This window comes from Streptomyces maremycinicus, from assembly GCF_001184025.1.
GTDB classification, from domain to species: domain Bacteria; phylum Actinomycetota; class Actinomycetes; order Streptomycetales; family Streptomycetaceae; genus Streptomyces; species Streptomyces maremycinicus.
The window spans coordinates 5,330-60,865 of record NZ_BBYG01000027.1 but is presented as its reverse complement, the minus strand read 5'-3'; the positions used below and the strand labels follow the sequence as shown (position 1 = coordinate 60,865).

The 55,536-nt window shown below is 70.0% G+C and carries 51 protein-coding genes and 3 pseudogenes (1 of these 54 running past the window's edge); 29 read left to right on the top strand and 25 right to left on the bottom strand.

Features of this window, described 5'->3' with window-relative positions:
- From AOQ37_RS36865 to AOQ37_RS36845, 5 genes are all read right to left on the bottom strand, one after another.
- On the bottom strand, positions 1–2,614 hold the 5' portion of the coding sequence (locus AOQ37_RS36865) for an ATP-binding protein (protein WP_062651382.1). It extends 152 nt beyond the left edge of the window; 2,614 of the gene's 2,766 nt are visible here — the first part of the coding sequence; the start codon lies at positions 2,612–2,614; the stop codon falls past the left edge of the window.
- Between the two features lie 188 nt (positions 2,615–2,802).
- Positions 2,803–3,993 carry a 2-oxo acid dehydrogenase subunit E2 gene (locus AOQ37_RS36860; RefSeq protein ID WP_062651346.1) on the bottom strand — a complete coding sequence of 397 codons (1,191 nt, stop codon included), beginning with the start codon at positions 3,991–3,993 and terminating at the stop codon, positions 2,803–2,805.
- A gap of 17 nt (positions 3,994–4,010) precedes the next feature.
- On the bottom strand, positions 4,011–6,698 hold the full coding sequence (gene aceE, locus AOQ37_RS36855) for a pyruvate dehydrogenase (acetyl-transferring), homodimeric type (protein ID WP_062651344.1): 2,688 nt from the start codon (positions 6,696–6,698) through the stop codon (positions 4,011–4,013).
- 664 nt (positions 6,699–7,362) lie between these two features.
- Positions 7,363–7,857, bottom strand: a complete 495-nt coding sequence (locus AOQ37_RS36850; protein ID WP_062651341.1) for a cupin domain-containing protein — start codon at positions 7,855–7,857, stop codon at positions 7,363–7,365.
- 121 nt (positions 7,858–7,978) lie between these two features.
- Positions 7,979–8,926: an alpha/beta fold hydrolase gene (locus AOQ37_RS36845; RefSeq protein WP_062651339.1), complete on the bottom strand. Its 948-nt coding sequence runs from the start codon at positions 8,924–8,926 to the stop codon at positions 7,979–7,981.
- Between the two features lie 392 nt (positions 8,927–9,318).
- Here AOQ37_RS36845 and AOQ37_RS36840 point away from each other — a divergent pair, with 392 nt between their 5' ends.
- The 3 genes from AOQ37_RS36840 to AOQ37_RS36830 all read left to right on the top strand — a co-directional run bounded on the left by AOQ37_RS36840 (position 9,319) and on the right by AOQ37_RS36830 (position 11,942).
- The gene (locus tag AOQ37_RS36840; RefSeq protein WP_062651380.1) at positions 9,319–10,095 is read left to right on the top strand and encodes a DUF427 domain-containing protein; all 777 of its coding nucleotides are present in this window, start codon (positions 9,319–9,321) and stop codon (positions 10,093–10,095) included.
- Between the two features lie 127 nt (positions 10,096–10,222).
- Positions 10,223–11,173 (top strand): alpha/beta hydrolase, encoded by a 951-nt coding sequence (locus AOQ37_RS36835; RefSeq protein ID WP_062651337.1) that lies wholly within the window; start codon positions 10,223–10,225, stop codon positions 11,171–11,173.
- Positions 11,174–11,222: 49 nt separating this feature from the next.
- Complete coding sequence (locus tag AOQ37_RS36830) at positions 11,223–11,942, top strand: alpha/beta fold hydrolase (protein WP_062651335.1); 720 nt, start codon at positions 11,223–11,225, stop codon at positions 11,940–11,942.
- A gap of 37 nt (positions 11,943–11,979) precedes the next feature.
- Here the strand turns inward: AOQ37_RS36830 and AOQ37_RS36825 are convergent, their stop codons facing one another.
- Both AOQ37_RS36825 and AOQ37_RS36820 read right to left on the bottom strand, forming a co-directional pair.
- Positions 11,980–12,384 (bottom strand): OsmC family protein, encoded by a 405-nt coding sequence (locus AOQ37_RS36825; protein ID WP_062651333.1) that lies wholly within the window; start codon positions 12,382–12,384, stop codon positions 11,980–11,982.
- Between the two features lie 157 nt (positions 12,385–12,541).
- Complete coding sequence (locus AOQ37_RS36820; RefSeq protein ID WP_062651331.1) at positions 12,542–13,279, bottom strand: SDR family NAD(P)-dependent oxidoreductase; 738 nt, start codon at positions 13,277–13,279, stop codon at positions 12,542–12,544.
- 171 nt (positions 13,280–13,450) lie between these two features.
- Between AOQ37_RS36820 and AOQ37_RS36815 the strand changes: the two genes are divergently transcribed.
- A complete protein-coding gene (locus tag AOQ37_RS36815; protein WP_063781233.1) occupies positions 13,451–14,107 on the top strand; it encodes a TetR/AcrR family transcriptional regulator in 657 nt (218 codons plus the stop codon).
- A 160-nt stretch (positions 14,108–14,267) separates the two neighbouring features.
- A complete protein-coding gene (locus AOQ37_RS36810) occupies positions 14,268–14,990 on the top strand; it encodes a sigma-70 family RNA polymerase sigma factor family protein (RefSeq protein WP_062651326.1) in 723 nt (240 codons plus the stop codon).
- Here AOQ37_RS36810 and AOQ37_RS36805 read toward each other — a convergent pair.
- The 3 genes from AOQ37_RS36805 to AOQ37_RS36795 form a co-directional block, all read right to left on the bottom strand.
- Positions 14,927–15,931 carry a sigma-70 family RNA polymerase sigma factor gene (locus tag AOQ37_RS36805; protein ID WP_078890563.1) on the bottom strand — a complete coding sequence of 335 codons (1,005 nt, stop codon included), beginning with the start codon at positions 15,929–15,931 and terminating at the stop codon, positions 14,927–14,929. The genes AOQ37_RS36810 and AOQ37_RS36805 overlap by 64 nt on opposite strands.
- A gap of 248 nt (positions 15,932–16,179) precedes the next feature.
- Positions 16,180–16,926 (bottom strand): SDR family oxidoreductase, encoded by a 747-nt coding sequence (locus AOQ37_RS36800; protein ID WP_062651325.1) that lies wholly within the window; start codon positions 16,924–16,926, stop codon positions 16,180–16,182.
- Positions 16,927–17,041: 115 nt separating this feature from the next.
- Entirely contained in the window at positions 17,042–18,784 is a 1,743-nt protein-coding gene (locus AOQ37_RS36795; protein ID WP_062651322.1) for an L-aspartate oxidase, read from the bottom strand.
- Positions 18,785–18,948: 164 nt separating this feature from the next.
- Between AOQ37_RS36795 and fdxA the strand changes: the two are divergent.
- Positions 18,949–19,251 (top strand): annotated as a pseudogene (fdxA, locus tag AOQ37_RS36790) (ferredoxin); the annotation flags it as partial.
- A 171-nt stretch (positions 19,252–19,422) separates the two neighbouring features.
- Here fdxA and AOQ37_RS36785 read toward each other — a convergent pair.
- A complete protein-coding gene (locus tag AOQ37_RS36785) occupies positions 19,423–20,319 on the bottom strand; it encodes an RNA polymerase sigma-70 factor (protein WP_062651320.1) in 897 nt (298 codons plus the stop codon).
- A 368-nt stretch (positions 20,320–20,687) separates the two neighbouring features.
- Here AOQ37_RS36785 and AOQ37_RS36780 point away from each other — a divergent pair, with 368 nt between their 5' ends.
- Together AOQ37_RS36780 and AOQ37_RS36775 are read left to right on the top strand one after the other, a co-directional pair.
- Entirely contained in the window at positions 20,688–21,074 is a 387-nt protein-coding gene (locus AOQ37_RS36780; protein WP_229878697.1) for a cupin domain-containing protein, read from the top strand.
- A gap of 17 nt (positions 21,075–21,091) precedes the next feature.
- Positions 21,092–21,712: a DUF5134 domain-containing protein gene (locus AOQ37_RS36775; RefSeq protein ID WP_062651319.1), complete on the top strand. Its 621-nt coding sequence runs from the start codon at positions 21,092–21,094 to the stop codon at positions 21,710–21,712.
- Positions 21,713–21,882: 170 nt separating this feature from the next.
- On the opposite strand, the gene AOQ37_RS36770 is transcribed toward AOQ37_RS36775, so the two are convergent.
- Positions 21,883–23,277 (bottom strand): aldehyde dehydrogenase family protein, encoded by a 1,395-nt coding sequence (locus AOQ37_RS36770; RefSeq protein WP_062651317.1) that lies wholly within the window; start codon positions 23,275–23,277, stop codon positions 21,883–21,885.
- Positions 23,277–24,377: a phenylacetate--CoA ligase family protein gene (locus tag AOQ37_RS36765; RefSeq protein ID WP_062651315.1), complete on the bottom strand. Its 1,101-nt coding sequence runs from the start codon at positions 24,375–24,377 to the stop codon at positions 23,277–23,279. Before AOQ37_RS36765 ends, AOQ37_RS36770 begins: the two co-directional genes overlap by 1 nt.
- Positions 24,378–24,613: 236 nt before the next feature.
- Here AOQ37_RS36765 and AOQ37_RS36760 point away from each other — a divergent pair, with 236 nt between their 5' ends.
- From AOQ37_RS36760 to AOQ37_RS36750, 3 genes are all read left to right on the top strand, one after another.
- Positions 24,614–25,237 carry a GNAT family N-acetyltransferase gene (locus AOQ37_RS36760; RefSeq protein WP_063781231.1) on the top strand — a complete coding sequence of 208 codons (624 nt, stop codon included), beginning with the start codon at positions 24,614–24,616 and terminating at the stop codon, positions 25,235–25,237.
- Positions 25,238–25,355: 118 nt separating this feature from the next.
- Positions 25,356–26,360, top strand: coding sequence for a ketol-acid reductoisomerase (ilvC, locus tag AOQ37_RS36755; RefSeq protein WP_062651313.1), 1,005 nt, complete (start codon positions 25,356–25,358; stop codon positions 26,358–26,360).
- A 396-nt stretch (positions 26,361–26,756) separates the two neighbouring features.
- A complete protein-coding gene (locus AOQ37_RS36750) occupies positions 26,757–27,218 on the top strand; it encodes a VOC family protein (protein WP_062651376.1) in 462 nt (153 codons plus the stop codon).
- Between the two features lie 16 nt (positions 27,219–27,234).
- Here the strand turns inward: AOQ37_RS36750 and AOQ37_RS36745 are convergent, their stop codons facing one another.
- Together AOQ37_RS36745 and AOQ37_RS36740 are read right to left on the bottom strand one after the other, a co-directional pair.
- Positions 27,235–27,468 carry a hypothetical protein gene (locus AOQ37_RS36745; protein ID WP_062651311.1) on the bottom strand — a complete coding sequence of 78 codons (234 nt, stop codon included), beginning with the start codon at positions 27,466–27,468 and terminating at the stop codon, positions 27,235–27,237.
- 157 nt (positions 27,469–27,625) lie between these two features.
- Positions 27,626–27,883: a hypothetical protein gene (locus AOQ37_RS36740; RefSeq protein WP_062651309.1), complete on the bottom strand. Its 258-nt coding sequence runs from the start codon at positions 27,881–27,883 to the stop codon at positions 27,626–27,628.
- 309 nt (positions 27,884–28,192) lie between these two features.
- On the opposite strand from AOQ37_RS36740, the gene AOQ37_RS36735 reads away from it, so the two are divergent.
- A complete protein-coding gene (locus AOQ37_RS36735) occupies positions 28,193–29,431 on the top strand; it encodes a PP2C family protein-serine/threonine phosphatase (protein WP_062651307.1) in 1,239 nt (412 codons plus the stop codon).
- Between the two features lie 112 nt (positions 29,432–29,543).
- Here AOQ37_RS36735 and AOQ37_RS36730 read toward each other — a convergent pair whose 3' ends face one another.
- The 4 genes from AOQ37_RS36730 to AOQ37_RS36715 form a co-directional block, all read right to left on the bottom strand.
- Positions 29,544–31,076 carry an MFS transporter gene (locus AOQ37_RS36730; protein ID WP_062651306.1) on the bottom strand — a complete coding sequence of 511 codons (1,533 nt, stop codon included), beginning with the start codon at positions 31,074–31,076 and terminating at the stop codon, positions 29,544–29,546.
- Positions 31,077–31,361: 285 nt separating this feature from the next.
- The gene (locus tag AOQ37_RS36725) at positions 31,362–31,832 is read right to left on the bottom strand and encodes a carboxymuconolactone decarboxylase family protein (RefSeq protein ID WP_062651304.1); all 471 of its coding nucleotides are present in this window, start codon (positions 31,830–31,832) and stop codon (positions 31,362–31,364) included.
- 84 nt (positions 31,833–31,916) lie between these two features.
- Positions 31,917–32,660, bottom strand: a complete 744-nt coding sequence (locus AOQ37_RS36720) for an SDR family oxidoreductase (protein WP_062651302.1) — start codon at positions 32,658–32,660, stop codon at positions 31,917–31,919.
- Positions 32,661–32,815: 155 nt separating this feature from the next.
- Positions 32,816–34,486, bottom strand: coding sequence for an FAD-binding protein (locus tag AOQ37_RS36715; RefSeq protein ID WP_062651300.1), 1,671 nt, complete (start codon positions 34,484–34,486; stop codon positions 32,816–32,818).
- Positions 34,487–34,702: 216 nt separating this feature from the next.
- On the opposite strand from AOQ37_RS36715, the gene AOQ37_RS36710 reads away from it, so the two are divergent.
- From AOQ37_RS36710 to AOQ37_RS36700, 3 genes are all read left to right on the top strand, one after another.
- Complete coding sequence (locus AOQ37_RS36710; protein WP_062651299.1) at positions 34,703–37,483, top strand: helix-turn-helix transcriptional regulator; 2,781 nt, start codon at positions 34,703–34,705, stop codon at positions 37,481–37,483.
- Positions 37,484–38,279: 796 nt separating this feature from the next.
- On the top strand, positions 38,280–38,999 hold the full coding sequence (locus AOQ37_RS36705; protein WP_234437133.1) for a GNAT family N-acetyltransferase: 720 nt from the start codon (positions 38,280–38,282) through the stop codon (positions 38,997–38,999).
- A 416-nt stretch (positions 39,000–39,415) separates the two neighbouring features.
- Entirely contained in the window at positions 39,416–40,774 is a 1,359-nt protein-coding gene (locus AOQ37_RS36700; protein ID WP_062651295.1) for an NAD(P)/FAD-dependent oxidoreductase, read from the top strand.
- A gap of 517 nt (positions 40,775–41,291) precedes the next feature.
- Here the strand turns inward: AOQ37_RS36700 and AOQ37_RS36695 are convergent.
- Positions 41,292–42,056, bottom strand: a complete 765-nt coding sequence (locus AOQ37_RS36695; protein ID WP_062651374.1) for a class I SAM-dependent methyltransferase — start codon at positions 42,054–42,056, stop codon at positions 41,292–41,294.
- Positions 42,057–42,544: 488 nt separating this feature from the next.
- Here AOQ37_RS36695 and AOQ37_RS42240 point away from each other — a divergent pair, with 488 nt between their 5' ends.
- Together AOQ37_RS42240 and AOQ37_RS36685 are read left to right on the top strand one after the other, a co-directional pair.
- Positions 42,545–42,916, top strand: coding sequence for a hypothetical protein (locus tag AOQ37_RS42240; RefSeq protein ID WP_062651293.1), 372 nt, complete (start codon positions 42,545–42,547; stop codon positions 42,914–42,916).
- A gap of 99 nt (positions 42,917–43,015) precedes the next feature.
- Positions 43,016–43,357, top strand: a complete 342-nt coding sequence (locus AOQ37_RS36685) for a hypothetical protein (RefSeq protein ID WP_062651291.1) — start codon at positions 43,016–43,018, stop codon at positions 43,355–43,357.
- 309 nt (positions 43,358–43,666) lie between these two features.
- Here the strand turns inward: AOQ37_RS36685 and AOQ37_RS36680 are convergent, their stop codons facing one another.
- Positions 43,667–44,308 carry a malonic semialdehyde reductase gene (locus AOQ37_RS36680; protein WP_234437132.1) on the bottom strand — a complete coding sequence of 214 codons (642 nt, stop codon included), beginning with the start codon at positions 44,306–44,308 and terminating at the stop codon, positions 43,667–43,669.
- Between the two features lie 72 nt (positions 44,309–44,380).
- Between AOQ37_RS36680 and AOQ37_RS36675 the strand changes: the two genes are divergently transcribed.
- The 9 genes and pseudogenes from AOQ37_RS36675 to AOQ37_RS36640 all read left to right on the top strand — a co-directional run bounded on the left by AOQ37_RS36675 (position 44,381) and on the right by AOQ37_RS36640 (position 49,645).
- Positions 44,381–44,785 carry a winged helix-turn-helix transcriptional regulator gene (locus AOQ37_RS36675; protein WP_062651289.1) on the top strand — a complete coding sequence of 135 codons (405 nt, stop codon included), beginning with the start codon at positions 44,381–44,383 and terminating at the stop codon, positions 44,783–44,785.
- Between the two features lie 440 nt (positions 44,786–45,225).
- A complete protein-coding gene (locus AOQ37_RS41920; protein WP_062651287.1) occupies positions 45,226–45,888 on the top strand; it encodes a sigma factor in 663 nt (220 codons plus the stop codon).
- 221 nt (positions 45,889–46,109) lie between these two features.
- The gene (locus tag AOQ37_RS41635) at positions 46,110–46,253 is read left to right on the top strand and encodes a hypothetical protein (protein WP_234437136.1); all 144 of its coding nucleotides are present in this window, start codon (positions 46,110–46,112) and stop codon (positions 46,251–46,253) included.
- A 133-nt stretch (positions 46,254–46,386) separates the two neighbouring features.
- Complete coding sequence (locus tag AOQ37_RS41625) at positions 46,387–46,566, top strand: Rossmann-fold NAD(P)-binding domain-containing protein (RefSeq protein ID WP_234437135.1); 180 nt, start codon at positions 46,387–46,389, stop codon at positions 46,564–46,566.
- Between the two features lie 128 nt (positions 46,567–46,694).
- Positions 46,695–47,456 carry an SDR family oxidoreductase gene (locus tag AOQ37_RS36660; RefSeq protein WP_062651285.1) on the top strand — a complete coding sequence of 254 codons (762 nt, stop codon included), beginning with the start codon at positions 46,695–46,697 and terminating at the stop codon, positions 47,454–47,456.
- Between the two features lie 43 nt (positions 47,457–47,499).
- Complete coding sequence (locus AOQ37_RS36655) at positions 47,500–47,835, top strand: hypothetical protein (RefSeq protein ID WP_062651283.1); 336 nt, start codon at positions 47,500–47,502, stop codon at positions 47,833–47,835.
- A 15-nt stretch (positions 47,836–47,850) separates the two neighbouring features.
- Positions 47,851–48,128, top strand: a pseudogene (locus AOQ37_RS41620) (Dyp-type peroxidase domain-containing protein); the annotation flags it as partial.
- 315 nt (positions 48,129–48,443) lie between these two features.
- Positions 48,444–48,740 carry a hypothetical protein gene (locus tag AOQ37_RS36645; RefSeq protein WP_062651370.1) on the top strand — a complete coding sequence of 99 codons (297 nt, stop codon included), beginning with the start codon at positions 48,444–48,446 and terminating at the stop codon, positions 48,738–48,740.
- A 467-nt stretch (positions 48,741–49,207) separates the two neighbouring features.
- Positions 49,208–49,645 carry a class I SAM-dependent methyltransferase gene (locus tag AOQ37_RS36640; protein ID WP_306305229.1) on the top strand — a complete coding sequence of 146 codons (438 nt, stop codon included), beginning with the start codon at positions 49,208–49,210 and terminating at the stop codon, positions 49,643–49,645.
- 387 nt (positions 49,646–50,032) lie between these two features.
- Here the strand turns inward: AOQ37_RS36640 and AOQ37_RS36635 are convergent, their stop codons facing one another.
- Entirely contained in the window at positions 50,033–51,283 is a 1,251-nt protein-coding gene (locus tag AOQ37_RS36635) for an FAD-dependent monooxygenase (RefSeq protein ID WP_062651279.1), read from the bottom strand.
- 72 nt (positions 51,284–51,355) lie between these two features.
- Between AOQ37_RS36635 and AOQ37_RS36630 the strand changes: the two genes are divergently transcribed.
- Positions 51,356–51,982, top strand: coding sequence for a TetR/AcrR family transcriptional regulator C-terminal domain-containing protein (locus AOQ37_RS36630; RefSeq protein WP_062651277.1), 627 nt, complete (start codon positions 51,356–51,358; stop codon positions 51,980–51,982).
- Between the two features lie 714 nt (positions 51,983–52,696).
- Here AOQ37_RS36630 and AOQ37_RS36625 read toward each other — a convergent pair.
- The 3 genes from AOQ37_RS36625 to AOQ37_RS36615 form a co-directional block, all read right to left on the bottom strand.
- Positions 52,697–53,128, bottom strand: a complete 432-nt coding sequence (locus tag AOQ37_RS36625) for a hypothetical protein (RefSeq protein ID WP_062651275.1) — start codon at positions 53,126–53,128, stop codon at positions 52,697–52,699.
- A 69-nt stretch (positions 53,129–53,197) separates the two neighbouring features.
- Positions 53,198–53,419 carry a helix-turn-helix transcriptional regulator gene (locus AOQ37_RS36620; protein ID WP_062651273.1) on the bottom strand — a complete coding sequence of 74 codons (222 nt, stop codon included), beginning with the start codon at positions 53,417–53,419 and terminating at the stop codon, positions 53,198–53,200.
- Positions 53,416–53,994 carry a Uma2 family endonuclease gene (locus AOQ37_RS36615; RefSeq protein WP_062651271.1) on the bottom strand — a complete coding sequence of 193 codons (579 nt, stop codon included), beginning with the start codon at positions 53,992–53,994 and terminating at the stop codon, positions 53,416–53,418. Before AOQ37_RS36615 ends, AOQ37_RS36620 begins: the two co-directional genes overlap by 4 nt.
- Before the next feature lie 870 nt (positions 53,995–54,864).
- Between AOQ37_RS36615 and AOQ37_RS40985 the strand changes: the two are divergent.
- Both AOQ37_RS40985 and AOQ37_RS40980 read left to right on the top strand, forming a co-directional pair.
- Positions 54,865–55,041: pseudogene (locus tag AOQ37_RS40985) on the top strand (FAD-dependent oxidoreductase); the annotation flags it as partial.
- Positions 55,042–55,252: 211 nt separating this feature from the next.
- The coding region (locus AOQ37_RS40980; protein WP_199825147.1) for a hypothetical protein at positions 55,253–55,536 on the top strand (284 nt) is incomplete at its 3' end.

Below are 55,536 nucleotides of genomic sequence, written 5' to 3'. Positions count from 1 at the left end.
CGCCGGCCAGCCGGGCAATCTGGGCCTCCTGGGGCGTGAGCGCCGCATCGGTGCCGGTGGCGCGCCTGCGCACCGTTTCCCCGGCGGCTTCCAGCTCCTGGCGGGCGCGCTCGGCGAAAGCTCCCGCGCCCGCCCGGTCGAGGATCTCGTGGGCGCGGGCCAGCTGATCCCGGGCCTCGGCGCGGCGGTTCTCGCGGCTTAGCCACTCGCCGTACAGCAGCCGGGTGCGTGCGAGCGCCGTCCGCACCGGGGTGCTCTCAAGCCGGGCGATCGCCTCCCGGTACAGGGCGTCGGCCGTGTCCCCCTCACTGATCAGGGCACGCGCCGCCGCGGAGGTGCCCGTCGCCCAGGCCGTACCACTGGCCTGGCAGATGGTCGCGAGGCGGTCGGCGGCCTCGACGGCGAGGTCCCGCTGCCCGCTGCGGGTCGCCGCCTCCACCAGCTCGACCAGGGAGGAGAGGGCGAGCCCTAGCTCCTGCGGGTACTCGCAGCCCTTGGCGGCGGCGTCGCAGGCTTCCTCGTAACGCCCGAGGCCGTTGTACAGCACGGCGAGCGCCCACTGGGGAGCTGTGAGCGCCTTTCCCTCGCCGCTGAGGGTCCGGTCGCCGGTGATCGTCCCGATCGCCCGCAGCGTCTCGGTCTCGCGGCCACGCCAGGGTTCGATCACCAACGCCCCGTAGTGTGCGAGGAAGTGGCTGCCGGTGGCCTCGCCGATCGTCACCGCTTCCGCGGCGAGCGAGTCCGCGTCGTCCAGATCACCGGCGAAGACCCGGTTCGCCAGCCGCAGCAGGAGCGCCGAGGGGAGCACGGACAGCGTTCCCGTCTCCCGTGCCAGACGGACGAGCTTGGCCGACAGGGTGCTCCAGCTGTCGAAGTCCCACACGTTGTGGGCCATGCGGCAGGCGAACGGGAGCCAGCCCAGTGACTGTTCCACTGTGAAGCCGCCGAATCGCAGCGTGTTCAGTGCGCGGCGCAGCATCGGGGCGCCCGCCACGTAGCCGTCCGTGGTGGCCAGAGCCAGGCCGTCGAGGAAGAGGTCGGTGGGTCCGGGGTGAGCCGTCGGGGGCGCGGTGCGTGCGGCCCGGGCGACTTCCTCAAGGCCGGGGCCGCTGGACATGCGGCCCGCGGTGAGGGCTGCGTAGAACGCGTCCCGGTAGGTTTCGCGCGCGACGCCGGCGTCGAGCGGCTCGAACTCCCGGGCTGCCGTGAGCAGCAGCGGCACGGTGGCACCGGCACTGCGGGATCCGAAGGTGATCTGCCCGCGCAGCAGGCTGGCCTGGGCGTGTTGCAGATCGTCGAGCGCGCCCATTTCGGCCACGTTCAGCAGCTCGAGCGCGGCGTCGAACGCTCCGGCCTGGTACTTGGCCCGCGCCGCTGCCAGCGCTCTGCTGCGGCGCCGGGATGGATCGGGCGTCAGCTCGGCCGCTCGTTCCAGGAAGGCCGCCGATGCGGCGATGCCGCCACGCGCCTGCGCGCGGTCGGCCGATTGGGCCAGTTCGTCCGCCACGGCCTCGTCGGGCTCCGCAGCGGCGCGGGCCAGGTGCCAGGCGCGGCGGTCGGGGTCGGACCGTGCATCCGTGGCCTCGGCCAGTGCCCGATGCGCCTCCCGGCGCTCGGCCGGTCCCGCCGTGCGGTAAACGGCCGAGCGCACCAACGGGTGCCGGAACTGGACCCGTGTGCGTACCTCCAGCAGCTTCGCGGACACGGCGGGGGAGGCCTCGCTCATGGACACGCCGAGGATGTCGGAGGCGCGGCGGAGCAGTGAGACATCGCCGACGGGCTCGGCCGCTGCGAGCAACAGCAGCCGCCGTGTCTGCGCGGGCAGTTCTTCGACGCGCAGGCTGAAGTTGTGCTCGAGCCTGCCGATGAGTGGCCCCATCGACGGTGAGGAGTAGCCGCCCGCGAGTTCGGTCGCGGTGGTGCTGTGGGGCAGTTCCAGCAGGGCCAGCGGATTGCCGCGCGCCTCGGCGAGAATCCTGCTGCGGACCGGTTCGTCGAACCGGCCGGGAAGCACCGAGGTCAGCAGGGCACGGGCCTCGGGCTCGCTCAGACCCCCGAGGGTGAGCTCGGGCAGCCCTTGCAGGGCGCGTTCCCCGTCCGCCTCGCGGACGGCGAAGATCAGCCCTACGCGCTCCGCCATCAGACGCCGGGCGACGAACCCGACGATCTGGGCGGAGACGCGGTCGAGCCACTGCACGTCGTCCACGAGGCAGATGAGTGGCGTCTCCTCAGCGACGTCGGCGAGCAGGCTGAGGACCGCCAGCCCCACGAGGAACCGATCCGGGGGAGTGCCCGCGCTGAGCCCGAAGGCGGTCTCCAGGGCCGTCCGCTGCGGATCGGGGAGGTGCCTGAGGCGATCCAGGAAGGGCGCGCACAGCTGATGCAGACCCCCGAAAGCCAGCTCCATCTCCGCCTCGACACCCGCCGCGCGCACCACGGTGCAGCCCACGGCGGTCTCTGCCACGTACTCCAGCAGGGCGGACTTGCCGATACCGGCCTCACCGCGCAGCACGAGCACCGCGCTGTGGCCATCGCGCACCTTGGCCAGATGCCGGTCCAGCACCGCTCGCTCGCTCTGCCGCCCGTGCAGGAAGCCCGGATTCTTGCCTTTCATGAACACCCCTGGCTGCGAGCGTATAGATTTGGTCTTCGGCCACACGACTCATCTGCGCTGGTCAACTCGTGGTTGAGACGCAGTGGCGTCGTGTCGGGCCGTGGTGGAGCCGCGGCCGGGGCCGGTCGGCGTGTGTTGCCGGACCGTCGGCTGTCGTGTCCGGCGTATCCGTGGTCACCGCCGTCGCGTCAGCGTATGTCCTCGAACGCCGCAGCCTCGACGATCTTCTTCACAGTGGTCAGATAGCGGGCGGCGTCCGCGCCGTCCACCAGCCGGTGGTCGTAGGAGAGCGAGAGGTGGACCAGTTCGCGGACACCGATGAACTCGTCGTCGCCGTCCTGTACGACCGCGGGCCGTCTGGCCGGGGCTCCCACGCCCAGGATGGCCGCCTGGTCCGGCGGGACGATGAGGGTGTCGAAGAGGGCGCCGCGTCTTCCGGTGTCGGAAACCGTGAAGGTGGCTCCGGCCACGTCCGCGGGCGTGAGTCGGCCGGCGAGGGCGTGGTCGGTGAGGTCGTGGACGGCACGGGCGATGCCGCTGACGGTCAGATCGCCCGCGCCCCGCACCACCGGAGTCACCGGCCCCTGGGCGGTGTCGACCGTGATGCCGACGTTCTCGGTGTCGTAGTACGTGATGGTCGCGCCGCCTGTGTCGATCCTGGCGTTGATGACGGGATGTGCCTTGAGCGCCTGGGCGGCGGCCAGGACGAAGAACGGCAGCGGTGTCAGTACGAAGCCCTCGCGGGTCATGTAGCCGTCCGCTGTCCGCCGCCACAGCCGGAGCAGGCCGGTGACGTCGGCCTCGACGGTGGAGGTCAGCTGCGCCTGCTCCAGCAGCGCCTGCTTGAGACTGTCGCCGACGGCTTTGCGCAGCCGGGGGACGGCGGCGGTGTGCCCGCGCAAGGCAGCCGTGGGCGGAGCCGCTGCTATGGGGCGCGGATCCGGAGCGGCTGCCGGTGCCGGTGCCGGCATCGGGGCGGGTGCGGGTTGCGGCACCGGGGCCGGGGCGGCGGCTGCGGGGAGCGGCATCGATGCTGCGGCGGGCGGTTGCGCGACCGGCGGCGATGAGCGGGCGGGCTGCGGTGCGGTCACCGGCGCGGCCGGGGCGGCGGTGACCGCGGTCGACGCCGACGGTTCGGCGTCGGGCGGTCCGATGACGGCGAGCGCGGCGCCCACTTCGACCGTCTCGTCCTCGCCGACGACGATGGTCAGCAAGACTCCCGCGGCGGGAGCGGGGACCTCGGTGTCCACCTTGTCGGTGGACACCTCCAGCAGCGGTTCGTCCTCCTGGACGTGCTCGCCGGGCTGCTTCAGCCAGCGGGTCACGGTGCCCTCGGTGACGGACTCACCGAGCGCGGGAAGGGTCACGGAAATCGTCATGGTGGTGTACGGCTCCTTCAGGTGTCCAGGTCGTAGTGCCTGCGGGCGCGGTCGACGGTGTCAGGGTCCACTTGTCCGGCCCGTGCCAGTCGGTCCAGGGCCGTCACGGTGATCGATTCGGAGTCCACGCGGAAGTAGCGCCGTACGTCCTCGCGGGTGTCGGACAGGCCGAATCCGTCCGTCCCCAGCGAGTAGTAGTCCTGCTCGATCCACTGGCCGATCTGGTCGGGTACCTGGCGCATCCAGTCGCTGACGGCCAGGACCGGACCCGGCGCACCTGCGAGCGCCTCGGTCACGAAGGGCACACGTGTCTCGCCGCGCGTACGGGCGGTGTCGGCGTCCATCGCGTCCCGGCGCAGCTCCGTCCAGGACGTCACCGACCACACGTCGGCGCGCACGTCCCAGTCGGCGGCGAGCAGTTCTTGCGCACGCAGTGCCCAGTGGACGGCGGTGCCGGAGGCCAGGAGCTGCAGCCGAGGGCCAGACACGCCGGGCTCGCCGGGTCGGAACGGGTACAGGCCGCGGACGATGCCCTCCTCTATGCCGGGCCACGCAGGAAGGGGCGGCTGGGGCTTCGGCTCGTTGTAGACCGTGAGGTAGTAGAAGACGTTCTCGGGCCGCTCCCCGAACATCCGGCGCATGCCGTCGCGGACGATGACCGCGATCTCGAAGGCGAAGGCCGGGTCGTAGCTGACGGCCGCCGGGTTGGTGGCGGCCAGGAGGTGCGAGTGGCCGTCGCCGTGCTGGAGACCTTCGCCAGTCATGGTGGTGCGTCCGGCGGTGCCGCCGACGACGAACCCGCGGCCCATCTGGTCGGCGAGGGCCCAGAACTGGTCGCCGGTGCGCTGGAAGCCGAACATGGCATAGAAGATGTAGAACGGGATCATCGGCTCACCGTGGGTGGCGTATGAGGTCGCGGCGGCGGTGAACTCGGCCATGGAACCGGCTTCGGTGATGCCCTCGATGAGGAGCTGCCCGTTCTCGCTCTCCTTGTAGTGCAGCAGCTGGTCGGCGTCGACGGGGTCGTAGGTCTGGCCCCGCGGCGAGTAGATGCCGGCTGTGGGGAACATCGACTCCATACCGAAGGTACGGGCCTCGTCAGGGATGATCGGCACCCAGCGGGCGCCGGTGCGGCCGTCCCGCATCAGGTCCTTCACCAGGCGGACCAACGCCATGGTGGTGGCGACCTCCTGGTGACCGAAGCCCTTGAGCAGCGACTCGAACGGCTGCGCGGCGGGCTCCGGCAGCGGCTTGGCGATCACACGGCGCGCGGGGGCGGGACCGCCCAGCGCGGCGCGGCGCTCGCGCAGGTACCGCACCTCGGGCGAGTTCTGCCCCGGATGCCAGAAGGGGACGACGTCACCGGCGAGGGCGCTGTCGGGGATGGGCAGATCCAGCACGTCGCGCAGCTCGCGGAACTGCGCCATGGTCAACTTCTTCATCTGGTGGTTGGCGTTGCGGGACTCGAACGCCGACCCGAGAGTGTGCCCCTTGACCGTCTGGGCGAGGATCACCGTCGGCGCCCCCCGGTGTTCGACGGCGGCCCGGTAGGCGGCGAACACCTTCAACGGCTCGTGCCCACCGCGGGAATTCTCGAAGAGCTCCACCACCTGGGCGTCGCTCAGGGCGGCGGAGAGTGCGGACAGGGCGTCTCCGACGAAGAAGTTCTTGCGGATGTAGGCCGCGTCCCGCGCGGCGAAGGTCTGCATCTGGGCGTCGGGTTCCTCGCCCAGGCGGCGCACTAGGTCGCCGGTGGTGTCCTGGGCCAGCAGAGGGTCCCAGGCCTCGCCCCACAGGGTCTTGACCACGTTCCAGCCCGCCCCGCGGAACCGGGCCTCCAGCTCCTGCACGATCTTGGAGTTGGACCGCACGGGTCCGTCGAGGCGTTGCAGGTTGCAGTTGATCACGAAGGTGAGGTTGTCCAGGCCCTCACGGGAGGCAAGCGTCAGGGCGGCTGTGGCCTCCGGCTCGTCCGTCTCCCCGTTGCCGAGGAACGCCCACACGCGGGAGGCGGAGGTGTCCTTGATGCCGCGGGCCTGCAGATAGCGGTTGAAGCGTGCCTGGTAGACGGCGCCAAGAGGGCCGAGGCCCATGGACACGGTCGGGAACTCCCACAGCCAAGGCAGGCGTCTGGGGTGCGGGTAGGACGGGAGGCCGTGACCGCCGACCTCGCGCCGGAAGCCGTCCAACTGCTGCTCGCTCAGGCGGCCTTCGAGAAACACCCGGGCGTAGATGCCCGGCGAGGCGTGCCCCTGGAAGAACAACTGGTCCCCTGAGCCGTCCTGTTCCTTGCCACGGAAGAAGTGGTTGAAGCCGATCTCGTACAGCCAGGCCGCCGAGGCGTAGGTGGAGATGTGTCCGCCCAGGCCGAGCCGGGAGCCGCGGGTGACCATGGCCGCGGCGTTCCACCGGTTCAGGGCGGTGATCCTGGTTTCCATGGCGATGTCGCCGTCGAACGCCGGCTGCGCGGCCGCAGGGACGGTGTTGACGTAGTCCGTGGTGAGCAGCCCCGGCACGGACAGGCCGGCGCGGGCCGCGTACTCGTGCACACGCCGGATCAGGTACACCGCCCGATCAGGTCCGGCGTTGCGTATGACGGCGTCGAGGGAGGCCTGCCACTCGGCGGTCTCCTCGTGGTCACGGTCGGGAAGCTGGTCGAGTTCACTGCTCGACGGGGACGCGGTGGGCCGGGACGGGTCACTCATGGGCGGCCTTCCTCGAGGCATGGGGCGGAGGAGACGGGTGAGGGCAGTGGATGCTGCGGGCCGTCAAACAGTGCGGCTCGGGGGGATCAGCGGCTTTTGAACCACTGGGCCAACGCGTGACGGCCCGGATGGGCGCCCGGTCCGGGCAGCAGGGGCCGCCCCCCCCGATCGGGGTACCGAAGAACGGCGCCTGTGCGTCGCCGATCACGCGAGTCACGCGGTCCTGGGCGGCGAGCACGTCGGCGGCGAGGTCCTCGAACGGTCGCTCCTCTGGTCCGGCGGCGGTCTCCAGGACGCCGAACAGCGCCACCGCGACGGCGACGCGGGCGAGGGGGCGGTGACGTCGTGGGCCGCGACCGGGGCACCACCTGAGCCCCATGGTCCCGCAGACCGGGTGACCGATCTCGAGCCGATCCGTCCCGTGGCGCCTGCAACGACGACTTTTCATGCGGTCTCCATTGCCGGGGCGGGACGGTCGGGCGTGACGCCAGAACGCGCTGAGAGGGGCGGCGGCGAGGTCGGATACGCCCGCGCACCCTGACTTGTTGACCGGACGAAAGGCGTTGTTGTGACAAGCTGCCCGTTACCCGAACCTGGGTCGTCCCGATGGCGGTGTCCCGCGACCACGACCGAAGGCAGGACGCGGGACACCGGAGGGGTGAACCTATTCCACGAAGTAGGAGTCGTGCCGGTCGAAGAACGCGGAGCGCTCCTCCTCCGAGGCGTGCGCCAGTTGCGACACCTGCTCGAAGTACTCCTCGCGCGGCGCGCCCGGTGTGAACAGCAGGAGCATGTCCGCCGGTGCGTCGGAGTCGTTGCGGAAGGCGTGCAGACCGCCTTGCGGCACGTGCAGGAAGTCGCCCTTGCGGGCATCCACCCAGCGCACACCGTCGAAGATGCGCACGGTGCCGTCCAGGATGTAGAACGACTCCGAGATCCGCTTGTGGAAGTGCGTCTTCGGGCCGCCGGCCCGCGGCCTCATCTCGACGCGGTACAGCCCGAATTCGCCGCGGGTGGTCGCGGTGGTGGCCAGATAGTGGGTGGCGTCCTTGCCAGGCCTGCTCTCGCCTAGGTCGGGTGGGGCGTCGGCAGGCCGGAAGACGGCGCTGACCTCGCCGTTGTCTCCGAAGTACTTCTGTTCCGGGTAGGGGTACGACATGGTGGTTTCCGTTCCTGAGGCAGCCAGGCGGCCGCGTGGCCGCCCGCACTCGTTGTGACCGGTGGGCGCGGTCCGATGTGACGTCGGCGCGGGATGGGCCGCGGTGCCGCGCGGTCGGGTGTCAGCGGGTGAGGCAGTCATGGCGGGGGTGTCCCCGTCGCAGGGCCCGTACGTCCCGTACCGCCGCGGCGAATGCCTCGGGGCGTTCCTGCGGCAGGTTGTGGCCGGCGTCCGCGACCTGAAGGTGCAGGCGGGGCCCGGTGAAGTGGTGAGCGGTCGATGACCCGTCGGTCGCCGGGAAGTTGCCGTCGGCGGTGCCGTCCAGGGTGACCGTGGGGACGGTGATCGGAGGAAGGCCGGCGAGGCGGGCTTCCAGATCGGCGTACGCGTCCGCGCCCGGTGCCAGGCCGAGCCGGTGCCGGTAGGAGTGGATGACGACGTCGACATAGTCCGGATTGGTGAAGGCCTCAGCGGCCCGCTCCAGTTCGGCTTCACCGAAGGCCCACACGGGGGAGTTGCGTTTCCAGATGACCCGGGCGACCCCCCGCGGATCGGCTGCCAGTCCGGTGCGGCCGCGCTCGGTGAGGAAGTAGTAGAAATACCAGAAACCCGCCTCGAGTTCAGGGGAGATGGGGTTTATGGCGGCGTCGATGTCCTGGATCAGGTAGCCGTTGACGCAGACCAGGCCGAGGACCCGTTCGGACCACAGCGCCGCGGCGACCGTGGCCGCGCGACCGCCCCAGTCGTAGCCGGCGAGGTAGGCCCGCTCGATGCCGAGGGCGTCCAGGAGCGCGATCACGTCGGCCCCCAGGGCCGCCTGCTGGCCGGAACGGGGAAGGGAGTCGGACAGGAACCTGGTGGGGCCGTGCCCTCGCAGGTGGGGGACGATGACGCGGAATCCGCCTTCGGCCAGCAGGGGGGCCACGTCCACGTAACTGTGGATGTCATAGGGGAAACCGTGCAGAAGGACGACGGTGTCGCCGTCGGGGGAGCCCGTCTCGTAATAGGCGACTTCGAGCACGTCGGTTGTGACGCGTCGCAGGGGGGCGAGCAGGGGCAGGGCTGACATGCGAATCCTCCGACGAAGGAGCGGTGGGGGAGGGGAGCCGCGGTTCCGGTTGGGCGCGGCTGGGGGTACCGGGTGGTGTGGCCGGGCCCGGCCTCGGCGATAGTGTGCACAGTGTGCATGAGAAGGTTGTCTTGTTAGTGTCATGAGTGTTGGCGTCATAACGGGTCGAGTGTGCGCGGCGGGATCTCCTCTCCACGGGGGACTGTCTCCCCGCACAGACCGGCCTTCGCCACCTGCTGTGACAGCGAAGTAAGCCCTGCTCGGCGCTGTGTGCGTCGGCGCCGGACGAACCCCGCCGTCCGTGACGGCCCGAGGATGCGGGCGTCCCGGGCGCACACACTCTCCGTGTCCGGTCCGAACGGGAACGGAACCGACCGACTTAGGTGATGACCATGGAAACCGAAAGTGTTCTGCATCCGAGCTTCCTCGTGCCCGTCGGGCACGTGGAGCCGGTGCCCCGCCGTATCAGGGGCGTGATCGGCGGTCGCACCGTCTTCGACACACGGCGCGCCCTGTACGTCTGGGAGTGGCAGGCCTATCCGCAGTTCAGCATCCCGGTGCGGGACCTCGTCGACGGCGTCCTCGACGACGAAGGGGTCGCCGAGGAGCACGGTGCGGGCACGGCGCACCGGCACACTCTGTGCGTTGGCGGGGACTCGCGCCCTGGTGCCGCCTGGGTGTGGGGGAAGGACGCCCCGGCGCCGCTCCAGGGCACGGTGCGCTTCGAGTGGTCGGCCATCGACTACTGGTTCGAGGAGGACGAACCCGTCTTCGTCCACCCCAGGAGCCCGTACTCGCGTGTGGACGCCGCGCGATCCTCCAGCAGCGTCCGCGTGGAACTGGAGGGCGTGGTCCTGGCGGAGGCGCCGACGTGCGTCAAACTCTTCGAGACCGGCCTGCCGACGCGCTACTACCTTGACCGCGCGCACGTCGACTGGACCCGACTGCGGCGGACCGACACGGTAACCCGCTGCCCGTACAAGGGAACGACGAGCGGCTACTGGTCCTTCGACGGCGCCACCGCCGCCCACGAGGACATCGCCTGGGCGTACGACTTCCCGACCATCCACGCCAACCGCATCGCGGGCCTGACGGCCTTCTACAACGAGCATGTCGACCTCTTCGTGGACGGCGAGCCGCTGCCGAAGCCCGGCGCACTCCGTTCCTAGCCCCTGCTCCGGTGTCCGGTCCCGGGCCGCGCTCGACTGCCCGGGACCTTTTGGTGTCACACATCTACTGCGGGCCTGGTCTCATCGTGTGAAAAGTCCTCCTTAATCACCAGAGAAGGAACACACCATGAGCGACATCGTTCTGGAGCCCGCCGCGCAGGAATTCGCCGACGCGACCGCCAAGCCGCCGCTGCTGTACGAGCTTGGGGTCGAGGGCGCGCGCAAGCTGCTCGACGACGTGCAGGCGCAGGACATCGAGAAGCCCGACGTGGACGAGAAGTGGATCACCGTTCCGGCGGGGGTCGGCGACGTGCGGGTGCGCATCCTCAAGCCCGTCGGCAGCTCTGGCCCCCTGCCCGTCATCCTCTACGTGCACGGCGGCGGCTGGATCCTCGGCAACGCCGGCACGCACGACCGGCTCGTGCGCGAGCTGACCGTCGGGGTGAACGCCGCCCTGGTCTTCGTCGAGTACGACCGCTCCCCGGAGGCCAAGTACCCGGTCGCCATCGAGCAGGCCTACGCGACCGCCCAGTGGATCACCACCGAGGGCGCCGGCGAAGGCCTCGACGCCTCCCGCCTGGCCGTCGCCGGTGACTCGGTCGGTGGCAACATGACCGCCGCGCTGACCCATATGGCCAAGCAGCGGGGCGACGTGGTCTTCGTGCACCAGTCGCTGTACTACCCCGTCACCGACGCGGCCCAGGACACCGAGAGCTACCGGACCTTCGCGCACGGCCCGCATCTGACGGCCAAGGCCATGGAGTGGTTCTGGGATGCCTACACCACCGACCCCGCCGAGCGCGCCCAGATCACCGCCTCGCCGTTGCGGGCGACCCTGGAAGACCTCCGGGACCTGCCGCCGGCGCTTGTCGTCGTCGACGAGAACGACGTGCTGCGCGACGAGGGCGAGGCCTACGCCCGCAAGCTCGTCCAGGCCGGTGTGCCGACGACCAGCATCCGCTACAACGCTTCCCTGCACGACTTCATGATGCTGAACACGGTCCGCCGCACCCAGACGTCGACCGCCGCGATCGAGCAGGCCATCCACGTGCTGCGCAAGGCTCTCGGAACCGACTGACACCGCACACCCGACCACATTCCCCCGGCACGTCGAAAGGCCGTTTTCCATGAGTGCACACAAGCCCACCATCGTCCTCGTACACGGCGCGTTCGCGGACGCCTCCAGCTGGAACGGCGTCGTCGACAAGCTGCTCGCGCACGACTATCCGGTGATCGCCGTCGCCAATCCGCTGCGCGGACTGACCACCGACGCCGACTACGTCCGGCAGATCGTGACGTCCGTCGAGGGCCCCGTCGTCCTTGTCGGCCATTCGTACGGCGGGTCCGTCATCAGCAACGCGGCCAAGGGACTGCCCGAGGTCAAGGCGCTCGTCTTCGTCGCGGCGTTCCTGCCGGAGGAGGGCGAGAGCGCCGTCACCCTGTCGGGCAAGTTCCCCGGCAGCACCCTCGGCGACACGCTCCGGACCGTGCCGGTGACGCTGCCCGACGGCAGGCAGGTCATGGACCTGTACATCGAACAGGCCAAGTTCCACGATCAGTTCGCCGCTGACGTCCCCGAGGAGACCACCGCCGTCATGGCCGCGACACAGCGGCCGGTGGCCGATGCCGCGCTGGCGGAGGGCGCGTCCGCGCCTGCGTGGCGGGACATTCCCTCCTGGGTGCTGGTGGCGGACGGGGACCGGAACATCCCCCCGCAGGTGCAGAGCTACATGGCCGAGCGGGCCGGGGCCTCCGTCATGAAGGTCTCCGCCTCCCACGCGGTCAGCGTCTCGCGCCCCGGTGACGTGGCCCGTCTGATCGACGAGGCGGCGCAGGCGACCGCCTGAGCGCCGGAGGCCCGCGTTCTCGTGTGGAACTGACACGTCACGGCAGCGGTGCGGGCTCCGCGAGCAGCGTGGGCACCGTGATGATCGTGACGTCCTTGGTCAGCAGCCGATGGACGGGACAGCGTCCCGCGACGGCGAGGAGCTGGTCCCGCTGCACGGGGGTCAGCTCCCCGACCAGCCCGACGTTCTTGACCACCTGCCCCTGTGCGTCGAAGCGCACCGCGACGTCCACCCGGTCCAGCGGCCATTCGTGGCGCTGCGCGTAGGCCCGCACCGCCATGGACGTGCACGCTCCGAGCGCGGCCAGGAGGAGTTCGCCCGGCGTGGGGCCGGTGTCGGTGCCGACGGGCTCCGGCTCGTCGCTTGTCAGGCGGTGTGTACCGATCGCCACGGAGCGCGCGAGCTGCTTTCCTTCGGCCACGGTAACGATGCGCGTGTTCATGCTTGCCTCTCAGCAAGGTAAGGGCAGAGGCACGACTTGTGCCTCCGGAAGCTCAGACCGTGCGGGTCGCCCGACTGTGACAGCCGGCGTGCCCGTACTCGGCTGCAAGCAGGGGGTGCGGGGCGGCGGTTGCCGCCCCGCGGGTGACCATGGGTGATCAGCGGGACTGGTCGGTGGGGCGTACGAGGATCTCGTTGACCGCGACGTGGTCGGGCTGTGTGACGGCGTAGACCACCGCGGCCGCGATGTCTTCAGGCTGAAGGGTCCGCATCGACTCGGCCATGGTCTCGACCGCGGCACGCCTGGTGGGGTCCGTGATGTGGTCGGCCAACTCGGTCGAAACGAAGCCCGGCTCCACGATGACGACGCGGACCCCCTGCTCTGTCACCTCTTGGCGCAGCGCCTCCGCGAAAGCGTTGACGCCGAACTTGGTGGCGGAGTAGACCGCGGCGCCGGCCGAGGAGATACGGCCCGAGGTGGAGGAGATCTGGACCACAGCGCCGCGGGAGCGCAGAAGGTGGGGCAGCGCGGCGTGCACCGTGTACATCGAGCCCAGCAGGTTGGTCTCCACCATGCGGGTCCATTCCGCCGGATTGGCGTCGAGGACGGGGCCGGTGAGCATGATGCCGGCGTTGTTCACGACGATGTCGAGGGTGCCGAAGCGTTCGACGGTCCGGTCGACGGCCTTGCGCACCGACTCGGGGTCACTGACATCCATGTCCAGGACGAGGATCTCCCCGGGCGCTTCCTGCGCCAGTGCTTCGAGCCGGTCGGTCCTGCGGCCGCCGACGGCCACGGTGGCCCCCGCCTTCGACAGCGCCAGTGCGGTCGCCCTGCCGATGCCGGACGAGGCGCCGGTGACAAGGACGACCTTGGGGTCGAGAACGGAACTCATGTCAACTCCGAAAGGGGTAGTGGGGCGAGACGGGCAGGCCGTGTCGTGTTCGAGGACAGGACAGGGCGGCCCGAGAAGATGACCGAGGGGTCATGTTGTGCCAGCGTAACACTGAATATGAACTGCGAGTCATGCTCAGTGTTAATGTTGTGACACTCAGAGGGGGGCGTCATGACCGGGAGAACAGCGGCAGTGCAGGCCAGATCCGACAGCGTGCGCAATCGACGGCTGCTGCTGCAAGCGGCCAACGAGGCCTTCGCCGAATGTGGGGTGGATGTGTCGATGCACATGGTCGCCCAGCGGGCCGGCGTCGCCAAGGGCACGGTGTTCCGGCACTTCCCGACGAAGGACGACCTTCTCGCGGAGATCATGATGCAGCTGCTCGACCGGCTGCTCGAGACGGCGGACCGGCTCCTGCGCGCCGATGACGCCGGCCGTGCGCTGAAGGACTTCATGGGACACGGAATCGGCCTGCTCGCCGCCGACCGCGCGTTCTGCGACGTCATCGGTCGGCCCTCGCTGCAACACACGAACGTACGCGAGGCGATCGACCGGCTCTGCGACACGGTCGAGGACCTCACCGCCCGGGCCAGGGAACAACGAGCCGTCCGCGGTGACATCACCGGAACCGACATCGTGCTGCTCCTCGGCGGCATCCACCAGACCGCCCAGCCGCTGCTGGACCGTGAACCGCGGGCGTGGGAACGCTTCCTGGAGATCGCGTTCGACGGACTGCGGGCCCGTGACCGCCCGGCTCTGCCGCATCCGCCCCCCGCCCAGCTGCGGATGGCGGACCCGTCGGGCGTCTCTGCACCGACGAGGACTTGACACTAAGTGGCACATCATCGGTGTGTTGTGAAATCATGCCGCAGCCTCTGTTTTGATCACGCCAGTCGACCGGCCGGGTACGGACGGGGGCGGGTAACGTCTGAGTCATGCCGTCGCGGCGGCTGCGGCTCCGGATTTTCGTCGGCGTGGGGGTCGCTCCATGGATCATGTCGTTGGCCCGGTACCGCTCGCCGAGTCGCTTGACGAACGGCGCCACCTGCTGGACGTCGCCTGCCGCGCGCTCGGCAGCCGCGTCGCGGCCGAACGCGTCGTCGACGAGGCCTACCGGCGGTGGTACCGCCTTACCGATCCGGAGCGGGTCCGGATGCCGTCCCCCCGCGTCTGGCTCACCCAGGTCGTGGACGAGGCGTGTCTGATGCGACCCGCGCCAGCCCGGCCCGGTGGGGAGGAACGGGAGATCCACGCCCTGCGGGCGCTGTGCGACGAGGACGTAGAACCGGTCGAGCGGGCCCAGTCGAGTGTGAGTGCGTGGCGCGCGCGGCCTGTGTCGGCGCGTCGCGAGCATGAGATCACTGTTTCCGTGCGGCAGGCGTGCAGCGATCAGGACGGCCCCCGACTGCGGTCGCTGCTGGCCCCCGACGCGACAGCCTTCTTCGACAGCGGCGGCAAGATCCGGGCACTGACCCGGCCCGTCCGCGGCGACGAGCAGGTCACCCGCAGCCTGTTGGTCCTGCTGGCTGGACAGCGGCGTGTGACGCTGTGCACCGGATCGGTGAACGGGCGCACCGGCCTCGTCGCCCGGTGCGACGACCAGGTCGCCGCGGTGCTGACCCTCGACATCGCGGACTCGCTGGTCGTTCAGGTCTGGGCGGTTCTCAACCCCGACAAGCTGCGTAGCTGGAACCGTTCCCTTCCTGGGTGAGCCCGTGCCACAGCGTCCACGGGCCGCAAGGGCAGGGGCGCGTAGTGGGCGCGGGATCCGAGGAAGGCGGCGATCTTGTCGGAGGTGAACACCCACAGAACCCGGTGGATCCCCCGCCGTGTGGCGGCGATGGTCATGAAGGTGGCGGGCCGGCCGTCCCGGTACAGCAGAACCCCGGCGCGCCCGTTGGCCTGTACGGGCACGATCTCGACCGTCGGCCAGAAGCGTGCCGAGGCGGTCGACAGGTTCGCCACCCGGGCACGACCGACCACGGGTACGCGGGCCGCGCCGCGCAGCCCGTTGCCGTCGGACAGACTGACCGCGTCGGGCGTCAAGATCGCTTCCAGCGAGGCCACGTCCCCTTCCTGGGCGGCCGCGACGAAAGCATCGAGCAGTCTGCGGTGCTCCTGGATGTCGACACTGTCCCGCTCGTCGTCCGTGAGGTGCTTGCGCGCCCTGCTCACGATCTTCCTGGCGTTGACCGGGGTGAGGCGCAGTATCTCCGAGATCTCCGCGTAGCCGTACTCGAAGGCCTCCCTCAGCACGTAGGCGGCCCGTTCGGTGGGTGTGAGCTTCTGCAGGACGAGGAGCAGGGCGAGTTCCAGGGCCTCGGCTCGTTCAGCGCCGGCCACCGCGTCGATGCTGGTGTCGATGGGCTCGGGCAGCCAGGGTCCGATGTAGGTCTCGCGGCGCACGCGGGCGGACTGCGCCACGTTGATGGCCAGCCTCGTCGTCGTGCTCGACAGGAACGCCGCAGGGCTGACCACCGTCGAACGGTCGGTCCGCTGCCAGCGCAGCCACGCCTCCTGCACGACGTCCTCGGCTTCCGTCGCACTGCCCAGGACGCGGTAGGCGATACCGAAAAGCCGGGGCCGCAGTTCCACGAAGGTGGTGACGGCCTCGGCCAGGTTCCTGTCCGCAGGAGGTGCCTCTGGATGCATGTCCCTCTGACTCCATTCCTCCGGGGGCCGGGCTGTCGGAATGCGGCCACGAGGCGCTCACAGACCCGGCGATCGTCTCCCCTCGACGACCGAGGGACCAAGGACGCTGTGACAGTGTTTTGTGGAGCACTTTCAGTGGCGTGGATGCGGAATCGGCCTTGCGCACCGGCTGATCTACGGCAGCGTACAAAAAGTAGGCCTGCCGTTCCTCGGGGCTTGGAACGACAGGCCCAGGAAGACGCACTTACTTACTGCTGCTGGGCGAGCCAGTCGACGAAACGGGTCTCGCCGATGCGGGCGTCCGGGCCGGGAAGCAGTGTGGTCTCCTGCAACTCGGCGCCGAAGTACGGGGCGTGCACATCGGCGACGACCGTGCGCGGGTCGTTCTTGGCGGCCAGGCCCTTGCGGATCAGCTCGTCCAGCTGGAAGGTCTCGGGACCGGCGACCTCGACTACACCGTTGACCGGAGTGCCCACGGCGGTGCGGCCCACGGTGGCGGCGACGTCGTCCGAATAGACAGGTTGGATCTTCACCGGGGCCAGCTTGACGGTGTCACCCTCGGTCGCCGATTCGGCGATGCCCTTCATGAACTCGAAGAACTGCGTGGCATGCACGATCGACCACGGGATCCCGGAGGCCTTGATCAGTTCCTCCTGCGCCTGCTTGGCACGGAAGTAGCCGCTCTCCTGGAGCCGTTCCGTACCCACCACCGACAGGGCGACGTGGTGGGTGACACCCGCGTTCGCCTCAGCCTTGAGGAGGTTGGTGGTTGAGGTACGGAAGAACTCCATGACGGCGTCGTCCGCGAAGGAGGGGGAGTTGGAGACGTCGATCACGACGGCCGCGCCCTCCAGCACCTCGGCCAGGCCCTCGCCCGTCAGCGTGTTGACGCCGGTGTTCGGGGCGGCCGCCACCGCCTCGTGGCCGTGTTCGTTGAGCTTGCTGACGACCTTCGAGCCGATCAGTCCGGTGCCGCCGATCACTACGACCTTCATGGGGACGTTCCTTTCACTCGTTCTCATCTGCCTGCACGAGGTATGACCAGGAATTGATCGGCGCTGTGACACCTTTCTAGAAATTACGGAAATATTCTCCCGGGCATGGTGATGCCTATTCGACGAGCTTTCCGTCCGCCGAGACGTCCTCCATCAGGGCCGCGATCTCGTCGGGGACAGGGCTGATGGGCTCGCGGGTGATGCCGTCGGTCGGGGACCAGACGAGGTTCACCTGCAACGCCGGATCCATGTCGGGGTAGTCGCTGCGGTTGTGGCATCCGCGCGTCTCGCGCCGCTCCAGCGCCGCTTCCAGTGTGGCCCTCGCCGCCAGTGCCGAAGACTTGAGGTCGAAGGCGTGGGCGAGGTCCTGGAAGCCCGCGATGTCCGGATGGACGCCGACGCTCTCCATGCGCTTCTCGATAGCGTCCAGCTCCGTCAGCCCGGTGCGAAGTCCCTCCTCGTCGCGGACCACGCCAGCGTGCTCGGTCATGGTGTTGCGGATCGCGCGCTGCAGGGCGCGCACGTTCTCAGGTCCGTCCGCGGCGAGCAGGTCGTCGACCTCTGCACGCGCCCGGGCCACCGCGGCGGCCGAGCGCGGCTGCGCGGTCAGGGACTTCGAGTAGGCGGCGGCCGCTTGTCCGGTGATGCGGCCGTACACCAGCAGCTCGATGAGGCTGTTGCCGCCGAGCCGGTTGGCGCCGTGCAGTCCGCTTGAGGCCTCACCGATGGCGTACAGGCCCCGCACGTCCGTGCTGTGGTCCTCGGGGCGGACCCACACACCGCCCATCGAGTAGTGCGCGGTGGGCGCGACCTCGATGGGATCCCGGGTGATGTCCAGCATCTGCAAGTCCAGCAGTGTCTGGTAGACGCGGGGAAGCCGGTTCATGATGGTCTGCCGGGGCAGGTGGGAGACGTCGAGCCACACCCCGCCGTTGGGCGTACCGCGGCCTTCCTTGATTTCGGTGTAGGAGGCGAGGGCGACCCTGTCGCGTGTGGACAGCTCCATGCGTACGGGGTCGTAGCGGTTCATGTACCGCTCGCCGAGCGCGTTGCGCAGGATGCCGCCCTCGCCGCGGGCTGCCTCGCTCACCAGGGTCCCGGCCGCGTTCTCCGGTTCGATGATGCCGGAGGGGTGGAACTGGACGAGTTCCGGGTCGCGCAGCCGGGCTCCGGCCTCCGCGGCCAGCCGGAAGGAGTCGCCGGTGTTCTCGTCGCGCCGTGAGGAGGTGCGCCGCCAGATCCGGGTGTGGCCGCCGGCCGCGAGGATGACGGCGTCCGCGTGCACGAGGTAGCGCCTGCCGTCGGCAAGGCCGAAGCCGTAGGCGCCGAATACGGCCCCGTCGCTGACCAGGAGACGGGTGATGTAGACGTTGTCGAGCACCGGTATGTCCAGCTGATTCGCGCGGCGGATGAGCGTGCGCTGGATCTCCAGGCCCGTGTAGTCGCCCGCGAAGGCGGTGCGGCGGAACTTGTGGGCGCCGAAGAAGCGCTGGGAGATCCGGCCGTCCTCCTCCCGGGCGAAGGCCATGCCGTAGCGTTCCAGGTCGTCGATACCGAGGGCGGCTCCCCGGGTGACGATCTCGGCGGTACGTGGGTCACCGAGGAGGTAGCTCTCCTTGAGGGTGTCGGCGGCGTGCTGCTGCCAGGTGTCCTCGGGGTCCATCGTGGCCAAGGCCGCATTGATCCCGCCGGCGGCGAGAGAGGTGTGGGTGTCCTCCTTGGGTCGCTTGCCGACTGCGAGGACATCGACGCCGGCCTCGGCCAGCTCGATGGCCGCGCGCAGGCCCGCTCCGCCGGTGCCGATCACCAGCACTGTGGTGGAAAGACGTTGTTCGGTGGCAACCACGATTGCTCCCATCGCTCAGGGTGGTCACCTGCTACGACCAGGTGGAGTGACGGTTTGTGACACCGCCGCCCCGGGCCCGTGTCACACCCCGGCGGCCGGGTCGGTCATACCGCACACCGGCGGGGCGCACGAAGGCATGCGGTCCGCAACCGGCCGGCGAAGGGGAGGCGGGGACGATGACCTACGTCATCGCGGAGCCGTGCGTCGACGTCAAGGACCGGGCGTGTGTGATCGAGTGCCCGGTCGACTGCATCTACGAGGGCGAGCGGACGCTGTACATCAATCCCTGGGAGTGCGTCGACTGCCACGCCTGCGAGCCGGTCTGCCCGGTCGAGGCCATCTTCCACGAGGACGACCTGCCGGCACAGTGGGCGCAGTACCGGTCCGTGAACGCCGAGTACTTCCGCGACGCGCCGGGGGAGGGCACCGGGCGGGCCGCCCGGGCCGACCATCGGGTGGTCGCGGCCCTGCCCCCGCAGCACGCGGTCAAGAACGACCTGTCCGGATTCGCCGCGCGCAAGGAGGAGGCCGCCGACGCCGACCTGTGGTTCCCGTGGTGAATCGCCCGGGCCCGGTGCGGCGGGCCGCGGGCCCGGGCGCGCGACGGACCGGCGGGTCAGGCACCCAGGGACGGCGTGCAGGGGTGCGGGTCAAGCCCCCAGGGACAGGACGTAGGGGTTCAGCTTGACCGGGTTCATCACCCACATGATGCGCTCGATGCCGGCCTCGGACGCGTCCACGCACAACAGGGCCACCGGGGCGTTGTCCCGTTCGACGAGCACGGCGGGCCGGCCGTTGGCCTCGACGAACCGGGTCTCGGCATCCGGCCAGAACCGCGGGGCGAAGGCGGCCAGGTATCGCGAGACGTGATCGCGGCCCATGACGGGGATCCTGGACGCGCCGCGGATGCCGCCGCCGTCCGAATAGCTGACGACGTCCGAGGTCAGCAGGTTCTCCAGGACGGAGAGATCTCCCGTGCGCGCGGCGGAGAGGAAGCCTTCGAGCAGACGCCGGTGGGCCGCGGGGCTGACGCGCTCCTTGCGCTCGGCGCCCAGGTGCTTGCGCGCCCGGCTTACCAGCTGCCGAGCGTTCGCGTCGCTGGTCTCCAGGATGTCGGCGACCCGCTGGTAGGGGTAGTCGAACGCCTCCCGCAGCACGTAGGCGGCGCGTTCGATCGGGTTGAGCTTCTCCATCAACAACAGCACCGCCAGCTCGACCGCCTCGGCGCGTTCCGCCCCCAGGTGCGGGTCCTGGGTGGTGTCGACCGGCTCGGGGAGCCAAGGACCGACGTAGGACTCCCGGCGCACCCGCGCGGACTGGGCCAGGTTGATCGCGAGGCGGGTGGTGACCGTGGTCAGGAAGGCGGCTGGTTCATGGATCTGCGCGCGGTCGGTGTTCTGCCATCGCAGCCAGGCGTCCTGGACTATGTCCTCGGCCTCGACGGCACTGCCGAGGATGCGGTACGCGATGCCGAACAACCGGGGTCTCGCCGACAGGAAGTCGTCGAGACCGCGGTCGAACGAGTCGGGGTGGGCGCCAGCGCGCATGGGTCGTCCCTTCTGGCTTTGCGCCCTACATGTTACGCGCGAGGGGGAAAAGTACGCGCTGCGGGCCGCATCCGCTCACGCTATCTCTTTCGCGATTCCCGGTCACACGGTGGCAGTCGTCGCGCCCGATCCGCCAGATTTGCCCTCGGGCGGCTGCCCGCCCCATGCTCCCGAAGACCGCGGTCGACGGGTGAAAGGACTGTGCGAGGAGGCCGGTTGTCACACATGCGTCCGGTCCCCGGTCACCAGTGACGAACGATGTTCACGCTTACGGAAGGTGCAACACAGTGTCGGACAACATGACAGCACACGACCACTCCGCCCACGGCCACCACGGGCACGGCGACCAGGAGGGGACCGCCGGCTGGATGACGGCGGCAAAGGTGCTCCAGGACGCCGCACCGATCACCGTCCCGGAGGGGGCGTCCGCGATGACCATTCTCGTCGAGTGGGAGCCGGGCGACCCGGGCACGCCCCCGCACCGGCACTCCGGCCCCGCCTTCGGCTACGTCGTCGAGGGCGCGGTCCGTTTCGAGCTCGAGGGCGAGCCCGAGCGCGTGGTGGAGGCGGGCGGCACCTTCTGGGAGCCCGGCGGAGACGCCATTCACTACCAGGACGGCAATGCACTTTCCGACGCGCGGACACGGTTCGTGGTGACCATGATGTGTGCTCCGGGCAAGCCCATGCTGGAACTGGTCGACGAGAAGGAACTGGCGGAGCGCGCCCACCTGCGGGCACCGCGTCCCACCGCCTGACCAGGCACGGACCCAGCATGGGAACGCCCCTCGTCCTGGTGCACTGCCTGCTGACGCTGCTGTTTGTGGCAGTGCTCCTGCATGGGCTGGCGCGGGTCGTCGGGTCTCCCAGGACCGGGTTCCGTGTCCGGGTGGACCGGCTGTTGGCCGCCGTCATGGTCGCGTCCATGGCGGCGATGCCCTGGATCGACGTCCGCGCGGGGCCCGCTGCCGTCGTCGGCGGATTCTTCACCGCCGGCGCGGTGTGGATTCTCCTGCCTGTCGGCCGTCGGGAGGCCGGGAGCAGAGCGGCGATGGCCCACCGGCTGCCGCACGCGGCCGGTATGGCAGCGATGGCCTGGATGCTGAGCATGCCGCACACCGGGACCGGACCGGCGCACGCACACCCGGGGTCGGCTGCGCACTCCACCGGGCCCGGCGCTCCGGGCGCTGGTGTCCCCCTCGGCGGCTCCGTGATCACGCTGTCGTTGGCCTCCTGTCTGCTGGCGTATGCGCTGTGGTCGCTGACCCGCCCCATGCCCTCGCTGCGCTCGGCCGTGAGCGCGGCGCGCAGTGCCGCGGCGGCAACGCCGTCACAGCACGTGGGTGAAGGGGCGATGGCGCTCGGGACGGCCGTGATGCTGGTCCTGCCCCACTGAGTGCGGGGAAGAAGAACGGGCGCGCGCCCGGCACCGCGAAGGCGCGGCGGCCCGCGGGCATGCGCTGAGTGACCGCGGACCACCGCGCCGGACGGTCGGAGCGACGGTCGTCGCCCTGCCGAGGGGTGGGCGCCGCTCACGGTAGGCCCGCGCGAGGAGGCGAGCGCCGTTCAGGACGGCCCCTCGTACACCGCCTTGCTCCGCATCAGGAAGTCGGAGAGATAGCTGTCGTGGGGGACGCCCGGCGACATCCAGTGGGTCGGCTGATCGCCGAAGTACACGTTGGCGATGCTGGGTTCCGCGATCAGGGCCTCCCACAGATCCCGGTCCCGGGTCAGTGCCGACAGCACCAGCGTGTTGCGCAGCGGCGCCATGCCGTCCGCGCGGGTCCAGGGGGCGACCCACACGCAGGGGAAGGGCAGTTCGGTGCGCAGTTGAGGGGCGCGGGCGCTCGCGGTCTGGTGCACGGCGGGGCGCAGCACGGCGCTGCCGTCTCCGAGGTCGTCGGCGATCCCGTCGCTGCCGAGCCAGGCGTGCGTCCCGGCCGCCACCGCTTTCAGATACGCGCTGAGGGCTCGCGCCCGCTCCTTCGGACACACCGGCAGACGGGCCCTCTCGTCTTGCGGGGGAAGGCTGGGCAGGACGGCCAGACGTGCCGCGAGGGCTTCGGCGAGCGGGGCCGGGTCGCCCTCGACGAGGATGGCGGTGGCGTTGACGCACGCGGTGCCGCTCTCGCCGGCGACGGACGCGACGAGGGCGTCCAGGTGACCACGCCAGTCGGTGTCCGCGGTAATGAGGATCTTCGACCGTCCCGGCCCCTGCGGAAGGATCCTCGCGTCGTGCGCGTACTTGGCCACCGCGTCGTCGCCGCCGTAGACCACGGCCCGGTCCGCGCCGTGTACGAGCGTGTCGGCGGTCGCGTGGTCGCTGGGCAGCAGCATGAGCTGGTCGTCCCGGATTCCCGCCTGACGCAGTGCCGCGACGAGCCGGTAGGGGGTAAAGGGCTCGCGCCTGGACGGGCGCACGGCGACGCGGTAACCCAGCGCCAGCGCCTCCAGCCAGACACGGTGTACGCCGGGATGGTTGCCGGACGCGTTGACGGCGAACACGTCGCCCTGACGCGCCCACACCGTGTGCGTCTCATGCAGGACGTGGTCGCTGAGGTCGCGGGCGGCGCCGCGCGGCCTTCCACGGTCGGCGGACGAGGCGGCGTGCCGAACGAAGCGCGCCGTGCCCCGGGTCGCGGCGCGCACCACGGCGAGCGGTGTGCCCGAGGTCCGGCTGACGTGACGTTCGTATTCCCGGACGCTCAAGCCCCCCACGGTGCCCGCGGCGAAGGCCTCCCCGGCGGTGGCGAACACGGTCTCCAGGTCGGCCGCGGCGATCGGCGGCGCTTGGCGCAGGGCGTCGATCGCCCGAACCACGTACAGCGGGGGGACCAGACTCAGCCGCGCGATCGGCGCACCGGCCACGTCGGTCACTGTGCTCGGCACACGTGTGCGGTAGGTGCCCCGCGGGCCCAGGGCGTCGAGGTGCAGCGGCTCGGTGGTCGCTACGGGGGCCATCAGTAGACACCCTCGATGACCGTCTCACCCTCGACCGCGGGAACCGGCGCGACGTCGGCGACGGCGTCCCCGACGTGGCCACCAGCCGAGCGGACTCGCAACGCGGTGTCCCGCTCCCTGTTGTTGGGGATCAGCATGGACTTGCTGACATGGCTCACCACCACCTGGCCCCGCTCGCCCTCCGCCACCTGTTGCCCGGTGTCGGGATCCACGATGCTCAGGAAGACGTACGGCGAGACGGGGTCGAACACACACGGCTCCGACGCCGTGAGACCGACCCGCTCCAAAAGCGCGGTCAGCATCATGGTGTTGCCGTACATACCGATCAGTGGCACGTCGGGAAACACCTCGGTCCGCAACAGGTCCCGGGTGTCGGGATCCATGTGGGTGCCGCCCCAGATGATCGCCTGGGCTCTGCCGTTGATGACCTCCACGAGGTCGCTGTCCCGGGCGAAGCGCTCCAGCATCGGGGTGGTGGCGGCTATGACACCGATGTCCTGGCCGAGCAGGATGCGCCGGCACTGGTCCACGAGATGGTCGGTGTAGGCGTCGACCTCGTTGCGACGGCCCGCGGCGATGAGCTTCTTGACCCAGCGGGGATCCATGTCGACCCCCAGCCCGGGGCTGCCGAGACTTGCCGCGGCCTGATGCAGTACATCGCCCACGAGGTGCGGGCCGGTCGGCGCCACGGTCAGCCACAGCGCGCCGACCGGCAGTGCGTGGTCCCGTAGCCGGCGGGTCACCTGCTCGCTGCCGTGCCGCGCCCAGTCGTCCATCTGCACGACCCGCTTGGGTGCCCCGGTCGTGCCGCCGCTCTCGAACACGTGCAGCGGTCGGGCCTGCGGACCGTAGCCGCGGGGGACGAGATCGGACACCTGCACATCGCGCAGCTCGCCCGTCAGATCGGGAAAGAGCGCCAGGTCCGCCACGCCCTTGACGTCGTGGCGGGGGTCGAAACCGAGCCGGTCGGCCCGTTCCAGCCAGTACCGGGACCCCGTCTCGGGAGCGAAGTGCCACTGCATGGCCGCCCTGACGTAGTCGTCGGGGTCCACCCCGTCGAAGGGTCCGGCGTCCAGAACGGTGAATGAGCCGATCGGCATGGAACCGCCTTTCTCGAAGTCGCTGAGGGCGGACGCGTGAGAGCCGCGCGTCCCGGGCGGTCCCGCAGGCCCGACCCGCTCCCGCAGAGAAGACCGAGGGGTGCAGGCGTATGTGACAGCCCCGCGGAAAAACGGCAGCGCCCCAGGCACCGGCACACGTCACAACGGCCCGTGTCTCCCGGTCTGATGAGTGGGCCACGCTGACCGGCGGTGCGCCGAGGGCGAGGGAGAGGGACATGCGACAGAGACTGCGGATCGTTCGCGTCGACCAGGACGACGAGCCCCGTGTGGCCGCTCTGCACCGCCGGTGCTCCGCCGCCGCCCGGTGGCACCGCTACCACCGGGCCATGGGCGACCCCGACATCTACCTGGGGCGATTGCTGTCCCGACCCCACTCGGTGCACCTGGCGGTGCAGGACTCGCGAGAGCAGCTCGTCGCGATAGGGCATCTGCTGTCGGACGACGGTGATGCCGAGGCGGCGCTGCTGGTGGAGGACACCTGGCAGAACAGGGGGCTGGGCACCGGGCTACTGAAAGAACTCGGCCGGTTCGCCGTCATGTTGGGCGTACCTGAGGTCTACGGCGTCATCCACCCCGACGACGCCCGCATGGCCGCCGTGCTGCACCGCACCGGCGTACCGCTGCGCACGGTCCTGGAGACGGGCAGTGCGACGACGGTCCGGGCCCGGACGCAGGACATCAGCCTCGCCCTCGCATGCTCGTCAACGCGACGTGGGTGGTGGCAACGCGGCGCTGGAAAGCACCGTGTGTCGGGATCGGCCGCACGCCCATGGGCCCCTGAAGCCGGAGTTCAGCGGGCTCTCCGGCGCTCCTTCCAGGATGCGTCGCCTATTTGCTGAGCTCGCACAGTGCAACACGTGTGACAACATAGAATGAGATAGTGTTTTCGGCTGTCGCTCGACGGCGGGTGTTTCTCCCTGCGGTTCGATGCGAGCGGCTACGAGCGAGGGGAATGCCATGGCCGAGCTGTTTTATGACACCGACGCCGACCTGTCCATCATCCAGGGCCGCAAGGTTGCGGTCATCGGTTACGGCAGCCAGGGTCATGCCCACGCGCTGTCGCTGCGTGACTCGGGTGTGGACGTGCGCGTGGGGCTCCACGAGGGTTCCAAGTCCTGGACGAAGGCCGAGGAGCAGGGCCTGCGTGTGGTGACGGTGACGGAAGCCGCTGCCGAGGCCGACGTGATCATGATCCTCGTCCCGGACCCGCTCCAGGGCGAGATCTACAAGCAGCACATCGCCCCGAGCCTGAAGGACGGAGACGCGCTGTTCTTCGGACATGGTTTCAACATCCGCTTCGGCTTCATCAAGCCGCCGCCGAACGTGGACGTATGCATGGTCGCCCCCAAGGGTCCGGGCCACCTGGTGCGTCGCCAGTACGAGGAGGGCCGCGGCGTTCCGTGTCTGGTGGCGGTCGAGCAGGACGCCACAGGAAGTGCCTTCCCGCTGGCCCTGTCGTACGCCAAGGGCATCGGTGGCACCCGTGCGGGTGTCATCAGGACGACCTTCACCGAGGAGACCGAGACCGACCTGTTCGGCGAGCAGGCCGTGCTCGCCGGTGGCGTGTCCGCCCTGGTCAAGGCCGGCTTCGAGACGCTGACCGAGGCGGGATACCAGCCGGAGATCGCCTACTTCGAGTGCCTGCACGAGCTGAAGCTGATCGTGGACCTCATGTACGAGGGCGGCCTGGAGAAGATGCGCTGGAGCGTCTCCGAGACCGCCGAGTGGGGCGACTACATCACCGGCCCGCGCATCATCACCGACGCCACCAAGGCCGAGATGAAGCAGGTTCTCGCCGAAATCCAGGACGGCTCATTCGCCGAGAACTGGATGGCCGAGTACCACGGCGGTCTGAAGAAGTACGCCGAGTACAAGCGGCAGGACTCCGAACTGCTGTTGGAGACCACCGGCAAGGAGCTGCGCAAGCTGATGAGTTGGGTCAATGACGAGGAGCACTCGTGATCGTGCGGGCCGCCACGGGCGGGGACCGGTGACGGTCTCATGACGGTGCTACATGTCACCCTGCTCGGCGGGCTCCGCGAGATGGCCGCCCTACCACTGCCCGCGGCGGAAGCCGCGCAGGGCACACGGTCGCTGCGCCGCTTCGTCCTGGAACTCCACGTGCCGCACGAACGGCGGCCGGCCCTGGATGCCGAACTGCAGGCTGCCGCCGCGCCGGACGGGAAGTACCTGCAAGGCACCGACGCGATGTGGCGCGTGGTGGAGGTCTGGACCGTCGTGGCCCACGGTCTGCGGGCCGGGATCCACCGGTATCGGGTGGAGATCGACGAGGTGGAGGACACCGCGCAGGCCGACACCCCTGCTGTGGGCGAAGGCGCGTCAGCCGAGACGGGCAAGCTGCCCGCCGTCGAGAGCGCCGACGTCAGGCAGCTCAAGCTGGCCGTCCTGGTACTGCCCGTCTCGGACGTCGACCGGGCGAAGTCGTTTTACGAGGCCGTCGGGTTCCGACTGGATGCTGACCGTGCCATCGACGCCTCCTATCGCGTGGTGCACATGACGCCCCCGGGATCGGCGTGCTCGATCCTGTTCGGGACCGGAGTCACCACGGCCGCCCCAGGCTCGGTGCGGGGCCTGCACCTCGTCGTCTCCGACATCGAGCAGGCCTGCCGGGAACTCGACGCGAGGGGCGTGGTGACCGGCGGAATCTTCCATGACACGAGCGGTGTGTTCCACCGCAGCACCGATGAGAAGCGGGTCGAGGGACCCGACCCGCAGCGTCGCGACTATCACTCCTACGCCGAGTTCAGCGACCCGGACGGCAACGAATGGGTGCTTCAGGAGGTGCCGGCACGGGACTGAGGAGCTCGTGCAGTGTTCAACCGCGAGGGAGGGCGTCCTCCGGGGATCCGGAGCGACGCTCACCTGCGCCGTGTGTCGTCGCGGTGCCGCGCAGGGTCTGGAGGGACTCGGCGATGGACGCGATACGCGTGTTCACGACGTGAACGGCCTCCTGGAGCTGGCGCAGCCGCCCCTCGAGAGCCGTCGCCTCGGCCGTGAGCGACGCCGCGACCGTGGCGGGGTCCGCCTGAAGATCAACGCCTTGGGACATCTTCCTGGTCCTCCTCGGGTCGTGCCGGACACCAATCCCCGTACTGACCGGACAAGGGGCGCGCTTGTGACAGCCGGAGGCGTAGTACCCGCAGTGGGGCGGGTGGCCCGGGGCGGGCTGCGGCTGACACGTCCTGGGGTCAGCAGGCTTCCAGGGGTCAGCAGGCTTCCAGGGCGAAGTCGCCCAGGACGCGCTCTCGTATTCGCCGCACCTCGGCGTGATCGGGTTCCACGGGCACCTGGCCGCGGGCGTCCCGCTCGGAGGCGCTATTGGCCCGGCGCACCGCTGTGCACAGGGCTTCCGCGCCGTCCGGCGCCTCGCCGACGACGTAGTACAGCCAGACGATCCGGGAGTCGTTCGACCGGCACGGCAGCCCGACCAACCAGGTACGGGAGTCTCTGGGTGTGCTGAACATGAGGTCTCATCTCCGTTCTCTGCCGGCGGCGATGGTGGAAAAAGTGGGTGGGGCTCCGCGAGGAGTTCCGCCCTTTCTTCATTGACTGGACAGCGCCCCGGTTCGTGACAGCCAATCGCCTGTTGCAGCCCCCCTCAACTGCCTTGGCGCGGCTCGCAGATGGAGATCTTGGTGTCACAGACACGCGTGTGCCCCTGTCTCAAGAGCGAACAGATCGGTCCAGGCAGGAGAAAAAGGGTGTGCGTTCTGCGAGCCGCCGACACTCGTGCGTGGAGCCGCCATCGCCTCTCGCCGCACGAAAGACGACACATGAGCATCCCCCTGCCGACGCCAGACGTTCCGGTCGTCGATCGCTGTGGCGGACAGCGGGCTCGGGAGGCCCGTCCCCGAGGGGACTTCTCCTTCTGCCGCGACCTCCGCGTGGTTCTGCTATCCCAGGACATACAGGACGCGGTCCACGTCCGGCGGCTGCTTCCGAACCGGCTGGCCGATGCGCTGGTCTGGCACACGAGCGTCGAGGAAGGATGCCGCACGTCCGGCACCCACGGCCCGCTGTGCGTTCTGGTAGGCAGCACACCGGCCGGCCGGACGTTGGCCGACGTCGTCACCCGGGTACGCCGCCACGCCCCCGACGCGACCGTGCTCGTTCTTGAGGGCACGTATGCGTCCCACGCCTTCCGCTCTGTCGCTGGCTCGGTGCAGGGCCGGGCCGACCACCGCCGGAGCGCTCCCGACGAGTTCTGCCGGAAGATCTGGGTGGCGCTGCAACGTGCCGTCGCGGGGCGCACCGTGGCGGGCGAGGAGATCGCGCGGGACAACGCCCTGCTGGAACGGGGCCTGCTGCCCGACCTGACGCTGCGGGCGGACGGCTTCACGACCGCCTTCCACTACGCGCCGGGTCGCGCGCACACTTTGCTGGGCGGTGACTTCTGCGATGTGGTGCGCGGCGACGACGGCAGCGCCCACGTGGTCATGGGCGATGTGTCCGGGCACGGTGCCGCCGCGGCCGCCCTCGGTATCCACCTGCGCCTGGCATGGCGCACGGCAGTGCTGTGCGGGCAGAGCCAGCTGGATCAACTCCATCTGCTCGAACGCATCCTGACCGAGGAACGAGCGGAGGAGGAGACCTATGCGACCGTGGTGTCCCTGGTCCTGTCGCCCCACCGCCGCACCCTGCGGACGGTCACCGCCGGCCATCCGGGCTTCCTGCACCGGCACAGGGGAGAAGTCCGTTGGGTGGAGCCGCCGCCAGGTCTCCCGCTGGGACTCTTCCCCGGGCAAGGGGACTGGCGGGAGAGCGAGATGGCGATGCAGGACGGGGACGGCATCGTGCTCTTCACCGACGGACTCTACGAAGGTCCTACGGCCGGTGGACGGCTCGGGGAGGAGGGCTTGCTGAGGCTGGCCGGTCGGCTCGCGCGTCTGGAGGCGCAAACGTTCGTCGATGCCTTGGTAGGCGGCGTATCGCTGCTGGCCGCCCCGTTCGGGGGGCTACGTGACGATGTGGCGGTGCTTCACTTGTCCTGCGACGGAGGGGGCGGGGGTTGATGTTCTGCCGACCGGGAGCACCGGCCCGGCCCACGGACGAGCCGGTTCCCGCCGGGGAAGGGGTGGGAACCGGCTGGCAAAGGTCCCCGGCCGGGGCATTTCGACTCTCGACCTAGTCGAGGGCCTGGTGATGGGCGAAGCGTGACACCAGCGGCGGCTCCATCAGCCAGCCGTGAGCCCGGCCGTGCCGTGCGTTGGTGGTGTCGGCGGTTTCGCGCAGCAGGGCGAAGGCCGTCACCGCGCCGATGGCCAGCAGGCCCGCGCACAGGGGCATGGCCCGATCGAACGCCGTGTCGAAGGAGTCGGGGGAGCGGTACGCGTCCGGGCTCATGCCGACCAGCAGCGGTAGTGCGGCCACGGAGACCAGCCCGGCCGCGCGCGCGGCCGCGTTGTTGATTCCGCTGGCCAGGCCCGCGTCGGCGGCCTCGACCGAGGCCAGCAGCGTCACGCTCAGCGGAGCGACCATGATGACCATGCCCGTCCCCATCACGAGCAGGGCGGGCAGAACGTCGGTGGAGTAGGAGGCGTGTGTGCCCACCCGCGTCGTCATCACCATGCCCGCCCCGCACACCACAGGGCCGACGGTGAGCGGGATGCGCGGTCCCAGGCGTTGGGCGAGCGTCCCGGAGCGGGCGGAGAACAGCAGCATCAGTACCGTGCTCGGCAACATGGCGGCGCCCGCCGCCAGTGCCGAGTAGCCGGCGACGATCTGCAGTTGCAGAGCGGTCAGGAAGAAGAACCCGCCCAGCCCGGCGTAGACGCACAGGGTGATCAGGTTGATGGCCGTGAACGGCCGCGACGAGAAGATCGACAGGGGCATCATCGGGTCGCTGCTGCGCCGCTCCACCAGCAGGAACGCGGCCGCGGCCGCGATACTGCCCGCGGCGGCGGCAAGGGCGACGGGCCCGCCGGAACGGGCTTCGGTCAGCGCGTAGGTGGCCAGAGCGAGCGTCAACGCGCCCAGCGCCGCTCCGGCGAGGTCGAAGCCCCGCCGGGACCGGCTGTGGAGACCGGCCGGGACGGTGGGCTGACGAGGCCTGCCGACGGACTCCGGGACGTGTCGCATTGCCAAGGGCACGCACAGCAGCGCCGGGGGGATCGTCAGCAGAAAGGTCCAGCGCCAGCCGGGGCCGTCGACGAGCCATCCGCCGAGAAACGGCCCGAGTGCCGCCCCGATGCCGCCGAACCCGGACCACAGGCCGATGGCGCGCGGCCGGTCGTCCGGGTGGAAGGAGGCTTCGATGATCGCCAGTGAGCCGGGGGTGAGCAGCGCTCCGCCGACGCCCTGGAGCGCGCGGGCGGCGATGAGTGTGGTCGTGTCGGGAGCCAGTCCGCACAGCAGGGACGCCGCAGCGAACCAGATGATGCCCAGGACGAAGATCCGGCGTCGGCCGAAGCGGTCGCCCAGGGATCCGCCCAGCAGTATGAGCCCCGCCAGGGTCAGCATGTAGGCGTTCACGGTCCACTGGAGTGCCGCGAGGTCGGCGTCGAAGTCGTCGCCGATGTGCGGTAGCGCGACGTTGGTGACGGTCGAACCGAGCAGCACCACGCTGGAGCCGAGGACGGTAGCCAGAAGGGTCCATCGGCCACGGGCGCTGGCGATACGCAGGAAGGCCGGGCCGCTCGCGGCGGGGGAGGGGTGCATGTCCTCTCCTTGGGACAGTGGGCCAAGAGGCGGCCGGTGCGTTCGTGCGGGCAGCGGGTGCGGCGGGCCGGACTTCTCGCCAACGCACGGGTGCGCTGGGTGGGGGCGGCGCGTATTGCCCGGGGTGCGGTGGCTCGCGGGTGGGCCTTCGCGTGGGCCCCGGGGTGCTGCGGTTCGGTGTGTGGCGTCGTGTGGACGCAGGGTGTCGAGGGTCCGTCTCCCGCCCGGTGGGCCGGGGCGAGCGGGAGACGGACCGTAGGCGTCCGGCGGGCCGGAGCGCGCGGGTCAGCCGAACATGCCGGGCTTGTAGCCGCCGGCGGGCTGTTGGTTGATGACGTTGATGCGGTTGTAGGCGTTGATGATCGCGATCAACGAGATCAGTGCCGCGAGCTGGTCCTCGTCATAGTGCTTCGTGGCGTCAGCCCAGGCCTCGTCCGACACCCCACCCGCCGCGTCGGCGATGCGGGTGCCCTGCTCGGTGACCTCCAGCGCCGCGCGCTCGGCGTCGGTGAAAACGGTGGCTTCGCGCCAGGCGGCGACCAGGTGCAGCCGCTGCTGGTCCTCACCCGCGGCGACGGCGTCCTTGGTGTGCATGTCGGTGCAGAACCCGCAGCCGTTGATCTGGCTGGCCCGGATCTTCACCAGCTCCTGGGTGGCGACGGGAAGCGCCGAGTGCACAGCGGCCCCGGCCGAGTTGAGGTGCTTCATGACCTTGCCCGCGAGAGCGTTGCCGAAGTAGTTGATGCGCGCGTCCATGTATGGATCCTGAGAGTCGAGTGATGGGAGATGAACTGACGTGAGGTTGCTGCGATTTCGGGGCCGTGGGCTCCGGGCTCGCCGTTACTGCTTGCTGCTCCAGTCCGCGAAGTGCGTCTCGCCGAGCTGTGCGTCGGGGCCGGGCAGCAGATCGGACTCCTTGAGGGCGGCGCCCCAGTAGAGACCCTTCGGGTCCGTCACGACCGTGCGGGGGTCGTTGTGGGCCGCGAGGCCCTTGCGGATGAAGTCCTCCAGGGTGAAGGTGTCGGGGCCGGCGACCTCGACGATTCCGTTGACCGGAGTGCCGACCGCCGTGCGGCCGACGGCCGCGGCCACGTCGCCTGAGAAGATGGGCTGGATCTTGATGGGGGCGACCGACACCGTTTCACCGCTGGTCGCCGAGTCCGCGAGGGTCTTGGCGAACTCGAAGAACTGCGTGGCGTGGACGATCGAGTACGGCACTCCGGAGTCCCGGATCATGTCCTCCTGGACCTGCTTGGCCTGGAAGTAGCCGGACTGCTGGAGGCGGTCGGTGCCCACGACGGACAGAGCCACGTGGTGTGTGACGCCGGCGGCAGCCTCCGCGGCGAGCAGGTTGGTGGTGGAGGCGCGGAAGAACTGCATCACCGCGTCGTCGTCGAAGGAGGGGGAGTTGGAGACGTCGACGACGACCGAGGCGCCCTTCAGGACGTCGGCCAGGCCTTCGCCGGTGACCGCGTTGACTCCGGTGTTCGGGGAGGCTGCCACCGCCTCATGACCGTGTTCGTTGAGCTTGGAGACGACCTTGGAACCGATGAGTCCGGTTCCGCCGATCACTACGACCTTCATGGACTTTCCCTTCACTGATCTCGCACGGTGCCCGGTGGGTCTGCGGCGACCTCGTCCGCGGCACCAGCCGCGATGGCTCGTACCCTCCTGACCAGGCGACCGCGGCATCTGTGACAGCGCGGCGCACAAAGATTTCGCGCCGCTGTCGATCGCCCTCACACGGCAGGTCCGGCATCGTCGGACGCGTCGCGCCGCGGCTCCGTGATTCCGGTCGGGGCGGGCCACAGGGGTGTGCTGCGCACGCCGGTCGTTGCGGACCACACCATGGCGTCCGGCAGGGCGGGCACGGCGCCGGAGCGGTCGGACCGGTGGTGGCAGTCCTGCGGCCCGAGCCGTTCCCGAGCACACTGGAGACTCGCCCGGGCGGCGAGCAGGGCGGATCTGAGGTCGTAGGCGTGCACCAGGTCAGAGAAGCCGCCGATGTCGATGTGCACGCCGATGTCCGCCGTCCATGCCTCGATCTCGTCGAGTGCGGCCAGTCCCGCGACGAGTCCGGCCTCGTCCCGGACCGCGCCAGCGTGGGCCGTCATCAGACGTCGTACCGCGCGCTGCAGAGCGCGGGCGTTGCGGTCGCCGTCGGCGGCCACCAGGCGGAGCACGTCGGCTTCCGCGGCGCGGGTCGCGGCGGGTGAGTGGCGTGGACCGGTGCGTGTGGCGGAGTACTCCACCGCGGCACGCCCGGCGATCCGCCCGTGGGCGAGGACTTCGGAGTGGGAGTCTTCTTCCGGCCGGTGCGGGCCGCCGACTGCTTCCCCGATCGCGAAAAGCCCGTCCACGTCGGTGCTGTGGTCCTCGGCCTCGACCCAGATGCCGCCCAGGGAGGTGCAGGCGGTCGGCACGACCTCGACAGGGTCGCGGGTGATGTCGAGCATCTGCAGTTCCCGTAGCATCCGGTGCAGGCGCGGCAGCCGCGCCATGACCGTGTCACCGGGCAGGTGGGACAGGTCCAGCCAGACGCCGCCGGACCGTGAGCCGCGACCTTCCTGGATCTCGGTGTAGGAGGCACGCGTGACGGTTTCCTGGGCGGAAAGCTCCATCCGCTCAGGGTCGTAGCGCGTCATGAACCGCTCGCCGAGGTTGTTGAGCAGCACGCCGCCCGCATGACGTGCGCTGTCGCTGATCGGCATGCCGGCGGCGTGGTACGGCTCGATCAGCCCGAAGGGGTGGAACCGCACCAGATCGGGATCGCGCAACCGGGCACCGGCCTCGGCGGCCAGCCGTAGGGGGCCGCCGGTGTTCTCGTGGCGGCGCGAGGACGTGTGCCGCCAGATGCGCGTGTGTCCGCCGGCGGCGAGGATCACTGCGTCGGCGTGCACGAGGTAGCGCGAGCCGTCGACGAGGCCGAATCCGTAGGCGCCGAACACCGTTCCGTTGTCGACCAGAAGCCGGGTGACGTACACGCGCGGCAGGACGGGGATGGCGAGTTGCCGCCCGCGCACACGCAGGGCCCGGTGCAGGTCCGGGCCGGTGAGGCGTGTGGCGGACGTGCTGTCGGTGCGGCCGGGGCGCCTGCCGCGGGGCTCGACGCCGTCGATGGGTTGCGCGGCGGCGCGCGGCGTCATCCGCTCGCCAGGCAGAGCGGCCGGTAAGCGGCTCTGCCGCGACGTGTCAGCCGAGTGCCGCTCCCCGGTGCCGCCGAGGCGGGCAGGGGCGGGCGCCCACTCGGCATCGTCCCACGCGCTGGCCGTGGCATCTTCGCGGGCCCGTTGGGTGACCACGACGACCGCGACACCGGCCTCGGCGACTTCGATGGCCGCTCGGAGGCCTGACGCACCGCTTCCCACCACGAGGACAGACGTGGTGAGCTGGTGTCCGAGCGAAGACATGGGTCCTCCTGCGACAGCGAACGGACAGGATCATTGGTTGGGATCGACCGGACAGACCCCCGATTTGTGACAACCTCAGCGGTTTTCAGGGCGTGGAAGTAGTTACACCGTCTGTCTGCACCGTAGGGGCGGGGGCGTGGGTATCTTGACAAGGATTCTTCCGAACACCGCGGTGGGAGCACTGTTCCCCCGGATCCCGCCGAGGAGCCGAGACGCATGATCGCCAGCCCGCTTCCCGCTCTGGTCGGCCGGCAGCGTGAGTGCATGGCCCTCGACAACCTGCTGGCCGGCCTTCGGGCCGGCGGTTCCCGCGTCATGGTCGTCCGGGGCGAGGCGGGCATCGGCAAGTCGGTGCTGCTGGAGTACATGGCTGCGCAGGCGTCCCGGGTGCAGGTGACCTGGGCGCGCGGTGTCGAGGCCGATATGGAGCTCCCTTACGCCAGCCTGCACCAGGTGTGCGCGCCGTTCCTGGACGGTGTCGAAGAACTGCCGCAACCCCAACGTGACGCCCTGCGCGTGGCATTCGGGACGGCGGTCGGCGATCCGCCCGACCGTTTCCTGGTCGGCCTCGCCGTTCTGAGCCTGCTCACCCGCGCCTCGGAGACCCGGCCGGTGCTGGTGCTGGTGGACGACGCTCAGTGGCTGGATCAAGTGTCTTTGCAGACACTTGAGTTCGTGGCCCGTCGACTGCTCGCGGAGCCGGTCGCCATGGTGTTCGCGGTCCGCGACCCCGAGGGGCAGTCCGCGCTCGCGGGCCTGACGGCGCTGCATCTCAAAGGACTTGACGCCGCTTCGGCCGGTGAACTCCTGGAGGGAGCTGTGGGGGGACGGTTGGAGGAGCGGGTCCGGGACCGTTTCGTGGCCGAGACACACGGCAACCCGCTGGCGCTGCTGGAATTCTCTCGCGGCCGCAGCGCGGCCGAACTGGCCTACGGCGTCGACGCGTCGAGTGCTCCGGTCGTCCAAGGGCCCGTGGCCAGCCGCGTCGAGCGCGATTTCGCCGGGCGGCTCGGTGCGCTGCCGGCCGCGACCCGCACCCTGCTGCTGATCGCTGCTGCGGAACCGGTGGGCGACGTGCGCCTATTGATCCGCGCAGCCGCTTCCCTCGGCATCACTCCGGACGCCGCACCGGCCAAGGCAGCCGGCCTGATCGAGTTCGGCGAGCCCGTACGGTTCCGGCACCCGCTGGTCCGTTCGGCGGTCTACCACGGAGCCGAGCCGGAGGACCGACGTGCGGTGCACCGGGCCCTGGCCCAGGCCACGGACCCCCTCCTGGACCCTGACCGGCGCGCCTGGCACGCCGCGCAGGCGGCCGACGGGCCGGACGAGGAGGTCGCCGCAGGACTGGAGCAGGCCGCCGATCGCGCCCGGCAACGCGGGGGCATCGCGGCCGAGGCGGTTCTGCTGGAACGGGCGGTGGAGGTGACGCCCGATCCCTGGCCGCGAGGGCGCCGGGCTCTTGCGGCGGCCGAGGCGCACTTCTCGGCCGCGGCGCCCGAACGGGCCACGGAATTGGCCGCGGTGGCCGACCTGTATCCCCTCAGCGTCCTGGACAAGGCCCGCCTGGCACGTCTGCGGGCCAGAATCCTGTTCGCCCGCAGTCGCAGCGACGAGGCGGCACCACTCCTCCTGAACGCGGCGGCACAGTTCACCGCGGCCGGATCTCCCCTGGCGAGAGAGACGTACCTGGAGGCGATCAGTGCGACCATCTTCGCCGGCCGGGTCCATGGTCCGACGGGTGCCCGCGCCGCGGCGATCGCGGCCCGCGCGTCCGGGGCGCCCTCCTCGGGCTCCAAGGCCGCGGACGCCCTCTTGGACGGTGTGGCGGCCCTGCTCGCGGACGGCTCGGAGACGGCCGTCCCGGCCCTGCGCGAGGCACTCGATCTGCTCGAGCACGAAGAGCTCCGCACGCGGGAGGCGACCGTACGGTGGCTGCTGCTGGCCCCGGTCGCGCTTGAGTCGTTCATCCACTGGGCCTGGGACCTGCATGCCTGGGACACACTCTCGACTCGCGCAGTGCGTCTGGCCCGCGACATCGGAGCACTCGGCAGCCTGCCACCGGCTCTGATCTACGCGGGCGGGGTGCACATCCACTACGGTGATTTCGCCGAGGCCGACCGGATGATCGACGAGGCCGACGCGATCGCCACCGCAACCGGCCACGCGCCGCACAAATACGCCACGCTCGTCCTGGCCGCGTGGCGAGGTGAGGCGGATGTCGCCGCCGGCATCATCGAAGAGGCCAGAGAGCGCGCCGTGCAGCGGGGCGAAGTATCCCTGCTCGGTGCCATGGGCTACATCCAGGGCGTGCTCTTCAACGGACTGGCCCGCTACGAAGAGGCGATCGAGGCCGCCCGCACCGGTATCGAGCACGACGGGTTCAACTTCACTGGTCTGTCGCTGGTCGAACATGTGGAAGCCGCGACACGTTGCGGTGAACTCGACCAGGCCCGGGCCTCGTTGAACCGCCTTACCGAACTCACCCGCGCCGCCGACTCCGGGTGGGCGCGGGGTGCGAGCGCACGCAGTGAGGCGCTCCTGGCCGATGGTGAGACGGCCGACCGCCTGTACCGGACGGCGATCGAGGAATTCGGCCGTGGCGGGGTTGTCGTGGAGGTGGCACGCACCCACCTGCTGTACGGCGAGTGGCTGCGGCGCGCACAGCGCCGCGCGCAGGCCCGCGAGCATCTCCGCACGGCCTACGACATGTTCGACGCGATGCCTGCTCACGCGTTCGCCGAACGGGCCCGCCGGGAGCTGATCGCCACCGGCGAGCAGGTGACCGTGCGAGAGGCCACACCGGCGAACGCTCTCACCCCGCAGGAGTCGCAGGTCGCAGCCCTCGCCGCCGACGGCATGACGAACGCGCGGATCGGCGCGGAGCTGTTCATCAGCCCCCATACCGTGGAATGGCACCTGCGGAAGGTCTACGTGAAGCTCGGCATCAGCTCCCGCCGAGCCCTGCCACACGTCCTCGACAGCGCACGCGCCCGGTGAGTTGGAACCGAAACCATCACGAAGCCGAGGCCGCGCACCTGTAGGTGACGGCATACAGTGCCTAGACCCGGTCCAGCCGCACCGGGTCGGTCAGTGCCTCGCGCAGGCGAGAAACGAGGTCGGCAGTAGTCGACCGGGACATCACAGATGGCGGTCACGCCCGTCCGCTGCCCACCCCTGCGCCGCGAGACAGCACCCTGTCCCCAGCCGTACGAGAGGAACATCGTGAGCCCACCTGCACGTCGGCGCCTCGGAGGTCTCCGCGCGCTCGCTCTCGGCGCTCGACTCGCACTCTTCGGCGGGCGGGACAGCGTGATCCCTGGTGCCGATCGCAGCGAGCATGCTGCTCGGTGCGATCGAACAGGTCCGCGAGCGTGCACGAGTCCTGCATAGCCGGCATCGGGGCGGCCGTGTCCCTCGGTGTCGCCCTGTTGACCCTGCCGGCATTGTGGCGTTCGACGCAACCGCAGGGACCACGTCACGAGTGAATTGCTCCCCCGGCCGCGCCACGTGTAAGGCGACCCGCCGGAGGGTGCCTTCGGGAGCCCGAACGCCAGCCGCCCCCGCTTCAGAAGACGGCGATGATCCTCGCTCCGGAGGACAGTCATGGCCGCAGAACGTCGGCCGCAACCACAAAGCACACGGTGATGTGCAAGACCACGAGATGAGGAAAACAGTGGAAGTGGTGGATCCGGCAAGCCCGAACAGCACGTCGAACAGCGGGACACGAAGCACTGAGGCTTCGCGGGAGCTTGGCCTCACGGCCTCGGTGTTCGCCAACTTTCGTCAGTACCTCATGGGATGGGGCACACGGAGCCGAGCGGGCACCACCGTCGACCAGTTCCGCAGCGGGCTTGCCACTCCGCAGTTCAACGGCGTCGTACGCGTACGGTCGGTGTCCGCGGATGGGGCGGACGTGACGGCCGTCCGCAAGGAGTTCGCGAGCGTTCCCTGGTGGTGGTGGGTCGGACCCGACAGCCCCGAAGACACCGTTGACGTCCTGCGGTGCCGCGGTGGACGAGAGTTCACGGCCCTCCCCGTGATGGTGCTCCCGCTCGACGAAGCGGCCGACCCGGGCACAGTCCCGCACACCGCTCGCACCGGTTTGCGGGTGGAGCCCGTCCGGGACGAGGAACGGCTGGCCGAGTTGGTCCGGACGTACCGGGTTTCGATGGGTGTCGAGCCCGGGCTGGAGGCCGAGATGGTACGCATTGAGTCGCGGCGCGAGGACAACGCCGACATCATCCGGCTGGCCGCCGTACTGGCCGGCCGAGTGGTCGGGACGACCGTGGTGATCACCGCCCACGGGGTGGCCGGGATCTTCCTCGTCCACGTGACCGAAGCACATCGTCGGCGCGGCGTCGGTGCGGCCCTGACGGCCGCCGCGCTCCAGGTGGGGTGGGAACGCGGGATGAGCTGCGCCGCGCTGGTGGCCAGCCCCGCGGGCGAGCCGTTGTACCGACGTTTTGGCTTCACGACGACATCCGAGTACCGGCTGTTCGCCTTCCCCGCCTGAGCCGCAGCCGGCCCGGACGCGGAGTACGCGATGCCGCTCCGACCAGCACGCCGGCGCCGCCGCTCGTTTGTCCGGCCGGCGGATCGCGCCGGGACTCCGCCTGACGGGAGAGCCGGTCGGGTTGGCGAGCTCACCGCGCTCGCCTCCCCCGACGAGGCCGTCTTCTACACCTCCGGCCGGGCACTCGAGCGGCACCTTCATCCTGCAGTTCTGCCGCTCACTCCTCGGCTGCGGCGACGGCCAGTGGTCCAAGAGCATGTACACCATCCAGCACGGCCACCGCACGTCCCTGGTCTCCGAAACCGGCATGCGAGAGAGGGCGCGCACGTAGCCCTGGCACGTGATCCGGCCACCGTGTCACACCGAGTGCCGACGAGCGGTCTAGAAGGTTGGGACCGAGAGGAACAGAGGACACCGTGCGTGAGATCTTGATCGTGGGTGGCGGGTACGCGGGCTTCTACACCGCGTGGGGCCTGGAGAAGAGGCTGCGGCCGGGCGAGGCGCGCGTCACCGTCGTCGACCCCCGCCCGTACATGACGTACCAGCCCTTCCTGCCCGAGGTCGTGGCCGGTTCGGTGGAGGCCCGGCACGCGGCGGTCTCGATCCGCCGTCACCTGCACTACACGCGTCTGGTAGCGGGCTCGGTGACGGAGATCCGCCACAGCGCGCGCACGGTCACGGTCCGCCCGGAGTCCTCGCCATCCCTCGACCTGCACTACGACGTGCTGGTGGTGACGGCGGGGGCGGTCACCCGGACCTTCCCGATCCCGGGGCTGAGCGATCAGGCGTACGGACTCAAGCACGTCGAGGAGGCCGTGGCGATCCGCGACCGCCTCCTCACCTCGTTCGACCGTGCGGCCGGTCTGCCGCGCGGGCCCGAACGCACCAAGCTGCTCACCGTCACCGTCGTCGGTGGCGGATTCTCCGGAGTGGAGGGATTTGGTGAGCTGCTGGCCCTGGCGACCGCGCTGCTCAAGCAGTACCCGGAGATCGGCGCGGACGAACCGGCCTTCCACCTGGTCGAGGCACGGGACCGCATCCTGCCCGAGGTCGGGGACCGGCCGGGCGCCTGGGTGGTGCGTTCACTGGAGAAACGAGGGGCGCGGGTGCACCTGAACACCCAGCTGGTCTCCGCCGAGGACGGCCGGGTGCGGCTGTCGGACGGCACCGAGTACGACTCGGGCCTTCTGGTGTGGACGGCCGGCAACGCCGCCAACCCGATCGTGCACAACCACAGCGACCTGCCCGTCGACGAGCGGGGCCTGCTCACCGTACGAGCAGATCTGCGGGTCACTACGGACACCGAGGTGGTGCCCGACGCCTGGGCGGCCGGGGACGATGCCTCGGTGCCCGATCTCGCGGCCGGAAGACCGGGCGCGCACACCGTGCCTAACGCCCAGCACGCCGTCCGCCAGGGCAAGCTGCTGGCGAAGAACATCCTGGCGTCGCTGCGCGGCCGTCCGACCAAGGACTACGTGCACCACAGTCTCGGTGTGGTGGCCACACTCGGGCTCGGCCGCGGCATCTTCCAGTACCGGGGCCTGGTCATCAAGGGGTTCCCGGCCTGGCTCATGCACCGTGGCTATCACGTTCTGGCCATACCGAGCTGGGAACGCAAGACGCGTGTGTTCGCCGTGTGGGTCACGGCCCTTCTCTACGGCCGCGACATCGTGTCGCTGGCGTCGGTGCAGCACCCGCGGGAGGCATTCGTCTCCCGCGGCGAACTGCGCCGAGGAGAGGAGCCCGAACAGCGCGGAGGCCGGCTCACGGCATGACGGCGCGGTACAGTCCGCGGCCAGCCCGCTGGACGCGCGAGGCGCCGACGAGACGGTCGGGCGTGTTGCGGACGGCGTTCATGCTGCCGCTGTCGGTGTCGCGTCCCAGAGCCGACGTGACATCGGGGGCGCGGACCTCTGTGTCCCGGCCTGCGCGAAGTACGCCAGGATCTGCTCCGTGAGCTTGCCTCACCTCGTGCCGCCGTCGCCCGCCTCGTCGCTCCGGCCTGCTGTGGCCGCGGGCTCTGCGGCGGCTTCGGCTGCCGCGGCGCGCGCGGTCCATGGACTCGCCGGCGACGGGACGCTCACGTGGGCGGGGCCCCGCGGTGATGGGGCGGCCGCCGGGCCGACGCCGGGCATGAGTGCTTGAAGGGCCTCGAGTCACATGCGACACGTCGCATCCCGCCCCAGTTGGTGTGGCACACACGGCGAACCGTGCGGTGGGGCGTGCGGATGACTGGGCGGCGGGCCCGGTTTTGGGGCAATGCGGCACCCGGGGCTCTTGAGGTGCGGGGTTTCACCGGCGGCAGCGCAGCGTCGCGGCCAGCAGCTCCGACTCCTCGTACCCCGGAATCGGGGCGAACCCGTGCGCTGCCAGCTCGCGGGTCAGCTGGGCGCGCGTCGCGGGCCACATCCAGAACGTCTCGGAGTGTTCCCGCAGCACGTCCTCGGCGTCCCTGACCCAGTAGTCGGCGCGGGTCCGGATGCGGTAGTCGGCGGCCGACATTGTCATGCGCCCGCCGTAGACGTGCGCGCCGACCCGCTTGTCCGCGAGCAGGCGCACGACGGTGCGGGCCGGGAGCCGGGCCGGCGGCAGCTGTACGAACAGCGAGCCGCTGGGGGTGAGAGCCCTGCCGAGCGCGAGCCACAGCTTCTCGCGTACGTCGGGTGGAAGGCAGCCCAACATGTTATGGCAGACGGCCACGTCTGCGACCGCGTCCAGCGCGGTCTCGTCGAGGGGGTGCGGGTGCACGGTGACACGGTCCCGCTGCTCGGAGGGCAGGGCTGCGAGCCGGGTCAGCAGCGACGTACGCATAGCCCGGGCCGGTTCGATGGCGTGCACGTCGGCCCAGGAGTCGGCGAGGGCCAGCATCGTCACTCGCCCGGTACCGGCCCCGACATCCAGCACGCCGGTGCGGGCGTCGGCGATCTGGCGTGCGTAGAGCCGACGGACCCGGGCTTTGTCCGCGTCGGCCTGCAAGATGTCGTAGAACTCCGCAGTGACCGCGTAGGAGTCGGATTCCCGTCGGAGGCCCGACGGTCCGCTGAGGATAGTGTGCATGCCCGACATGACAATGTATGAGCACAGTGTGTGACAGCGAGGACAGGCGACCGCAGGGCGGACCGTTGTCACAGAAGCAAGGTGCGCAGTCAAATGGTCCGGCTCCGTCCGCGACCTTTCGCGACGTTCCCCCGGGACCGCACCGGAGCCCCGGAAATCGTCGTGAGAGCGGAGTACGGCGTCATGACCCCGTGATCCCCCAGGTATGGCTGTCCGCACAGTTCGGCCGCCTCGCCGAGCTGCCCCGGGCCTCGACTATGCCCGCTGGGAGGCTCTTATGCCTTTCCCACGGACCCGGCGGAGGTCGCACGTCGCCCAGTACGTCGACGACTTCCTGCTGCCGAAGTCGGCAAATCAAACGCCAGTTCGGCCAGCCACCTTGCAGCGCGTTCCGTACCTGACGGCCCGGCGCGTCACACCTGGCCCCCCGCCCCGGTCTGTGGGGAGGGAAGGGCCTCCCTACCCCACCACCCGTGAAGGACCGCGCCATGAGTAACATCGTTCTCGAACGCGCCGCGCAGGCATTCGCCAACGCCACCGCGGAGCCACCGCTGCTGTACGAACTGGGCGTCGAGGGCGCCCGCAAGCTCTTGGAAGACGTCCAGTCCGGACGTCCAGTCCGGACCTATGGCCGCCGCTCAGCGGCCGGTGGCCGACGTGGCGCTGGCCGAGAGCGCCTCCGCCCCACCTGGCGGGACATCCCGTCCTGGGTCCTGGTGGCGACCGAGGACCGTAACATGCCGGCCCAGGTGCAGATCTTCGGGGCCGAGCGCACGCAGGCCACGGTCGTGACCGTCGACGTGCACCGCCCTGGCGACGTCGCCCGACTGATCGGCGAGGCGGTACGGGCCACCGGCTGAACCGCCTGGTTATTGAGGCGCGGTGCCCGCGGCACCGCACCGTCCTCGCGGGCCCGGCTCCGCCACGGACGCCGGGCCGCCTACTTCGGGAGCGCATTCATGAGCACGGATGAGCAGGCCGCTCGCGGGCTGGCCGACCTGGAGGCCTACCTGTACCAGGAGGCCCATCTCAGCGCCGCGCGGCTGCGCGTGACCGCCTTCCTCGCGCAGTCGGCCGGGCTGAGTCACCGGCAGAAGAGGGACATCGAGGAGTGGTACCTCGATGAGCAGAAGTACGTTGCCGGGACAGTGACACAGCACATCGCCGACAGCATCGCCCAGGCCGACTCGGCCCGGTACCGCAGCTTCCTCCGGTGGATGCGGTGGCTGCTCATCGCCGTGACCGCCCTGACCCTGCTGACCTTCGTGGGCACCGTACTCCTCGTGAGCACCCGCCCCTGAGACCAGCCGCGGCCTTCGGGGAGGAACGGCATTTTCGAGCCAGCCGCGTGCACCCGGAATCCCGGAGCGCGAGCGCCCCGTCCTGGGAGCGTCCCGCGCGACCCGAGGGCTTTCTCCACGCGCAACCCGGCACGCCGGACCCGCACTGCCAGACCCTGGTCCGCCCCGCCCCGCCCCGCCCAGTCGCAGCGGCTCTACACCGCCACGCCGGGCACCGAGAGCGACACCCCCGTGCGCCTGCTGAGCCTGCCCCCGCAACCTGACACGGAGGCGGCCGTGCGGTCGTTGGCGAGGAAGGAGCCCGTCGGTTCAGACCCAGGCGACGGCATCCTCGTGCGCGAGGCGCGGCATGCGGCCGAACTCCGGAGGGCCCGCAGGGTGGCCAATGTTCACGACGAGCACGGAGTGCCAGGAACTGTCAGGGAAGAACTCCTTGTCGATCCCCGCCGCGTCGAAGCCGGCCATGGGCCCGGCGGCGAGACCGCAGGCTCGGACGGCGAGGATGAAGTAGCCCGCCTGCAGCGGGCCGTTGAAGGACGTGATGCCGTCCCGCTGGGCGGGTTCGGCGGCGAAGTGCTCCCGCAGCTCGGGCTTGATCGGCAGGATGTGCGGGATGTGCTCGTGGAAGCGGTTGTCCACGGCCAAGACCGCGACGGCGGGGGCGGAGGCCGACTTGGGCCGGTTCCCCTCGTCGAGGTGCGGCAGCAGGCGTTCCTTGCCCTCGGGAGTGCGGACGAACAGGACACGCAGCGGCTGTAGGTTCGCGGCGGTCGGGGCCCAGCGGGTCAGTTCCCAGATGCCGGTAAGCATCGCGTCGTCGACCGGTACGTCGGTGAAGGAGTAGGCGGTGCGCGCGTCGGTGAAGAGCGCGGCCCGGGCGTCGGCGCCGACCCGGGAAAGAGGGACCGAGGTGGTGCCGTCGAAATCCTCTAGCTCGTAAATGCAAAGCAACTTTGTCTGACAATGTCACTTTGGAAAACAGAGTGACTGGGGGGAGCGTAGCACCCTCGCTATCCTGGAGACATGACGGAAGCAGCGGACCCCCGATCGCCCCGCGCGGGCGAAGCCCTCACCGGGCAGCACCATCCGGCGGCCTGCGACGGGGACCTGACGAGGGCGTTCGGCTTCCTCGGTAAGCGATGGAACGGCGTCATCCTGGCCACGCTGCAGCACGGGCCCCTGGGCTACGCGGAGTTGCGGCGCGCGGTAGAGGGCATCAGCGATTCCGTGCTCTCGGAGCGCCTCTCCGAGCTGTCCGGCGCGGGACTCACCGTGCGTGAGGTCGAGCCCGGACCGCCGGTCATGGTCCGCTACCGGCTCACTCCGGACGGGACGGCCCTCATGCCCATCCTCGGCGAGCTGGCCGGCTGGGCGTCCCGCCACCTGCCCGAAACACCGGCTGCCCCCCAGCGCCGCGCCCGGAACTGAACCGGACGCGCCCTCCGCGGCTCACATGAGCCGCCGCGGCGACCCCGGCGTCAGCCGACACGTCCCCGCATCAGGTCGGCGACATGGGTAGGGGGCGGCGGAACGGCACCCCGCCGCACCCGAGTTGCCGGGACCACACCAGAGTGACCGTCGGATTGAGATCTTTTCCGACCACGACATCACCGTCCTCATGCGGTAGCGGGTACAGGTCGGGTCGGACGACGGGGCATGAGTGGGCCCTACGGGCTCGGCCAACGGGGTCCCCCCCCGTGGGGGTGGCCCGCGGAAGCCCCACGGGTTCAGGGAGGGGCCCCCCGGGGGAGTCCCACGGGGGGCCACGGACTCCACCACGGGCAGCCAGGGGCGTGGGGGCGGGGGTCCCGCAGCGAGGGTGGAGGCGCGCCCTGGACGGGCGACCCTTCCACCACGAGGAGTTCCCCATGCCCGCGACCGGCTCGCAGACGACGACAACCGAACCCGCGCTCGCCCTGCCGGCCGGGGAATACGACATGGACGCCGCCCTCGACACCTTCCTGACCGAGCGGACGCGGCTCTTCCGCATCGCCTACCGCATTCTCGGCGACGTCACCGGAGCCGAGGACGTGGTCCAGGAGGTGTGGCTGCGCTGGCAGCTCACCCAGCGCGCGGAAGTCGCCAACCCGACCGCGTTCCTGGTGACGGCGACCACCCGGCTGGCCATCAATGTCGTCCGCTCCGCCCGCCACCGCCACGAGGTCCCGGTCGAGCCGCAGTTGGCCGACTTCGGCGACCGGGCCACCCCGGACCCCGTACTGAGCGTCGAGCGCAGCGTTGCGGTCGAGGGGGCCCTGGCCCTGCTCATGGCGCGACTGACGCCGGATCGGCTGGCCGCCTACGTCCTGCGCAAGGGATTCGGCTACGCCTACGCCGAACTCGCGTCCCTGCTGCGGATCAGCGCCCCCAACGCGCGTGTGGTGGTGCACCGGGCACAGGCCCGGCTGGAGTCCGGCCGGGAGCGCCCGGTCCCCGTCGAGTCGCACCGCCGCCTCGCCGCGGCGTTCCGGACGGCCGCCCACACCGGCGACCTGGACGACCTGGTGAAGGTGCTTGCCCCCGCCGCGTGACGATCCGCCGACCGTGTCACACTGTTCAGTCTTCAGCCGTTGAGTGGGACGCAGCCATATCGAGTGTGCTTCGCGGGCCACGTGGCCGCAGTGACCTGACCCGGTTCCGGCATCGGCCGGCCCACAGCAGTCGCCTTTGCTGACGCCGGGGTGATCAGGACCACCGTACGGCGGTGGGGACGCATTGACCGCCTGGTCAACAGCGCGCAGGGGACCCAGCGGTGACAAGACTCGCCGATACCGACGAGCAGACCGTCACGAACCTCCTCGCCCCAAACGTCGTCGCGCCGAGTCTCCTCGCCCACGCCGCCCTGCCACACCTGCGCGAGACCTCCGACACCATCATCAACCGCTCCAGCACCTAGGGGCACCGGCCTATGCCCGCGCGCACTACGCGGCCACCGAGGCCGTCGTCGAACAGCTGACCCGCAGCTGGGCGCTGGAAGCGGAGGATGGAGTCCGCGTCAACGCCGTCGCCCCCGGCCCCACCCCGACGTCATGCTGCGCGCCGGACTCACCCCCGAGGCCACCGACGACATGTACACCTACGAACGCGACCGCATCCCCACCCACCGCATCGCGGGCACCGAAGAGATCACCCACTGGGTCCCGCGGATGACCGACCCCGCGGGAAGGCACGCCACCGGCCAGGTCGTCACCGTGGACGGCGGCCTGTAACTCGTCTGACACCGCCCCGGACAGCGAAGCCGATCGGCGGTCCTTCCCGTCCCCCCCCCGTGTCACACATCGGGCACCGGACCGGTCAAACCCCTCGACCGACCAGGCGTTGAGGAGGTTGATGCACGATGAAGGTCGTGGTGTTCGACGACGGAGGACTCATGGGCGTCGAGACCGCCTTGTGGGTCAGGGACCACGGACACGAGGTGGGCATCGTCTCGGCACCCGCCGGGTTCGACGCACTCACCCCGGAGGAGGTCGCCGACGCCCTGCACGGCTGTGCGGTGGTGATCGACCTCGTCCATCAACCGCACTCCGCCACCGGCACGTTCCCCACGGACAACGGCCGTGCCGACGGCCTCCTGCGCGCCGCGATCGCCGCCGGGGTGCGGCACCACGTGTGCCTCTCCGCGGTCGGCGTGGACCGGGTGCACGATGACGCTGCCTTCACCGCGCTGCGCGCCCGGGAAGCCATGATCGAACGCTCCGGCATCCCACACTCCATCCTGCGCAGCACCCAGTTGTTCGAGGCCGCCGAGGCCATCGCGGACACGGCCACCAAGAACGGCGCCGTCCGGGTGCCGCCGCTGCGCGTGCAGCCGGTGTCCCTGACGGATGTGGCGATGTACCTCGCGCACATCGCGGTGTCCCGGCCCCTGAGCGGAGCGCACGAGATCGCCGGCCCCGAACGGTTCGGGCTGGATCGGTTCATCCGTATCGCCCTCGCGACGGACGCGGACCGCCGGCCTGTCCACACGCACGCCTGTAGCCCCTTCCTCGGCGCTCGCCCGCGCACATGGGACCTCCTGCCGGGCCCCGGCGCCTTCGTCGCGCAGACCAGTTACCGGGAGTGGCTCGCCGGCCGCCCCGCCCCCGAGGTCAGCTCTTGACCCCGCCCATTCCGAACCCACCCTCGTAGGAAGAGAATCACGGATGACGACACTGGACATCGAGCTGCTCGGTGCGATGCGCAGACTCGCCGCCGTACCAATGCCGTCGGACACCTCCCGCCCCGGCGGCGGACGGCCCCCGCGCCGCTTCGCCCTGGAACTGCACGTCCCGGACGAGCGGCACCGGGAACTGGAGGTCGAACTCCACGTGGCCGCCACGACCGACGGACCGCACCTGCGCGGGAGCGCGGGTCGCTGGCGCGTCCTGGACGGCTGGAGCAAGGTCTCGACCGGACGCAGCCATGAGATTTGCATCTACCGGTTGGAGGTCCAGGAGGCCGAACCGCCGATCCCCGCGGTACCGAGGACGGGGGACTGACCCTTTCCTCAGACGATCTCGTCCCCTCTGACCAAAGCGGCGATCTTCTTGGTCGTCACGGTCAACGACGGCGGCGAACGTACCGCCCGCGACCTTCTGCCGGACCTCGGCTCCCTGGAACGTTCCGTGGGGTTCCGCGCCCACCCGGACGGTCTGCTGAGCTGTGTGACCGGCATCGGGTCCCACGCCTGGGATCGCCTGTTCGCCAGCGAACGCCCGACGAGACTGCATCCCTTCGAAGAACTGCGCGCCCGCAGCACCGAGCGGTCGCCACCCCCGGCGATCTACTCTTCGTCAGCCAACCCCGCACGCACACGGCGCGGTGCCGCTCTGATGCGGCACCGCTGTACGTCCGAGCGCACCGGTCGGCCCGACCACACCGTCGACCATCGGGGCCCGACCACGGTCACTGTGCGCCAACACCGCCCCCGACCGGCCCGATAGGCCCGCCGACAACCCCACTGGCGGCACCCGCAGACTGACGTCCTGGATGGTTTCACCGCCGGTCACCACCTCCAGCGAAGTGCAGGGTCTACCGCATACGCTCAAGGCGCACCTTTTGGATCTTCGTCCCGAGGAATTTCCGGGCGGGCGATACAGTGCGCGCCGTGGACATACCCGATTGGTTCAACTGGATCTTCCTCGGCCTGACCGTCTTACATGTACTTGGGCTCGTTCCCATCAGCCACCGACTGCGCGGACCCGACGCCGCAGTGCGCTTCAAGGCGCGCCTCGACCTGCTGGACGCCGTCGGTAGCCTGCTGCTCTTTGGCGGGGCGTTTCTGAGTGCTGTGGTGGCGCATTCCTGGCTCTGGATCTCTGCTGCCGGCTTCGTGCTCATGTCTGTCGGCTACGGCATCAAGGGCGTCCGCCGGCTCCGCGCTCGCCGCCGCTCCACGGCCTGATCCTGAAGACAGACCTGAGGAGCAAGCAATTCGATCCGCACGCCGGCATCCACATCCGCCCGCGTTCTCGTCATCGTCGTCAGCCCCCCAACGCACGCGGTGCGGTACCGCCCTCATGCGGCGCGCGTACCAGCGAGCGCGTCAGTCGGCCCCGACCACACGAACAACCACCAGGAACCGACCACGGTCCTAGTGCGGCGACACCCCCCGACCGGGCCGGTATCCGCGCCGACAGCGGCACCCGCGCACCGACACCCCCGGGCGGTTTCACCGGAGGTCGCCAGGGCTCGCTTCATGTGAAGCAGCAGCGGCTGGTCCGCACCGCAGGCAACAGTTGGCGATCTTGAGTGCTGCGGAGGTTCACCACTGCGGACGGCTTGCCGAGATCACCTGCACCTCGCCATCGTTGGCGGTCGCTACCTGACCAGGGTGCAAGGGCTACACCGTGCCGCCCAATCTTCATGCTCATGCCCGACGAAGGCTTCCTCGCCGCGACCCGAGCCTCCTATGACGTCATGGCCGTGGAGTACGCCGAAAAGGTGGACTCTGACCTGGACGTCAAGCCGCTCGACCGTGCGCCGTTGGCCGCCTTCGCCGAGCTGACGCAGGCAAGCGGAAATGGTCCTGTCGCCGATCTGGGGTGCGGACCCGGCCAGGTCACGGCGGCACTGCACCGTTTGGGATTGAACGCGTTCGGCATCGATCCGTCGCCCGGGATGATCGTCGTGGCCCGCCGCACCTACCCGGACCTCAGTTTTGAGGTGGGATCGATGCCGGCCCTGGATCCACCGCAGGCGTCCCTTGGCGGTTGCTCGCTTACTACTCGATCATCCACATCCCATGGGAACGACGAGCGGAGGTGTTCCTCGAGTTTCACCGGGTGCTGGCACCGGGTGGGCAGTTGATGCTGGTCTTCTTCCAGGTCGGTGACGATCGGGGGCATCGTGCCGAGGTGTTCGGCAAGGTCATCTGTGTCGACTGGTACCGGCGGCAACCGGACGTGATCGCAGGACTGTTGTGACGTGCCGGGTTCGAAGTCTGGGCTACGGCTACCCGCCGGCCGGACTCTGCCGAGAAGACACCGCAGGGTTACGTATGGGCGCGCAAGCCCGTGGCCGAGTCGTGAACAATGCGGTGGCGGATGCCTCGTTCACGGAGCCATTGCCCGGGTGGCCGTAGTCGTAGCCTTGTCGGTGTGGAGTTTGGCGGGGCGGCGGCGGGGCTCGCGGCGTGAGGTGATCGGGGGTAGGTGCTGCTCCCGACGGCTATTGGTCTGCGGTGTGCGGCCGCTTTCAGGTGGTGCTGATCGGCGCCGGGTTCTCGGGGAGCTGCCAGCTGCCGCCGCGGTCCTCCTTGGAAAAGCGCGCGGCGAGATCTGGAACGTGCAGGAAGCAGGCCAGTGCGGTGGCGGCTTGGAAGGCGTCGATGGCACGCTGGGTCATCGGCATGCCCAGGCGTAGGAGACGCGGATTCACCTCGCCCTGGATCTCGTCGACGAAGGGGCGCAGCACGCTGTCGTAGTTCGCCAGTGCGGTCGGCAGGTCGCCCGGGTGCTGGTTGATCTCGCGGGCCAGCACGTGGGCGCCCACCAGGCCGCCGGAGATGCCCATGCCGCTGTAAGGGGAGGCGCAGTGGGCTGCGTCGCCGGCAAGGACCACGCGGCCCTTGGACCAGGTGTCGGTGCGGATCTGGACGATCTCCTGGGAGTAGAAGAAGGGGCTCGTCTGCATGCCGTTGATGAAGCGCTCGGTCTGCCAGCCCGCGTCGCGGAACCTGCTCGCCCAGAACTTCTGCTGGTGCTCGACGGGTTCCCGGTGGATCGCGGAGGCTTCCTCGGACTCCTCCCGCATCACGAAGTACACCTGCGTCTCGGTCGGGTTGTGGCTGCGGCGCATGATCTGACGGCCACCCGGCACCATGTAGGTGTCCCGGATGTTGCTGTCGGACGCGATGCGCGGGATGAACCAGTAGGCCATGTGGATGCCGACCCGCCAGTACGGGTCGCAGCCCGCAGGGAGGATCGCCCGCCGGATGCGCGATCCCTGTCCGTCCGCGCCGACCAGGAGGTCGAACTCGCCGCAGGACCCGTCGGAGAAGTGTGCGATGACCTTCTGTTCGTCCTGCTCGAAGCCGTCCACGCTCACGCCGAAGACGTACTCGGCGTCGTCCTTCGACGCGTCGTGCAGGATGCGTACCAGGTCACCGCGCATGATCTCGTACTCGGAGGTGAGGGTCTGCCGGCCCTGGCCGGAGGTGTTGGCCATGATCGTCGCCTTGGCCCTGCCGCGAGCGTCGACGAACGCGACACCCGCCTCGTCCACCAGCTTGCCGCGGACGGCGTCAAGAAGCCCCATCCGTTCGACGGCCTCAATGCCCTGTCCCCTGAGGTCGACCTGTGCCCCGGCGGCCCGCAGCACCGGAAAGCGTTCGACAACGGTCACCCTGTGGCCGCCCCGCGTGAGCCAGAAAGCCAGAGCCTGGCCCGCTATCCCGCCGCCGGCAACAAGGACCCGCAGGGGGCGCGCTCCCGATCGGTTGGCCATACCCATCACCTCAAAAATCTATCAGTGAATGATTCCTCTTCAGGGTCATCTATCAGTGATAGATTTGTCAACGTGACCAAGGTGAACCGTGAGATCGTCGTCTCCGAAGCGCTCGACCTGCTCGACGAGGTCGGGCTGGACACGGTCAGTACGCGGCGGCTGGCGAAGCGGCTGGGCGTCGAGCAGCCCTCGCTCTACTGGTACTTCCGCACCAAGAAGGACCTCCTCGCCGCCATGGCGGAGGCGGCAATGGCACCGCATGCGGCCGCCCCGCTGCCCACGCCCGACGACGACTGGCGCGACTGGTTCCTGTACAACACGCGAAGCTTCCGGCGCACCCTGCTGATGCGCCGGGACGGCGCACGCCTCCACGCGGGCAGCACCCCTGCCAACGACCTCGACCGGATCCGCCGCAAGATGGACTTCCTGGTCGCCTCCGGAGTGCCTGAACGGGACGCGCAGATGGCGATGCTGGCCGCCGGCCGTTTCACAGTCGGCAGTGTCCTGGAGGAACAGGCGGACGTCGGCTCCAGTGACGGCTCGGATCCGGCGGCGGACATGCCTGTGATCGACTACGAGTCGGCATTCGAGGCCGGCCTGACCCTCATCCTGGACGGCCTGGTGCACCGCACCGCAAAACGGGCCGCCTCCTTGTCGTCAAAGGACCGAATAGCGACAGGTGTGACGGACGTCCAGTGAGCCCGTGCGATCCGGGGGCTCGCGGCGGCGCGAATCCAATCAGATCCGATGGTGATTGCTGACAGGGTTTGACGACAGCGAGTGCCGTGATCAGGCAACGTTCGCCCGGTTGAGCCTGGCCATCTCCCTGCGGACTGACTCCAGCGAGCGGCCCCTCTCGCCGCCCGACCCGCGGCTTCCGCCCGCGGCCGTCCGGTCGGCCGTTCGCCGACCGACCCGTCAGCCCGAGCCCACTACCTGCGGCCTGCCGGCCATCTTTCGCTCGGCGGCCAGGGCCGGCGGCGCCCGGCGAACTCGGGCGCGGCGGGGGCGGTGGAGGTGCGGGTGACGGGGGTGGTGGTGAACCGTCTGTCCGGTATTTTTCACGCGCCTTGTGGGTGTGGTGTGGGTTGGGGGTGGGGGAGCGGGGGTGCTGTGGGTCAAGTGCCGGTATTCCGCTGGGGGGAGGGTGTTTGGGGTGAGCTGCTGCGTGACGCAGTCCTGGCCCTGTATCGAGGGGTGCACACGCTGAACAGGAAGGGCGAAAGTACGGAGGTTCGCTGGGAGGAGGTGGCTCTCCTGGGACCCACTGCCTGGTTCGGTGTGACCGGGAACCGCATCAACCGCTGATGGGCCTCGGAGCGGCCCGGCGCGGCTGGTGCGGCGCGTGGCTATTGCCGGTGGGGTTCGGGGTGGGTGCCGCGTATCCGGGCCTGTGCCGCTCGGGCCGTGTGGTCAGTGGCGTCGCAGCATGCGGATGCGGATGCGGATGCGTCGCTTTGTGGTGGCCTGTGGCTGGCGTGAGGTGTTCAGCCTGAGGATCGCTGTGTAGGCGGTGATGCTGTCCTCGGGGTCGTTGCGGTAGCGCTTGGTCATGCGCTGTACCGGCCACAGGATCGGCCCGTCGGGGAGGCGGAGTCTGATGTCGGTCGCGCTGTGCGGGCAGTCGTCGTCGGCCTCCCGGCTTCCGCCGAGGGCATGCTGGGGCGTCTGGCCCAGGTAGCAGCCGAGGGCGAACAGCCGGGTTGCGGGGTGGGCGGTGAGGAGTCCTCCTTCCGCCGCGGTCCCCTGGTTGCTGTGGTCGCTAATGAACGGCTCGATGCCGTGCAGGCTGGCTGGGGGGAATCGGCGAGGTAGCCGGAGCTGGCGAGGGCGCGAGCGACCCATTGCGCATGCGTGTGCACGGCATCTGGCAAAGAGGTCACCCAGGGATCATCACTCACGCCGGGCGCGCGGTCATGGGGGTGGTGGCGGTGGGGGGCTGGCGGTGAAGTTGACGGTGAGGCGGCAGTCCAGGGCGAGGGCGATGCGGTCCAGGAGTGCCAGGGTGGGCAGGTCGCGCCCTGACTCGATGCGGGAGATCGCGGCTTGTCCGGTGCCGGCGAGTTCGGCGAGGCGGGCCTGGGACAGGCCTCGCCGGGTGCGCCATTGCCGGACGAGGCGGGCCGTGTCGTTCACGGCCCGGTGTCCGGCCGGTAGCGGGGCAGCTCTGCGGTGTCGATCTTCCAGCCGGCGATGGTGATGGTGTCTCCGAAGGCGTAGTGCTGCCTGTTGTCGTATGCGGGTGTACCGGTGCGGCGCACGGGAGCCCAGTAGTGGACGGCGCTCCCGTCGCGGGGGTCGACGATGAGGTAGTGCGGCACTCCCATGGCGGGATAGTCGTGCAGCTTGCCTTCGTAGTCGTTGCTGGGGTTGGACCGCGAGACGATCTCGATCACGAGATGGGAGCGGCGGGGGTCGATCGCGTCGCCTGCGGCGGTGGCTTCCTCCTCGTCGATCACGATGAGGTCCGGGACCCGCAGGACTCCCAGTGCGGCGTCCTCCACGTCGGTCTCCAGCATGAGGACCAGGTCTTCCGCCAGCTGAGGCTCGAGCTGAGTGCGCAGCCGGTGTGCGACGAGCTGGTGCTGTTTCTTCGGGCTCATCATCATCAGCAGCTGGCCGCGGCTGATTTCGGGCCAGGCCAAAGGGGCGGGCCTGTCGAAGGCCTCACGGAACTCACGCAGGTGGTGGTAGATGCTCTGTTCCGTCATGCCTGCCACCGTACATGACGAAATCGTCATCGTGCGGGGGCGGCGCGGACCTCGCTCAACCGTCTGAACTCTGTAGCGGCTCTGTCGGCGCGGGCGGGGCAAGCTGTTGACAGCCTGTTCCGTCCGACGCCGCCGTTTGCTGCACCTTCAGCTCCGATCTTGCGGGTGCCTGGGTTTCGGGTGGCCGGGGGTGGAGGTGCCCGGCGAACTCGAGCTTGGCGGAAGCGGCATCGATGACATCCCCTGCGCGGGGATGGCGGCGGGGAGTGAGGTGCCCGGTGGCGGGTGGTGAACCGACTGTCCGGTATGTTTCCGGCTTCCCCGGGGGTGTGCCGGGGTGGTTCGGGCCATAGGGGGAGTCGCAGGTGAGGGCCGACCGGCGCTGGCGGAAGCCGACCGAGAACCCCTAACGGAATGAGGCGGGGACAACCCGCTTGTGCGTGTTGGTCTGGTCCAGCAACCCTGAGCTCTCTGCCGATGGGTGGGCAGGGGGTGTTCGGGGGTGTTGTGGGTTGGCCGGTGTGGGGTTTTGCCGTCTGCCGTCTGCCGTCTGCCGTCTGCCGTCTGCCGTCTGCCGTCTGCCGTCTGCTGTGGGCCGTGGGCTGTCTGCTGTGGGCTGTGGGCTGTGGGTCGTGGGGTGTTGTGGCTGTTGGCTTTCGGCCTCGGCCTCGGTGTCGGTGTCGGTTTTGGGTTTTGGGTGTTTGGTTTGTGGGGTGTTGGGGGTTTGGTGGGGGTGGGTGGGGTTGGGTTGGGTGGGGTGGTGGTGGGTGGTGTTTTTGTTGTGCGGGTGGGGTGTCTGGTCGGTGATACTGGCTGCCGGGTTGGGCCGGGTAGGGCACACACACGGATTTGGTGAGGGGGGCTGGGGGGATGGTGGGGGATGTGCGGGCGCAGGTGGTGGTGGTGGGTGGGGGGCCGGTGGGGTTGCTGTTGGCGTGTGAGTTGGCGGGGTTCGGTGTGCGGGTGGTGGTGGTGGAGGCGCGGGGGGAGGTGAGCGGGCAGCCGAAGGCGACGACGTTGCATGCGCGGACGGTGCAGGTTCTGGCCCGGCGTGGTTATCTGCCCGCTCTGACCGGTGTGGGCGGGGGCGCGGGTGGGGATGCGGGTACGCGCGCGGGCGGGGGTGCTGGCGCGGGTGATCGCGTGAGTGGGAATGCCGGTGTGGGTGGGGGTGCGGGCCTGAGGGGGAGCGCGGGCGCCGGGTTGGCGGCGGGTGCCGGTGTGGGTGCGGGCGGGGGCGCGGGCACAGGCGCCGGTGATGGCGTGGCCGGGAGTGCGGGTGCCGGCACAGGCGCCGGTGATGGCGTGGCCGGGAGTGCGGGTGCCGGTGCGGGCGGGGGTGCCGGCGCGGGGGCGGGTACCAACGTGGGTGCGGGTGCGGGTGCTGCCGGTGGGGTGGGGAGTGGCGGTGCCGGTGTGGCTGCGGGTGCGGGTGTGGGTGCGGGTGCTGCCGGTGTGGGTGCGGGTGCGGGTGTGGGTGCGGGTGCTGCCGGTGTGGGTGCGGGTGTTGCTGGGAGTGGCGCTGCCGGTGTGGGTGTGGGT

Bases quoted from the DNA above. Each gene is read 5' to 3' on its own strand.
- AOQ37_RS36820 (WP_062651331.1), bottom strand. From the start codon at position 13,279: ATGAGTTCCGTTCTCGACCCCAAGGTCGTCCTTGTCACCGGCGCCTCG.
- AOQ37_RS36730 (WP_062651306.1), bottom strand. From the start codon at position 31,076: ATGCACCCCTCCCCCGCCGCGAGCGGCCCGGCCTTCCTGCGTATCGCC.
- AOQ37_RS36775 (WP_062651319.1), top strand. From the start codon at position 21,092: ATGGGAACGCCCCTCGTCCTGGTGCACTGCCTGCTGACGCTGCTGTTT.
- AOQ37_RS36625 (WP_062651275.1), bottom strand. From the start codon at position 53,128: ATGGGTCGCTCGCGCCCTCGCCAGCTCCGGCTACCTCGCCGATTCCCC.
- AOQ37_RS36740 (WP_062651309.1), bottom strand. From the start codon at position 27,883: ATGTTCAGCACACCCAGAGACTCCCGTACCTGGTTGGTCGGGCTGCCG.
- AOQ37_RS36685 (WP_062651291.1), top strand. From the start codon at position 43,016: ATGAGCACGGATGAGCAGGCCGCTCGCGGGCTGGCCGACCTGGAGGCC.
- AOQ37_RS36615 (WP_062651271.1), bottom strand. From the start codon at position 53,994: ATGACGGAACAGAGCATCTACCACCACCTGCGTGAGTTCCGTGAGGCC.
- AOQ37_RS41625 (WP_234437135.1), top strand. From the start codon at position 46,387: ATGCTGCGCGCCGGACTCACCCCCGAGGCCACCGACGACATGTACACC.
- AOQ37_RS41920 (WP_062651287.1), top strand. From the start codon at position 45,226: ATGCCCGCGACCGGCTCGCAGACGACGACAACCGAACCCGCGCTCGCC.
- ilvC (WP_062651313.1), top strand. From the start codon at position 25,356: ATGGCCGAGCTGTTTTATGACACCGACGCCGACCTGTCCATCATCCAG.
- AOQ37_RS36835 (WP_062651337.1), top strand. From the start codon at position 10,223: ATGAGCGACATCGTTCTGGAGCCCGCCGCGCAGGAATTCGCCGACGCG.
- AOQ37_RS36760 (WP_063781231.1), top strand. From the start codon at position 24,614: ATGCGACAGAGACTGCGGATCGTTCGCGTCGACCAGGACGACGAGCCC.
- AOQ37_RS36675 (WP_062651289.1), top strand. From the start codon at position 44,381: ATGACGGAAGCAGCGGACCCCCGATCGCCCCGCGCGGGCGAAGCCCTC.
- AOQ37_RS36840 (WP_062651380.1), top strand. From the start codon at position 9,319: ATGGAAACCGAAAGTGTTCTGCATCCGAGCTTCCTCGTGCCCGTCGGG.
- AOQ37_RS36785 (WP_062651320.1), bottom strand. From the start codon at position 20,319: ATGCGCGCTGGCGCCCACCCCGACTCGTTCGACCGCGGTCTCGACGAC.
- aceE (WP_062651344.1), bottom strand. From the start codon at position 6,698: ATGAGTGACCCGTCCCGGCCCACCGCGTCCCCGTCGAGCAGTGAACTC.
- AOQ37_RS36810 (WP_062651326.1), top strand. From the start codon at position 14,268: ATGGATCATGTCGTTGGCCCGGTACCGCTCGCCGAGTCGCTTGACGAA.
- AOQ37_RS36640 (WP_306305229.1), top strand. From the start codon at position 49,208: ATGCCCGACGAAGGCTTCCTCGCCGCGACCCGAGCCTCCTATGACGTC.
- AOQ37_RS36845 (WP_062651339.1), bottom strand. From the start codon at position 8,926: ATGTCAGCCCTGCCCCTGCTCGCCCCCCTGCGACGCGTCACAACCGAC.
- AOQ37_RS36770 (WP_062651317.1), bottom strand. From the start codon at position 23,277: ATGGCCCCCGTAGCGACCACCGAGCCGCTGCACCTCGACGCCCTGGGC.
- AOQ37_RS36805 (WP_078890563.1), bottom strand. From the start codon at position 15,931: ATGCATCCAGAGGCACCTCCTGCGGACAGGAACCTGGCCGAGGCCGTC.
- AOQ37_RS36825 (WP_062651333.1), bottom strand. From the start codon at position 12,384: ATGAACACGCGCATCGTTACCGTGGCCGAAGGAAAGCAGCTCGCGCGC.
- AOQ37_RS36635 (WP_062651279.1), bottom strand. From the start codon at position 51,283: ATGGCCAACCGATCGGGAGCGCGCCCCCTGCGGGTCCTTGTTGCCGGC.
- AOQ37_RS36710 (WP_062651299.1), top strand. From the start codon at position 34,703: ATGATCGCCAGCCCGCTTCCCGCTCTGGTCGGCCGGCAGCGTGAGTGC.
- AOQ37_RS36830 (WP_062651335.1), top strand. From the start codon at position 11,223: ATGAGTGCACACAAGCCCACCATCGTCCTCGTACACGGCGCGTTCGCG.
- AOQ37_RS36695 (WP_062651374.1), bottom strand. From the start codon at position 42,056: ATGCACACTATCCTCAGCGGACCGTCGGGCCTCCGACGGGAATCCGAC.
- AOQ37_RS36655 (WP_062651283.1), top strand. From the start codon at position 47,500: ATGACGACACTGGACATCGAGCTGCTCGGTGCGATGCGCAGACTCGCC.
- AOQ37_RS36795 (WP_062651322.1), bottom strand. From the start codon at position 18,784: ATGGGAGCAATCGTGGTTGCCACCGAACAACGTCTTTCCACCACAGTG.
- AOQ37_RS36800 (WP_062651325.1), bottom strand. From the start codon at position 16,926: ATGAAGGTCGTAGTGATCGGCGGCACCGGACTGATCGGCTCGAAGGTC.
- AOQ37_RS36720 (WP_062651302.1), bottom strand. From the start codon at position 32,660: ATGAAGGTCGTAGTGATCGGCGGAACCGGACTCATCGGTTCCAAGGTC.
- AOQ37_RS36765 (WP_062651315.1), bottom strand. From the start codon at position 24,377: ATGCCGATCGGCTCATTCACCGTTCTGGACGCCGGACCCTTCGACGGG.
- AOQ37_RS36850 (WP_062651341.1), bottom strand. From the start codon at position 7,857: ATGTCGTACCCCTACCCGGAACAGAAGTACTTCGGAGACAACGGCGAG.
- AOQ37_RS36725 (WP_062651304.1), bottom strand. From the start codon at position 31,832: ATGGACGCGCGCATCAACTACTTCGGCAACGCTCTCGCGGGCAAGGTC.
- AOQ37_RS36860 (WP_062651346.1), bottom strand. From the start codon at position 3,993: ATGACGATTTCCGTGACCCTTCCCGCGCTCGGTGAGTCCGTCACCGAG.
- AOQ37_RS36735 (WP_062651307.1), top strand. From the start codon at position 28,193: ATGAGCATCCCCCTGCCGACGCCAGACGTTCCGGTCGTCGATCGCTGT.
- AOQ37_RS36660 (WP_062651285.1), top strand. From the start codon at position 46,695: ATGAAGGTCGTGGTGTTCGACGACGGAGGACTCATGGGCGTCGAGACC.
- AOQ37_RS36715 (WP_062651300.1), bottom strand. From the start codon at position 34,486: ATGTCTTCGCTCGGACACCAGCTCACCACGTCTGTCCTCGTGGTGGGA.
- AOQ37_RS36780 (WP_229878697.1), top strand. From the start codon at position 20,688: ATGACGGCGGCAAAGGTGCTCCAGGACGCCGCACCGATCACCGTCCCG.
- AOQ37_RS36745 (WP_062651311.1), bottom strand. From the start codon at position 27,468: ATGTCCCAAGGCGTTGATCTTCAGGCGGACCCCGCCACGGTCGCGGCG.
- AOQ37_RS42240 (WP_062651293.1), top strand. From the start codon at position 42,545: ATGAGTAACATCGTTCTCGAACGCGCCGCGCAGGCATTCGCCAACGCC.
- AOQ37_RS36705 (WP_234437133.1), top strand. From the start codon at position 38,280: ATGGGATGGGGCACACGGAGCCGAGCGGGCACCACCGTCGACCAGTTC.
- AOQ37_RS36815 (WP_063781233.1), top strand. From the start codon at position 13,451: ATGACCGGGAGAACAGCGGCAGTGCAGGCCAGATCCGACAGCGTGCGC.